General features: G+C 57.6%; 44 protein-coding genes, 4 pseudogenes and 7 riboswitches (1 of these 55 running past the window's edge). Of the genes and pseudogenes, 17 read left to right on the forward strand and 31 right to left on the reverse strand.

Annotation, left to right across the window (positions count from 1 at the left end; genetic code table 11):
* Positions 1–491 precede the first annotated feature (491 nt).
* Positions 492–2,786 (reverse strand): 5-methyltetrahydropteroyltriglutamate--homocysteine S-methyltransferase, encoded by a 2,295-nt coding sequence (gene metE, locus HNO79_RS16410; RefSeq protein WP_141301081.1) that lies wholly within the window; start codon positions 2,784–2,786, stop codon positions 492–494.
* 113 nt (positions 2,787–2,899) lie between these two features.
* Between metE and HNO79_RS16415 the strand changes: the two genes are divergently transcribed.
* The 5 genes from HNO79_RS16415 (at position 2,900) to HNO79_RS16435 (ending at position 7,634) form a co-directional block, all read left to right on the forward strand.
* The gene (locus HNO79_RS16415) at positions 2,900–3,790 is read left to right on the forward strand and encodes a LysR family transcriptional regulator (RefSeq protein ID WP_025811791.1); all 891 of its coding nucleotides are present in this window, start codon (positions 2,900–2,902) and stop codon (positions 3,788–3,790) included.
* Between the two features lie 726 nt (positions 3,791–4,516).
* A riboswitch (cobalamin riboswitch) is annotated at positions 4,517–4,757 on the reverse strand.
* A 127-nt stretch (positions 4,758–4,884) separates the two neighbouring features.
* Positions 4,885–5,129: riboswitch (cobalamin riboswitch) on the forward strand.
* A 235-nt stretch (positions 5,130–5,364) separates the two neighbouring features.
* Complete coding sequence (locus HNO79_RS16420) at positions 5,365–5,880, forward strand: hypothetical protein (RefSeq protein ID WP_171791247.1); 516 nt, start codon at positions 5,365–5,367, stop codon at positions 5,878–5,880.
* A complete protein-coding gene (locus HNO79_RS16425; protein WP_025811787.1) occupies positions 5,861–6,346 on the forward strand; it encodes a hypothetical protein in 486 nt (161 codons plus the stop codon). Before HNO79_RS16420 ends, HNO79_RS16425 begins: the two co-directional genes overlap by 20 nt.
* A gap of 193 nt (positions 6,347–6,539) precedes the next feature.
* Positions 6,540–6,774, forward strand: a riboswitch (cobalamin riboswitch).
* On the forward strand, positions 6,739–7,107 hold the full coding sequence (locus HNO79_RS16430) for a hypothetical protein (protein ID WP_227000946.1): 369 nt from the start codon (positions 6,739–6,741) through the stop codon (positions 7,105–7,107). Its footprint overlaps the riboswitch before it by 36 nt.
* 53 nt (positions 7,108–7,160) lie before the next feature.
* Entirely contained in the window at positions 7,161–7,634 is a 474-nt protein-coding gene (locus HNO79_RS16435) for a DUF2147 domain-containing protein (RefSeq protein ID WP_244987591.1), read from the forward strand.
* A 70-nt stretch (positions 7,635–7,704) separates the two neighbouring features.
* Here HNO79_RS16435 and HNO79_RS16440 read toward each other — a convergent pair whose 3' ends face one another.
* The 6 genes from HNO79_RS16440 to HNO79_RS16465 form a co-directional block, all read right to left on the reverse strand.
* On the reverse strand, positions 7,705–8,793 hold the full coding sequence (locus HNO79_RS16440) for an aromatic ring-hydroxylating oxygenase subunit alpha (protein ID WP_141301083.1): 1,089 nt from the start codon (positions 8,791–8,793) through the stop codon (positions 7,705–7,707).
* 7 nt (positions 8,794–8,800) lie between these two features.
* A complete protein-coding gene (locus HNO79_RS16445; protein ID WP_141301085.1) occupies positions 8,801–9,883 on the reverse strand; it encodes a uroporphyrinogen decarboxylase/cobalamine-independent methonine synthase family protein in 1,083 nt (360 codons plus the stop codon).
* A gap of 36 nt (positions 9,884–9,919) precedes the next feature.
* Positions 9,920–10,157, reverse strand: a riboswitch (cobalamin riboswitch).
* 68 nt (positions 10,158–10,225) lie between these two features.
* On the reverse strand, positions 10,226–10,984 hold the full coding sequence (locus tag HNO79_RS16450) for an ABC transporter ATP-binding protein (protein WP_007396782.1): 759 nt from the start codon (positions 10,982–10,984) through the stop codon (positions 10,226–10,228).
* Positions 10,981–11,967: a FecCD family ABC transporter permease gene (locus HNO79_RS16455; RefSeq protein WP_372380121.1), complete on the reverse strand. Its 987-nt coding sequence runs from the start codon at positions 11,965–11,967 to the stop codon at positions 10,981–10,983. The genes HNO79_RS16450 and HNO79_RS16455 overlap by 4 nt, the downstream gene beginning before the upstream one ends.
* A 17-nt stretch (positions 11,968–11,984) precedes the next feature.
* Positions 11,985–12,824 carry an ABC transporter substrate-binding protein gene (locus HNO79_RS16460; protein ID WP_025811780.1) on the reverse strand — a complete coding sequence of 280 codons (840 nt, stop codon included), beginning with the start codon at positions 12,822–12,824 and terminating at the stop codon, positions 11,985–11,987.
* A 1-nt stretch (position 12,825) separates the two neighbouring features.
* A complete protein-coding gene (locus HNO79_RS16465; protein WP_010516556.1) occupies positions 12,826–14,925 on the reverse strand; it encodes a TonB-dependent receptor plug domain-containing protein in 2,100 nt (699 codons plus the stop codon).
* A gap of 119 nt (positions 14,926–15,044) precedes the next feature.
* Positions 15,045–15,263: riboswitch (cobalamin riboswitch) on the reverse strand.
* Between the two features lie 97 nt (positions 15,264–15,360).
* Between HNO79_RS16465 and HNO79_RS17340 the strand changes: the two genes are divergently transcribed.
* On the forward strand, positions 15,361–16,332 hold the full coding sequence (locus HNO79_RS17340) for a DUF6925 family protein (protein ID WP_227000950.1): 972 nt from the start codon (positions 15,361–15,363) through the stop codon (positions 16,330–16,332).
* 4 nt (positions 16,333–16,336) lie between these two features.
* On the forward strand, positions 16,337–17,776 hold the full coding sequence (locus HNO79_RS16475) for a cobyric acid synthase (RefSeq protein ID WP_214165964.1): 1,440 nt from the start codon (positions 16,337–16,339) through the stop codon (positions 17,774–17,776).
* Positions 17,777–17,978: 202 nt separating this feature from the next.
* Here the strand turns inward: HNO79_RS16475 and HNO79_RS16480 are convergent, their stop codons facing one another.
* The 4 genes from HNO79_RS16480 to HNO79_RS16495 all read right to left on the reverse strand — a co-directional run bounded on the left by HNO79_RS16480 (position 17,979) and on the right by HNO79_RS16495 (position 22,831).
* Positions 17,979–18,755 carry an aspartyl/asparaginyl beta-hydroxylase domain-containing protein gene (locus tag HNO79_RS16480; protein WP_084296392.1) on the reverse strand — a complete coding sequence of 259 codons (777 nt, stop codon included), beginning with the start codon at positions 18,753–18,755 and terminating at the stop codon, positions 17,979–17,981.
* A gap of 5 nt (positions 18,756–18,760) precedes the next feature.
* Positions 18,761–19,744 (reverse strand): Rieske 2Fe-2S domain-containing protein, encoded by a 984-nt coding sequence (locus HNO79_RS16485; RefSeq protein ID WP_084296395.1) that lies wholly within the window; start codon positions 19,742–19,744, stop codon positions 18,761–18,763.
* 27 nt (positions 19,745–19,771) lie between these two features.
* The gene (locus tag HNO79_RS16490) at positions 19,772–20,500 is read right to left on the reverse strand and encodes a uroporphyrinogen decarboxylase/cobalamine-independent methonine synthase family protein (RefSeq protein ID WP_227000954.1); all 729 of its coding nucleotides are present in this window, start codon (positions 20,498–20,500) and stop codon (positions 19,772–19,774) included.
* A gap of 311 nt (positions 20,501–20,811) precedes the next feature.
* Positions 20,812–21,045: riboswitch (cobalamin riboswitch) on the reverse strand.
* A gap of 148 nt (positions 21,046–21,193) precedes the next feature.
* Entirely contained in the window at positions 21,194–22,831 is a 1,638-nt protein-coding gene (locus tag HNO79_RS16495) for a carbohydrate porin (protein WP_141301089.1), read from the reverse strand.
* A gap of 156 nt (positions 22,832–22,987) precedes the next feature.
* Positions 22,988–23,219, reverse strand: a riboswitch (cobalamin riboswitch).
* A gap of 329 nt (positions 23,220–23,548) precedes the next feature.
* Here HNO79_RS16495 and HNO79_RS16500 point away from each other — a divergent pair.
* Entirely contained in the window at positions 23,549–23,761 is a 213-nt protein-coding gene (locus HNO79_RS16500; protein WP_010518378.1) for a CbtB domain-containing protein, read from the forward strand.
* Positions 23,762–23,777: 16 nt separating this feature from the next.
* On the forward strand, positions 23,778–24,557 hold the full coding sequence (locus HNO79_RS16505; protein WP_408887048.1) for a CbtA family protein: 780 nt from the start codon (positions 23,778–23,780) through the stop codon (positions 24,555–24,557).
* Between the two features lie 508 nt (positions 24,558–25,065).
* On the opposite strand, the gene HNO79_RS16510 is transcribed toward HNO79_RS16505, so the two are convergent.
* Positions 25,066–25,740, reverse strand: coding sequence for a DUF1826 domain-containing protein (locus HNO79_RS16510; RefSeq protein ID WP_227672457.1), 675 nt, complete (start codon positions 25,738–25,740; stop codon positions 25,066–25,068).
* Here HNO79_RS16510 and HNO79_RS16515 point away from each other — a divergent pair.
* Together HNO79_RS16515 and HNO79_RS16520 are read left to right on the forward strand one after the other, a co-directional pair.
* Positions 25,727–26,959: a GTP-binding protein gene (locus tag HNO79_RS16515; protein ID WP_141301091.1), complete on the forward strand. Its 1,233-nt coding sequence runs from the start codon at positions 25,727–25,729 to the stop codon at positions 26,957–26,959. The genes HNO79_RS16510 and HNO79_RS16515 overlap by 14 nt on opposite strands.
* The gene (locus HNO79_RS16520; RefSeq protein WP_025811767.1) at positions 26,952–27,284 is read left to right on the forward strand and encodes a DUF6525 family protein; all 333 of its coding nucleotides are present in this window, start codon (positions 26,952–26,954) and stop codon (positions 27,282–27,284) included. The genes HNO79_RS16515 and HNO79_RS16520 overlap by 8 nt, the downstream gene beginning before the upstream one ends.
* 114 nt (positions 27,285–27,398) lie before the next feature.
* Here the strand turns inward: HNO79_RS16520 and HNO79_RS16525 are convergent.
* From HNO79_RS16525 to HNO79_RS16540, 4 genes and pseudogenes are all read right to left on the reverse strand, one after another.
* A pseudogene (locus tag HNO79_RS16525) lies at positions 27,399–28,714 on the reverse strand (helix-hairpin-helix domain-containing protein); the annotation flags it as partial.
* A gap of 335 nt (positions 28,715–29,049) precedes the next feature.
* Complete coding sequence (locus tag HNO79_RS16530; RefSeq protein ID WP_141301093.1) at positions 29,050–31,983, reverse strand: IS110 family RNA-guided transposase; 2,934 nt, start codon at positions 31,981–31,983, stop codon at positions 29,050–29,052.
* On the reverse strand, positions 31,980–33,518 hold the full coding sequence (locus tag HNO79_RS16535; RefSeq protein WP_227000960.1) for a Y-family DNA polymerase: 1,539 nt from the start codon (positions 33,516–33,518) through the stop codon (positions 31,980–31,982). Before HNO79_RS16535 ends, HNO79_RS16530 begins: the two co-directional genes overlap by 4 nt.
* Positions 33,418–34,194 (reverse strand): ImuA family protein, encoded by a 777-nt coding sequence (locus HNO79_RS16540; protein ID WP_141301095.1) that lies wholly within the window; start codon positions 34,192–34,194, stop codon positions 33,418–33,420. Before HNO79_RS16540 ends, HNO79_RS16535 begins: the two co-directional genes overlap by 101 nt.
* Positions 34,195–34,458: 264 nt before the next feature.
* Between HNO79_RS16540 and HNO79_RS16545 the strand changes: the two genes are divergently transcribed.
* Both HNO79_RS16545 and HNO79_RS16550 read left to right on the forward strand, forming a co-directional pair.
* Positions 34,459–35,109 carry an SOS response-associated peptidase gene (locus tag HNO79_RS16545; RefSeq protein WP_141301097.1) on the forward strand — a complete coding sequence of 217 codons (651 nt, stop codon included), beginning with the start codon at positions 34,459–34,461 and terminating at the stop codon, positions 35,107–35,109.
* 74 nt (positions 35,110–35,183) lie between these two features.
* A pseudogene (locus tag HNO79_RS16550) lies at positions 35,184–35,811 on the forward strand (SDR family NAD(P)-dependent oxidoreductase).
* Positions 35,812–35,851: 40 nt separating this feature from the next.
* Here the strand turns inward: HNO79_RS16550 and HNO79_RS16555 are convergent.
* From HNO79_RS16555 to HNO79_RS17560, 14 genes and pseudogenes are all read right to left on the reverse strand, one after another.
* A complete protein-coding gene (locus tag HNO79_RS16555; RefSeq protein ID WP_025812338.1) occupies positions 35,852–37,624 on the reverse strand; it encodes an AMP-binding protein in 1,773 nt (590 codons plus the stop codon).
* A 14-nt stretch (positions 37,625–37,638) separates the two neighbouring features.
* Positions 37,639–38,886 carry an MSMEG_0569 family flavin-dependent oxidoreductase gene (locus tag HNO79_RS16560; protein WP_141301103.1) on the reverse strand — a complete coding sequence of 416 codons (1,248 nt, stop codon included), beginning with the start codon at positions 38,884–38,886 and terminating at the stop codon, positions 37,639–37,641.
* Between the two features lie 16 nt (positions 38,887–38,902).
* Positions 38,903–39,190, reverse strand: coding sequence for an MSMEG_0570 family nitrogen starvation response protein (locus HNO79_RS16565; RefSeq protein ID WP_025812337.1), 288 nt, complete (start codon positions 39,188–39,190; stop codon positions 38,903–38,905).
* Entirely contained in the window at positions 39,178–40,356 is a 1,179-nt protein-coding gene (locus HNO79_RS16570) for an MSMEG_0565 family glycosyltransferase (RefSeq protein WP_025812336.1), read from the reverse strand. Before HNO79_RS16570 ends, HNO79_RS16565 begins: the two co-directional genes overlap by 13 nt.
* Positions 40,353–41,327 (reverse strand): sll0787 family AIR synthase-like protein, encoded by a 975-nt coding sequence (locus tag HNO79_RS16575; protein ID WP_025812335.1) that lies wholly within the window; start codon positions 41,325–41,327, stop codon positions 40,353–40,355. Before HNO79_RS16575 ends, HNO79_RS16570 begins: the two co-directional genes overlap by 4 nt.
* Positions 41,324–41,887 (reverse strand): MSMEG_0567/Sll0786 family nitrogen starvation N-acetyltransferase, encoded by a 564-nt coding sequence (locus tag HNO79_RS16580; RefSeq protein ID WP_141301107.1) that lies wholly within the window; start codon positions 41,885–41,887, stop codon positions 41,324–41,326. Before HNO79_RS16580 ends, HNO79_RS16575 begins: the two co-directional genes overlap by 4 nt.
* Complete coding sequence (locus HNO79_RS16585; protein WP_025812334.1) at positions 41,887–42,993, reverse strand: MSMEG_0568 family radical SAM protein; 1,107 nt, start codon at positions 42,991–42,993, stop codon at positions 41,887–41,889. The genes HNO79_RS16580 and HNO79_RS16585 overlap by 1 nt, the downstream gene beginning before the upstream one ends.
* Positions 42,990–43,964 (reverse strand): Nit6803 family nitrilase, encoded by a 975-nt coding sequence (locus HNO79_RS16590; RefSeq protein WP_025812333.1) that lies wholly within the window; start codon positions 43,962–43,964, stop codon positions 42,990–42,992. The genes HNO79_RS16585 and HNO79_RS16590 overlap by 4 nt, the downstream gene beginning before the upstream one ends.
* A 24-nt stretch (positions 43,965–43,988) precedes the next feature.
* A complete protein-coding gene (locus HNO79_RS16595) occupies positions 43,989–44,471 on the reverse strand; it encodes an MSMEG_0572/Sll0783 family nitrogen starvation response protein (RefSeq protein ID WP_110560076.1) in 483 nt (160 codons plus the stop codon).
* Between the two features lie 340 nt (positions 44,472–44,811).
* Complete coding sequence (locus HNO79_RS16600) at positions 44,812–46,215, reverse strand: aminotransferase-like domain-containing protein (protein WP_141301109.1); 1,404 nt, start codon at positions 46,213–46,215, stop codon at positions 44,812–44,814.
* 664 nt (positions 46,216–46,879) lie between these two features.
* Positions 46,880–47,387 (reverse strand): annotated as a pseudogene (locus tag HNO79_RS16605) (transposase); the annotation flags it as partial.
* A 168-nt stretch (positions 47,388–47,555) separates the two neighbouring features.
* Entirely contained in the window at positions 47,556–48,257 is a 702-nt protein-coding gene (locus HNO79_RS16610) for a hypothetical protein (RefSeq protein WP_025813227.1), read from the reverse strand.
* A 268-nt stretch (positions 48,258–48,525) separates the two neighbouring features.
* Positions 48,526–49,782 carry an IS701 family transposase gene (locus HNO79_RS16615; RefSeq protein ID WP_193731925.1) on the reverse strand — a complete coding sequence of 419 codons (1,257 nt, stop codon included), beginning with the start codon at positions 49,780–49,782 and terminating at the stop codon, positions 48,526–48,528.
* Positions 49,783–49,916: 134 nt separating this feature from the next.
* Positions 49,917–50,243 (reverse strand): annotated as a pseudogene (locus HNO79_RS17560) (transposase); the annotation flags it as partial.
* Between the two features lie 145 nt (positions 50,244–50,388).
* Between HNO79_RS17560 and HNO79_RS16625 the strand changes: the two are divergent.
* From HNO79_RS16625 to HNO79_RS16640, 4 genes are all read left to right on the forward strand, one after another.
* On the forward strand, positions 50,389–54,927 hold the full coding sequence (locus tag HNO79_RS16625) for a DEAD/DEAH box helicase (RefSeq protein WP_214176816.1): 4,539 nt from the start codon (positions 50,389–50,391) through the stop codon (positions 54,925–54,927).
* Complete coding sequence (locus HNO79_RS16630) at positions 54,924–55,613, forward strand: type ISP restriction/modification enzyme (RefSeq protein WP_162515815.1); 690 nt, start codon at positions 54,924–54,926, stop codon at positions 55,611–55,613. The genes HNO79_RS16625 and HNO79_RS16630 overlap by 4 nt, the downstream gene beginning before the upstream one ends.
* 277 nt (positions 55,614–55,890) lie before the next feature.
* Positions 55,891–56,445: a hypothetical protein gene (locus HNO79_RS16635; protein WP_025813001.1), complete on the forward strand. Its 555-nt coding sequence runs from the start codon at positions 55,891–55,893 to the stop codon at positions 56,443–56,445.
* Positions 56,446–57,060, forward strand: coding sequence for an RES family NAD+ phosphorylase (locus HNO79_RS16640; protein WP_025813002.1), 615 nt, complete (start codon positions 56,446–56,448; stop codon positions 57,058–57,060).
* A gap of 291 nt (positions 57,061–57,351) precedes the next feature.
* Here HNO79_RS16640 and HNO79_RS16645 read toward each other — a convergent pair whose 3' ends face one another.
* Positions 57,352–57,671, reverse strand: the end of a protein-coding gene (locus HNO79_RS16645; RefSeq protein ID WP_025813003.1) for a segregation and condensation protein A. It continues 460 nt past the right edge of the window; the window shows 320 of its 780 coding nt (coding positions 461–780); the start codon falls outside the window, past its right edge; it ends in the stop codon at positions 57,352–57,354.

The following is a 57,671-nucleotide window of genomic DNA, read 5'->3' on the forward strand; positions in this document are numbered from 1 at the left end:
AGTCGACGACCCAGCGTGGCCCATCATTCAACCCGATTATCTCCTCGACCTAAGGTGTTTAGTCCTCGGATTTTATGGTGTGTTAATTTCAGATAAGTCGACGCGCGACCGAACTGGAGTGAGGGTCATGCCAACTTACGCGGCGAACCGATGGCGATCCTCGATCTGGCGAACAGCAGCGCCGTCCGTCGCCTACGAGGTAGGAACGACGCAAAGTGGGAATATTCCGTCTTTATGACAAAGACCAAGGCCAGTAACACAACCAAATCTTTGTATTTCATAAGTTTTGTTATGCCAACAATGGCTTTGTACCGATAAGTACGAATGGACGAAAGCTATGCCGGGCGTCTTACCGGTCCCTGATAGCGAGAGCCGGTCAGACGCATTGCTTTCCGGTGACGTGCGACCAGTCTCTCATGTTATCGTCAGGGAATGGTCACAGCTTTGATACAATCACCCGACTGCAGCGTCCGCCACGTGTAGTCCGCGGTTCAGGCCGACTTCTCCCGCAGCGTGCGGGCCGCGCGTACCATATTGACGAGTGCCGGGATGACCTCGTTCCACTGGCGCGTCTTGAGCCCGCAATCCGGATTCACCCACAGACGTTGTGCTGGAATGCGCTCATTCGCTTTCTCCATCAAAGTAACCATCTGCGCTTCGGTGGAGATGTTGGGTGAGTGGATGTCGTAGACCCCCGGTCCAATCTGGTTCGGGTAGTTGAACGTCTCGAAGACATCAAGCAACTCCATGTCGGAGCGCGAGGTTTCAATGGTGATAACGTCTGCGTCCATGGCAGCAATAGCGGCGATAATGTCGTTGAACTCTGAATAACACATATGTGTGTGGATCTGGGTTTCATCAGCGACACCATTGGCTGCAATGCAGAAGGCCTCCACCGCCCACGTCAGATAGTCCTGCCATTGCGATTTGCGCAGCGGCAGGCCCTCACGCAAGGCAGCCTCGTCGATCTGGATGATGCGAATGCCAGCCTTTTCCAGATCCAGGACCTCATCCCGGATGGCGAGCGCAAGCTGAAAGCATGAGGCCGAGCGCGGCTGGTCATCTCGGACAAAGGACCAGTTAAGAATCGTGACTGGCCCAGTCAGCATGCCTTTCATTGGTTTATCGGTAAGGGATGCTGCGTAGCTGATCCACTCTACCGTCATTGCCTTGGGGCGGCTGATATCTCCGAACAGGATCGGCGGTTTTACACAGCGCGAACCGTAGGACTGAACCCATCCATTCTGGCTGAACACATACCCCTCAAGCTGCTCACCGAAATATTCGACCATGTCGTTGCGTTCCGCCTCGCCGTGGACCAGCACGTCCAGACCCAGCTTTTCCTGCTCGCGCACCGCATGTTCGATTTCACGACGCATGGTTGCCTTATATGTTCCTTCGTCAATTTTTCCGGATTTGAACTGACTGCGCGCGAGACGGATTTCTCTAGTTTGGGGAAAAGAGCCGATGGTGGTGGTCGGGTAAAGCGGCAGTTGCAGCAGTGCGGCCTGTTTTGCTGCGCGAGCCCCAAATTCACTCATCCGACGGCCAAGCGATTCAGTGATGGCCGCAATGGCTTTTTTTACATCCGGATTGTTTACGCGGGGCGAACTGTGGCGTGAGTCCAGCGCAGCCCGATTGGTAACCAGTTCTGACGTCACAGCAGAACGCCCCCGGTCAAGAGCAAGGGCCAGCACGCGGATTTCGTCCAGCTTCTGCACGGCAAAAGCCAGCCACGAGCTGATCTCGGCGTCCATCTTCTCTTCGGCCGCCAGATCCACAGGCACGTGCAGCAGGGAACAGGACGGCGCGATCCAGAGCCGGTCTCCCAGCAGCTTTGCCACAGGTTCCAGCCAGTCCAGCGTCGCTTCCAGGTCCGTCTTCCAGATATTTCGGCCATTGACGATCCCGAGGGAAATTATCCGATCTGGCGGGCTCGTCTTTACCAGTTCAGCGACCTCCTCCCGCGCATTAATGGTATCGAGATGCACGCCCTGCACGGGGAGCCTGCTCACCAGGGCCAGATTTTCGCGCAGCTGACCGAAGTACGTGGCCAGCAGCAGTTTGACCCGGCGGGTATCAAGCGCCTGATAGGTCTGCACGAAAGCGTTCTGCCACGATGCATCCAGTTCCGTTACCAGAACCGGCTCATCGATCTGCACCCATCCGGCACCCGTCTGAGCAAGCGCATCGAGCAGTCTGGCATATACGGGCAACAGTCGCGGCAGCAGATCCAGCTTGTCCGAACCATCTTTGGCCTTACCGAGTGCAAGATAGGTTATCGGGCCGATAATGACCGGCTTCGTCCGGATACCCTGCTTCCGCGCTTCGTCCAACTGGCTCAGCAACCGCGAAGCATCAAGGGTAAACGTCGTCTCGGCATCAAATTCCGGAACGATATAATGATAGTTTGTATCGAACCATTTAGTCATTTCACCGGCGGCGACACCGCCGCAGCATCCGGGCTTTTCTTCAACAACCGTTGCCGAGCGACCGCGGGCAACCCGGAAATAATTATCGAGTTGGTCACCATGGAAGTCACGCACACGGGTGGGCAGGTTTCCAAGCATGAAGCTCGTGTCCAGCACCTGATCGTAAAAGGAAAAATCACCGACCGGTGCGAAATCCAGACCAGCCTGATCCCGCCAGTGGCGTGAGCGTAGTTCCGTGCCAACCTGCTCCAGCATGGCGAGGGAAGACTGGCCTTTCCAGTAAGCTTCAAGGGCGAACTTGAGTTCACGTTTGAAGCCGATGCGAGGGAAGCCGAGATTATGGGTCGTAACCATGAAGATTTATCCAGATGATGTATGGCTTCTGGAAGATAGGGTTTCGGATATATGAAGAAAAATGATATGTTTTCATAGATGTATAAACGGCAATCATATATGGTGCGTAGAACATGAGTATTCTTGAGCGCAGCCATTTGGCGATCATTCAGGAAGTTGCGCGCGAAGGCTCATTGACGGCTGCAGGAGCGCGCCTCAATCTGACCCAGCCTGCGCTTAGTCATTCCATCCGCAAGCTGGAAAGCCAGCTTGGCGTGAAGATATGGCAACGTGAAGGACGCTCTCTCGTGCTCACTCAGGCGGGAGAGTGGCTCCTGTCTCTTGCCAACCGTCTCCTTCCACAATTCACGCTGGCAGAAGATCGGCTTGAACAGTTCGCCCTTGGCGAGCGCGGAACGCTTCGCATCGGGATGGAGTGTCATCCCTGCTATCAATGGCTTTTGAAAGTAGTGTCGCCCTATCTGGAAAGATGGCCCAAGGTAGATGTAGATGTACGCCAGAAATTTCAGTTTGGCGGAATAGGTGCGCTATTCAGCAACGAGATCGATATTCTTGTGACCCCGGATCCGCTCTACAAGCCAGGCCTTAAATTTACGTCGGTTTTTGACTATGAACTGGTACTAGTTGTAGGCCCCGAACATCCTTTGCGAAATTCACAGTATGTTTTGCCAGATCAGCTCATTGGCGAAATACTGATTACATACCCCGTACCGTCAGAGCGCCTCGATATCTATACTCAGTTTTTGCAACCCGCAGGCATAGCCCCGCGACAGCAGAAGCAGATAGAAACGACCGATATCATGCTTGTCATGGTATCACATGGCCGCGGTGTTGCAGCACTTCCACGATGGCTTGTCGAAGAATATGCCTCTCGCTTTGAGCTTTATCCTGTTAAACTTGGTATAAACGGTATTGCGAAACAGATCTTTCTTGGTCATCGCGAGACGGATGAAGACATTCAATATTTACGCGATTTTATAGAACTCGCGGGTATGAATCAGTGAGTCAAGACATGCCTGACTGTACGGGGTCAAAAAGAATAGAAAATGATAAGCACTGCTGGACCTGGCGACAGATGGATAGCGTGATCCGTGCCTGACGCAGTCACTTTTTTAGTGCCGACAGGTGAGTCGATGCGTCTTTCTCCTGTCCCGGAGTTCACGACGGAGACACGAAATAAAGTCATGGTGAACGCTGAAAATTTGTCCGTGGACCAACCGGTCGGCGATCTCTGTATCGTAGAAATTCTCTGTTCCTATCTCACAACGCATACTGCCGACAGGATTCTAAGATCCGCAGCCTTCGAGTTTGTGTCGCAGTTCCCGACCGCGTGCGGTAAGGCGGGAATGCCCCATCCCCCATCGCGCAGAACATCCACCTGCAATAAAGCCCATCAGTACGAGAGATGATCTGATGCTTCCTCCATCCAGCAAGGTTCCATACCCCCCGTCTTTCGGCAGGGACAGAATGGCCCGTTTCTGTGCGGGAGTCAGGCTCTCCGATCCGAAATAAGATCGACCTGTGCCATTTCGCTGGTTGCCGCCAAAATATGTACGCATTTCTCATGTTCCCCTTGTAGCGTTTGACGGGATTAGACCCGCGACACGCCATTGGCCAATGGATGTAATTCTTCAGAACTGGTCAGGAAAGAACACGCTGGATGGGGAACGCAGCAGATAAAACAGAAGACATGATCGCCACTCCGTCTGTCGGGCGCCCCGCCCGATAGAACTGGTTACGTCACAAAGGCAGGTCTCCTGGCTTACGGGTCCTTGATATCGGTTCTGTCTTCCCGGCCTGTTGAGCATAGCCAGTGACGGGTCCTGTTAAGAGGACATACGATCCGGTATCTCTCCGCTTACAGTTGCGGGGGCAGCCACCGACTTGTTCCCGGACCCTGATAAGTCCTGCCAGAACGCACGGCGTTCCCTATTAACCCGTTCGCACGGGGCCTTTGATGTAGAGGTAGTGTGACGCACGCCCGCGAGCAGTGCAAGCCTGCCAGCTTCCCGTCTGTGTGAAGGATACCATGCTCTTTCATCGCAGGTTTTTTGGAAAATCCATATTGCGTAGATCACGAAATCTGACGCATATTGCGACCAGCTTTTATGTCGGTGGTGCCGCGCAAGCGGATTAATAGGGAATACCGTAAGCTCTGGCGGGATCTGCGATGATCCGGGAGCCAGTCGGTAGCTGCGTCCGCAACTGTAGGCGGTATGTAGCCGGATCCGATCATCTGATGTCCGATCAGATGGGTCACTGCTTCCAGTAAGGGAGTGGGAAGACAGGACCGAGCTGCCATGATCCGTGAGCCAGGAAACCTGCTACCGTCGCAAACCGTGCTACCGGGCGGGACCGACCGGTGGCAGGAGATCAGCTATGACGCGTTCTTTCGCGTATCGATATATCTATCAAGCCTCCATATGTATGCGGATCGTTAGCCTGTGCTTGAATGAATCCCGGCTTCGTAAGGCAACCTTAGCAACAGACCTCGCGGCCTGCGGCTTATAATTCGCATGTACTTTCCTGACCCCAGGACACAGGTACCTACGTTTTATTCTGATAAAAAGAAATATCCATGAACACAGATATGAGCATGGTACTCCCTTCCATTGCGTCGCGCCTAATGGCGACCATTACGGAGCCAGAGCCGGTTGTTGCAATTCGGATGCTTATTGCGGCCTGTCTGGATCAATCCTCGTCCCTTCGCCTGCGGCTACCAGAGGTAAAGCAGCTTTTCGCCCGCTTTATAGCCGCCATTATGCGTGAAAGGACAGATGCTCTGGAGGCTATTGCCAACTCGGTGGAAAAACAGATCACCGCGCTGTCTTTTCGTCCGTTTACGCCGCGACAGGTTCGACAGATTCTGGGGATCACCAACCAGGAGCGTCTTTTCTGGACACGAGACGGGCGCCTGCACCAGACAGGAACAATCCTGAACAATCAGCGCGGCCAGAAATTCAGAGTTCCTGTATATTGTGCCGAGAGAATTGGATGGCTCAGTCAGAACCCAGACATGATCGCGGCATGGCGTGACGAGGATGCTCGCATCCTGACTCAAGAAGGCCTGTCCGATGCAGATCTTTCCAGTTAATCCGATCCGATTCCCGGTGAAACGAAAAATGGCCTCTCCCGTCCCTTCGCCTGATTTTATTCTCATACAACAGCGGCGACGTCAGCGTTCTGTCTCGGTATCCCGCCTTATGGAATCCGCACCTCTGCGGGAAGATGTAATTCAGGCAATAGCCAAGACTGAACTCCCTGCCCCCAATCCGGAAGACCGCATTCGTGCGGATGGATTTGAAACATTCCTACGTCTGGTACCTTCCGCTGGCCGATTACCCGCTGCGCCGAAGGCGCGGGGCGACTATCTTGAGGAACTGTTTTCGCCCCTGCTATTAGAAGCTCTCGCCTATGTGGATACAGCCCGCGATTTATCGGACACGCACGGGGTCGAGGCGCTCATGGCCTTGCTTCAGGCCTATATTTCCGCGCAATGGACAATTGGCGCGCGTGACGCCGCCATGCACTTGTATAGCGCATCAAGCCCGAACGCCTGATTGACAACATAGTGGCTAACGCGCGGGCGCGTATCCCCGCCCGCGTGTTTCGAAGATGAAGACACTGAGTGACCTACACTTATTGGATCGGAGCGACAAGTTTGATTGGCATCAACAAGCTCTTCGTTCCATGCAGGCCGGCATCGCGTTTCGAGGAATTGGGCGTTCCTCTCACTTCGCGCATAATGGAATGAGACCCTTGATTGATGATGGCCCCGCGCGAGCGGGTTAAAAGGGAACGCTGTAACGCTCTGGCTGGACAATTCTGTTCCGGGAGCCAGTCAGCGGCTGCTCCCGCAACTGTATGCGGTATGCCACCAGTTCGTTCACCTGCGGGTGAGCCACTGTTTCCCTTGGGGAATGGGAAGGCATGAACTGGCTGGCCATGATCCGTGAGCCAGGAGACCTGCCATCGTCTGCAAACCACGTCGTCGGGCGGGATGCACCGAAGGCAGGAGATTTCCCATGCGTCATGGGAAGACCAATGCGGCCGATCAATGCCCCCCATGTTTCCTGTTTCTGGCGGAAACATCGTGATGCAGCATCGCGGGACCGGCGCGTTTCTGACAACCGGCCTGAAACGCCCGCATGTTGCTGAAGACCCTTACTGGGCCCTTCAAGCCGGTGCAGCAATGGGCAGCAGGCGCGACAAGGCTATCATGGAAAACGTCCATGGCGTAGATAGCACCCTCGCCGCTCATTCCCATGGCGCGCATCTCGGGGCATCAATCATGCGCTTTTCGATCCGAATTCTCCGATAGATCCGCCGATGTTCCATAATTTTAGTCATGTACGAAGCGACGAAAGACACATCATGAATATTGCGCAAAAAGCAACCTGTGTCTCGCTAATACTCAGTATCATGATTGGAGGGGCTGCTGTTCACGCACAAGTTCCTCCAGCGACAACAGTTCCGCCCGCCGTTCTGGGGCAATGGGTCACCAGAAATCACAAGGGTGTTTTCGAGATCACACGGTGTGGCGACCATCTGTGTGGAAAGCTGGTTGGCCTGAACTATAGTAATGACATCCCACGCGACCAGACGGACCGTTCGGAATGTGGGTTGCCCATGCTGCGGGACTTCGTGCCGGATCCGGATCAACCAGACCGGTGGAACGGGTCCATTCTCGACCCCAATACCAATCATGTGTATCAAGCGCGCATGTGGGTTAACCAGTCCGGACAACTCAAGTTACGGGGCTATCTCGGGATTCCGATGTTCGGACAGACACAGACATGGCTTCCTTATCGCGGTCATATCGGCCCGAACTGCAAAATGAGCACCTGATCTGCGTGGTGCCTGGTCAGGAGAAGATGCCCATGCGCCTTGAGACGGGGCATGGGCGTCTATCAGTTTATTATCCGATATCTTTCTGGGACGGCATACCATTCTGGATAAGCAGTTGGCGCAGCGCCATGATAACTGGAAAGACCTCCTGATTCCGGTCGCCGTCCTGCTCCCGCCAGGCCTGCTGCTCCAGTTCAACAATTTCGCGATCTTCTGTGAAAACACGCTCCGTAAAGGCGATCAGCAGCGGCCACGCCAGATCCAGTAAAAATGGTATTTTCAACCTGCGTATGGAGAGCAGGCCAAATACCCGGTTGATCAATTCTTCCCGGTCCTGTGGCACATATGCAATCCACAGTTCCATGACCGGTTCATCAATCCCCTCCGTCTCGATCCGCAATGTCTGATAGGGATACTGCGTGCGGATGGTCATGACATCCCGATAGGCAAAATCCCGGCCATCCTTGCGACGCTGCCCGTAAATCAGAGCCTCGCTCAGCGGCTGCCTGCCAGACGTGCGGGCAAAGGTATAGCGGGCCTCCACAAAATCCTCACCCCGATCCATGCCTAGAAACCGTGGCTTCATGCTTCCGACCAGTCGGCTGTGCAGAATCTGGTGGTTCATGTCCATCAGGTTTTCATGCATGAAGCTGTAGTGACATTGCACGACTTTTCCAAACCGGCGGGTACGGTAATGGGGGTCACGGACACGTGGAAAGTCCGGCAGCGCAATGCTATCGGATTTTTCCAGATCCCCCATGAACACAAAGATGAGACCATCCTTCTCGCGGCATGCCCATGTCCGCAGTCGTGGCGGTTCGTTTTCCAGCTTCATGCCGGGGGAAAAACACTGGCCACGCCGACTGTATTTCAGTCCATGGTATGCACAGCGAATGAAATCTCCACACACTTCTCCCTTGCTGAGTGGTAACTGCCGGTGGGGGCAAACATCATCCAGCGCAAAGATGGCCCCGGCCTCGGGCCTGACCACCACGATGGGTTGCCCCGCGTACCGTACGCCAATCGCCCTGCCCCGACGAAGCTCGCGAGACCATGCAACCGGATACCAGAAATCCGGATTGCTGCGGACACGACGGATGTCCTGTTGTGGCAAAGCAGCCCCATCCAGGGCGGCTGTTTTCGATGTATTTCCTGTCATGATATTTTCAATGTCTCACGCTGTTATCAGCGCATGGGACAAAACGGATATCATTTTCGCAAAAGTCGCGGATGGATGCGCTGCGACGTGCTATCGTGCGTCGGCTGGCTACGGCCACGATTTCGGACATTTTCTGCGGCAGGACGTTCGTAATGTCCGGATCGGTCAGGGCATTGCTGTCACTTAGCGCACCCGATGGCGCGATCATGAGACGATCCGGCCGATGCGAACGCAGCGTCTGTTCCACGATGCCGTGCGCCATGCTGATGTGGGTAGGCGCCGCGCTGCAGCTATCGACCAGCCCCAGCGAGAGCCAGTGATGCGCCGGGAAATGCTGCAGGACATACGGGAAATCGCGATAGCCATGCACAACGTCCACATGCAGGCCGCCAAAAGGTAGCTGCAGCACGAAAGGAAGATGTCGCCCGAAGCCCCCGCTCCCTCCGACCAGAACAAGTGAAGTGCCCCTTGATGCTTCACTGAGGACATGCCAGGCAACATCCATATGGGTCAGCGTGGCTGCGGGCAGGCCAGGATGGGCAAGGATTGGCTCATCAATCTGGATCCAGAAGCATCCCGCGTTGTTCAGTTGTTCGAAGCATTCAATATAGGCGGGTAGCAGGCGCATCAGTCCCTGGCCGACACTGTCTCCCTTTGTCATGCCGCATAACGCAAGGAAACTGACCGGCCCCAGCAGAACAGGCCGGGTGCTGATACCCAGTTGTTCCGCTGCAAGAAATGCGTCGCGGGGCCAGTTGCGCGCAAGATGGAACGCCTGCCCCGGTCTGAGGATGGGCTTTCTGTAATTGCCGTGCATCGGATCACAGGCTGTGACTGTATTGTCGGTGCCCACGCCAAACATGCGGGCAGTCTGCACAACTCTGTCCCGCCATGGGCTATTGGCCGTAGCGATATGGGAAATGCCTGCCGCGTGCTGGCATCGCACCCCACGCATCTCATCAGCATCGGGAAAACCAAGTGTCGCCGTAAGCAGTCTGGCGATATTCGGGAAGTGATCTATGGAATACTGGCGCGCAGGCACGCCTTCGGTCGTGCCATCATGGCACGCGGCTTTCTGCCATACCGGCATTAAGCTTCTCCCGCCTTCGGCACATCCCGTCCGACGGCTTGATGTATGACGATGGCAGGTCTCCTGGCTTACGGATCATGGCCAGCCGGTTCTGCCTTCCCATTTCCTTTTCGGAAACAGTGACTCACCCCGTCCGGGTGAAATGAACCGGCGGCATACCGCCTACAGTTGCGGGAGCAGCCTCCGACTTGGCTCCCGGGTTCATGACCCGGCCGGAGCGTGACGGCGTTCCCTATTAACCCACTCGCGTGGGACCATCGACTTGATAAGACAACATTGTGCCCGAACCGAGCGGCCGGACGCAAGGTGTCATGGGCAGGATGTCCCAGCGGGCCGCACACGTTAGCGGCACAGGGACCACGGAAGGACCGCGTCCTCGACCCGCCGGACCGTTACGCCGTACACGACGCGCATGATGTCATCATCCAGCACCTGCAGGGCCGGGCCATGGCGGATGACGGCGCCATCATCCATCAGCACCAGTTCATCGCAGAAACGGGTCGCCAGAACCAGATCATGCAGCACGACGACGATCCCCTTTCCCTGCCCTGCCTGCTGGCGGAACAGATGCATCATGGACAGGGCATGAGCGGGATCGAGCGCCGCAATCGGCTCGTCCGCCAGTATGACCGGCGTATCGGTCGCCAGCGCACGCGCCAGATTCATGCGAGCCCGCTCCCCGCCTGACAGGTGGCTGGCCGGACGGGCGCACAGGTCCTGCAAGCCGGTGACATCAAGGGCGTGGCCCACCGCCGGGTGACGGACGGCATGGTCGCCCGCCTGCCCATGCGGCAGGCGTCCGAGTGCGACCAGCGCACGCACCGGCATGGGTGGCGGCGTCCCCCCGTCCTGGGGGATGAAGGCAAGTTGCCGGGCGCGCAGCGCGGAAGAGATCTGGCCCATGCTGCGATCAAGAATCCGGACATCCCCATGATCGGGTGCCTCCAGCCCCGCCAGCAGGCGCATGAAGGTACTTTTCCCCGCGCCATTCGGCCCGATCAGGCCAATGACCCGTCCCTGCGCAAGGGTCAGGGACGCGGCCGAGACGACAGCCCGATCCCCGCGCCGGAGCGACACGTCGCGTGCCTGCAGCAGGATCATGACACGGTTCTTTTCAGCATGATGACGCGGGCGAAGAAAACCGGTGCGCCCACCAGTGCCGTTAGCACACCCAGTTGCAGTTCAGGCCCGACCGCCACCACACGCACCACCATATCCGCCAGCAGCAGCAGCAGGCCTCCCCCCAGAAATGACGGCAGGAGCAGACGCGATGGCTGATATCCCACAAGCGGCCGCAACAGATGTGGCACCACCAGCCCCACAAAGCCGATCGCTCCTGAAACCGCCACGCATGAGCCGACGGCTAGCGCCGCGCCCAGCACGATACGCGTCTGGACGCCGCGCGGGCCATGCAGCTGGAAGCCAAGGCTTGCGGCCACATCCTCCCCCAATGTCAGCGCATCCAGCGCACGCCCCGCGGACAGCATGAGCAGCGTGCCACACACCACACCCGGCAGGCAGATCCAGACATGGGTAAAGGTCCGGTCCGTCAATGACCCCATGAGCCAGTGCATGATCTCGAATGACGCATAGGGGCTGGGCACAAGGTTCAGCACCAGTGCTGTCAGGGCTGCGGCAAAACTGCTGAGTGCAGCCCCCGCCAGCAGCAGCACCAGCGTGCCACCACGTCCCACCAGTCCCATCAGCACGGCCGCCGCACACAGCGCCCCCGTCAGCCCACCCAGCGGCAGGGCCGCGATGGACACCTGCATGAGGCCGGTATAGAACACGCTGACCGCCCCAAGTGCCGCTCCACCTGATACCCCCAGGATGCCGGGATCGGCCAGCGGATTGCGTAGATAGCCCTGCAGAACCGCCCCCGACAGGCCAAGCGTCCCGCCCACCAGGATGGCCAGCAGGGTACGCGGCAGGCGCAGGCGCTCCACAATGATCGCGCCTGCGGTATGCCGCCCGGCCAGCAGGTCCGCCAGTGCATGTGAAAACATGATGCGGGTTTCTCCCCACATGAGCGAGGTAACAAACAGCCCCATGACACCAGCCAGAAGCATGACGTTCAGCAGCATGGTTTGATGGGCAGGTTTCATGGGGCGGACATTTCAAGGTTGTGCCGTGCGTTACGCAGCATGACGACACTATCCAGTGTCTGTGGCAGGCCACACAACCAAAGCCGTGCGGGCAGATCCAGATGATGCGGCCCGGCAAAGGCCTGCTTCAACGCCGGGTGATCCAGCATGGACTGTGCAAGGGACGTTCCCTTCCCCGAACGGTCAAGGATCAGGAGATCGGGTGGCCGTGCAATCAGCAGTTCCATGGAAAAACGGGAAGATGACTGGTGCCCCATGATCGTTGCGTAATTACGAAAGCCGGCATGGGCAAGGACATCATCCGGAAGCGAGCCCTTATGGGTGACAAAGCCGTTGGCCGCATAGACGGCTGCTGTGGGATCGGTGGAACCAGGCTCGACCGAAAGGGAGGCCAGGCGCGTGGCAAAGGCCATAGCCAGTTGCTGCCCACGCTCAGGAACGCCGATGGCGTTGGCGACCGTCATGATCTGGACCGGAATATCCGTCAGGGATTGGGCGGGTGGCAGGGCTACAACCTGTGCGCCCCCTTCCCGCCCCGCCTGCATCGCGACGGCCGCGGTATAGATGCCACCCAGCACGACATCGGGATGGGATGCCACGATGCTTTCCGCCGTGGGTCGCAATACGGGAGCCTGTCGTGCCTGTTCGCACAGCACCGCGCTCCAGCAATCCCGGGCGAGCGGCGTAATACCGACGATCTGGCCCGGTTCGGCCAGCAGCAGCAACAACTGGTCGGTGCAGAGATTAAGCGAAGCCACGCGCGGGAGAGCCCATGCCGGTGCCAACGGGACACAGGCAAGGAAACCGGCCATCATCCCTGCGACCACGCTTTTCATGTCAATAATTCAGCATGAAGCCGCCATAACCGGCGCGACCAGGCTGCAGATAGCCGATGGGATCCTCGAACTGGCGGTTCAGCAGGTTGTCGGCGCGGGCATAGACGGAAACGTAGCGGTTGATTTTGTAATTGGCAGCCACGTCGATGGTGAAATAACCATGCCCCTTGGCGCATGTGCTGCAGGACTCGCTGCCAATAACCGGCAGATCACGCCAGCCACTGGTATACAGGATATTGCCCGAAAAGGTCAGGTCGCGAATGGGGGTCCATGTCGTATTGAAATTAAACTTGTGCTGGGGACGGCGTTGCAACTGGACGTCGTTCGTCTCATCCCGGGCGTGGGTCCAGGTATAGCTCAGGTTAAATTCCAGATTGCTCAGCGCCTTCCAGTTCAGGAAGGCTTCCACACCATACATCCGCGCCTTCGCCACATTGGCGTAGGAGTAGTTGTAGTCATATGATGAATCAATCGAAAGCGAGGACTGGATCAGGTTCCTGACCCGGTTGTCATACCAGGTTGCGCCGAAATTCAGACGGTCATGCAGCAGTTTCTGCTCAACACCCGCGTCATAGCCGATCAACTGTTCCGCCTTCAGGTTGGGATTGCCCTTTTCCGAATAACCCACACCCACCTGATTTGCGAATAACTGATACAGCGAAGGACCATGAAAACCGGAACCGGCGCTGGCCTTGATGATGGTTCCGGTGCCCGGCACATGGATTGCCGGGGCCACGCGCCATGTCACGTGGTTGCCGTAGCGCGAATTGGCATCATAGCGAATATTGGCCGCACCATACAGAATATGGTTCCAGTTCCCCTGATACTGCCCGTAACCTGCGGTCGTATCCATGCTGGCGGATGTATCGTATCCGCTGTCCCACATGCTTGAGGCCGTATGGCTGGTATTGAACGTATCATGGAAATGTTCGGCACCGATCAGAAGCTGGCCATACTGCTTGAAATTGAACGTGCCGTGCCAGTCCACCTTAAGTCGGCTGGAACGGTAATAATCCGGGTCTGGATTGACCGGGCTGCCGTAACTCGTGCCCGTCTCCGTCCAGCGGTTGCGGTTGGTCATGTAGCCAAGGCCAAGCACCTGATCAAAAAGCCCGTGAAAGGAAACCAGATGGGCCGTCCCGCGCACGATGGCCTCGTTCTGGTTGTTCTGTTCCCGCACACCCTTATCACCATACAGATTTTCACTTTGCAGGTCATACAGAGAGTAGGAATGATAATTGCTCTGTATCAGCCGTGCGGTCAGGCCAAGATCGAAATTATGGGTGACGTCATAACCCAGCCTGATATTGACGCCACGGTTGTCATTCCGGTTGCCTTCATGCCGCTGCTGCCGGTTGGCCCCATAATAACGCTCGATATAGGAAGGGATATTGTTGAACCCATCCATCCGGTAATGGGAGAATTCTACATTATAATGAAAACGTCCCTTGCTGCCGCGTGCGCCAAAGGTCTGATTGAAGGTACCATACCCACCGCCTTCGATACGGACAAACGGCTTGAAACGGCCCTGCCCCTGTGCCGTGGTAATGTCGATAACCCCCGCCATGGCGTCGGCGCCGTACAGGCCGCTCTGAGGCCCACGCAGTATCTCGATCCGGCCCATGCCGTCGGTTACAAACTGACCGGCATCGAACATGCCATTGGTGGAACTTCCGTCATTGATGTCCATGCCATCCAGGCGGACCTTGACCTCGTTGGAATTATTACCACGCATGAAAATGGATGACGTGCCCCCTGGGCCGCCTGTCTGGACCACGTTCAGGCCCGGTTGGCGTGCCAGAATATCCGTCAGGCTGCGCCGCTGCTGGGTCTGGATCTGCTTTTCCGTGATGATGGTCATGCTGGTGCCGATATCATCGGTGGAGGTCGGCCGACGGGCTGCACTGACGCTGATCAGTTCGGGAAGACCCGTATCCCCCAACGAAACAACGGCTTTCGATTTTTTATTCTCGATGACGTACTGGTTGGCGGACTGTTTTTGCGGCGCGTGCTGTCTGACTGAATCATCGGCACGCGCCACTACAACCCCCATGGTCATCAACGTGGTGGAAGCAATCAGCAGATTACGGAATAGGATCATCTGGTTCAGGTCTCGCGGTCACATCATCGTTGCCACGAGAGCGCGCTGCCACAGGATTTCCGATCTGCACGGAATCCTGTAACACCACACCGTCAGGACACCCCGCCCGACAGTTCCCGGTCGCAACCATCATGACGGCAGGTCTCCTGGCTCACGGCGTAGCGTCCTGCACAACCTTCCCGGAAAACCGCGGTTTCCAGTGGCCCGGACCATGACATCCGGTAATGCAAGGACAGACCGTTTACAGTTGCGGGGGCAGCCGGAGCATTGGATCGCAATCCGCACTCTGTTCCCTTTTCATCCCCCCGAAAGGGGACACCGTCGGAACGGTTCTGATCGGATGGGATGTTCTTGTCAACCCGCATTCAATCTTTCAGTATCCTGTCAGGATTGCTGTTATTTTCAGCCTGATTGATGAATCACAGGATATTTCCGATGAAACGTATCACGCCTTCCATGCTGACTTCACTGGCGCTGGATCTCCGTAACGGCTGGAGCATTGGAACATTTGGTGCGATCGGCGAATTCCATCATGTTCCGGATGATAGGGTCTGCCTCACCCCATGTCCTGACGGGCTGGAGATCGTCACCCAACGCGGTGCCATACGCATTAGTCCCAGCGAACCCTTGCATGCCCTTGCGTGGGACTCTCTCGTCGGAAAAGGCAGACGCTGGCGGCATAGCATGGCGTTATGCGGCCCGTTACAACTGACTGCGAAGCATACCCTGAAGGTTCTGGGAAAGGATGCGGACGCTGTCCGACCAGAGGATCGTGATGCGTGGCTGATTGATCTTGGAATTGGCGTGGGTCAGGTCCGGATGTGTGTAAGGACAGAAAATGCCCGCCTGGTTGAAGCCCTTGCTGTTGATACGGATGACCCATTGGCCGTCGTCACGGCTGCATTTGCGCTTCTGATGGAAGCCCAGCCCCACAGGGTCATGCTTTCGCCTGCTGGCAGGCTGGAGGTCTACCAACCCATTCCCGCGCCTGATGGAGACTCTCCACTCGGTGCCCATACCCACCTGCTGCCAAAACTGGTGAAGTTGAAACGGTCCTGCTCTGCTCTCGATCCCATTCCGGAAGGCTGGCAGCCTTTCCTGACACTTCATCCGGCGGCACCGTTCCGACCGTCCGATGATGATTCCCATGATTATGACCGGCTTGCCGATCTATCCTTTCTGCCGTTGCTTGAGGAATTCGGCATGGAGGAAGACTTGCAGGTTTCAGGCACATTCCAGGCCCATGTTCGTCAACATGGAACACCGGAAAATCTGAAAATACCCGCTACAAGACGTGGTCGCGCGCGCATGCATATCGAACTGCTTCGCATGGCAGCGCGGGCTCACGAGGGCATGGAGCGATTTGTGCCTGCCGACACGATCAAGAGCGCTACGGACTGCGGCTGATTCCATGACAGCGATCATGTTGCAGGGCACGGGATCCGATGTCGGAAAGTCCGTTTTGACGGCAGGTTTATGCCGGGTTTTCGCTAACCGTGGCCTGACGGTCCGGCCTTTCAAACCCCAGAATATGTCGAACAATGCCGCCGTGACGGTAGATGGAGGTGAAATCGGTCGGGCGCAGGCCTGCCGTATTGCCCCTTCCACCCTTATGAATCCGGTCCTTCTGAAACCGGAAAGTGATCATACAGCGCAGGTTATCGTCCGTGGACGCGCAAAAGGACACCTGCACGCTTCGAATTTTATCGGTGGCCGGGCCGCATTCCTGCCCGAGGTTCTGACCGCCTTCAGGACATTATGTAGCCAATCCGATCTCGTGATTGTCGAGGGCGCGGGCAGCCCGGCGGAAATCAATCTACGTCAGGGCGACATCGCCAATATGGGCTTTGCCAGAGCCGCGAATGTTCCGGTCGTCATGATCGGCGATATAGACCGGGGCGGCGTTATCGCGTCACTCGCCGGTACCCATGCTGTTCTTGATCCAGATGACCGTGAGTTGATCAAGGGATTCATCGTTAATCGCCTCCGGGGAGACGCCAGCATTTTCCAATCTGGGTATGACTTCATAGAAAAGTTTACCGGCTGGAAGGGGCTTGGCGTTCTTCCTTGGATAGACAGTATACGTGAACTGCCTTCTGAAGACAGTATTCCTGAAGATGTTGACTGTTCCGCGGCCTCACGGATCGAGATAGCCGTCCCCCTTATGCCCCGCATTGCCAATTTCGATGATCTTGATGCGCTGGAAGGTGAAACGCATGTAAAGATCACACGGATCCGGCCCGGGCAGCCCCTTCCCGCGTCCGCGCATGTCGTGTTCCTTCCTGGTAGCAAGGCGACAATAGCAGACCTGCAATTTTTCAGGCGGCAGGGATGGGATATTGATCTGGCGGGACACGTCAGGCGGGGTGGATATGTATTCGGTCTCTGCGGTGGCTATCAGATGCTGGGACAGACCATAAATGATCCCGACGGAATAGAAGGGAACCCGACCACGATACCAGGACTTGGACTTCTGGAGGTTGATACCGTTCTGACCCGTGACAAGCAGATCAACCAGACTTCAGGCATGACGCTTTCCGATAGCGCGCGATTCAGCGGCTACGAAATTCATTGTGGGGAAACAGTTCGATCACATCACCGGGTCATGCCCCTAATCAGATGCGACGACGGACGGTTGGACGGAGCAATAAGCCCGGACGGTCGTATTGCAGGCTGCTATGTGCACCGTCTGTTTGACATGACTAGCCAACGCGCGGCATGGCTGGACAGATGGGGCGCACGCTCCGATGGACTGGATTACACAGCGCGGGTGGAACGCGCCCTTGAAACCGTTGCTTCCACCATGGAAAGCAGTCTGGATATTGAAGGGTTACTGGCTATTGCCAGATGATCTTCTTTCCGTCTCAGGGCCTTGGTTCGTCAGGGCATCCAGACAAACAGGACAGAGACACCCTGCCTGAGCATCCGTCGGAACCGGCAGGCCACGGGGCTTTTCCATGCACCAGCACGCACCTTCAGGCTGACATGAAAAATCAGCACCGCACTTTTTACACTTTATCATTCTGCGCCTTCCCGTTGTTACCATGACTGGATCAAACAGTCAGTCCGCTGGTTTGGCGTTCTGTCCGGGCCATCTCATGATGGAGGGCATGCCAGTGTGCAAGATTGTTTTTGGCTTCCTGCACGAATGCCGAACGACGAACGGCCTTGAGAAACATACCCTGAACCAGACGGCCAACTCCGTATGTGGGCCGTTCAAACTGGATAAGCAACACTGCCCGATGATCCGATGTATTGTTCTGGACTTCATGAGGGTATGTGTCGTCAAACAGGATACATTTTCCATCCTGCCAGCATAACATTTGATCGTCTATCCGTATCCAGCAATCCCTGTAGTCCTGCGGCACCTGTAAACCCAGATGACAGGTTAACAGCCCTTTGGTCACTCCATTATGCAGCGGAATACGCGCACCAGGTTCAAGGAAAGAAACAAAGGCCGAGTTCAGTCCGGGAATGGCCGCAGCAAACCGTGCTGTGCAGGGCATCCGCCGGCAGTTCTCCAGAACGCAGTTCCCGTAGCCGTAAAGGAAAAATGACTTCCATCTTGTATCGGGTGCAATACGCGTATGGTCTGGCGAAATATCGCGCAGAGCGGGAAAACTGCTTACCCCATGCGTCATAAGGATCCTGAATTCCTCTATAATCCGGAACGCCCGCTGTTCCATGTTGGAAATCCATGGGAAAAGACTGGTATCAAGAACTGGCGTATCGGGAACAAGGGAATTGTGTGCAATCAGCGTGTTTAATAGAGGCCGCACTTTTTTACCAACCCGAATGATAAATGGCCGACTAGCAACAGCATCCGACATGAAATCTATCCTTCTTTAGCCATCCTTTGGTTATTTTTTGTTACAAGATCCTGCATAGCTTGTGCTGGCGGAAAGAAATCACTGTGCCCTACTCGACCAGACCGTTGGATGGCAGACCACTCCGCTTCCGGGAGGCTCTGCTCCTTCCACAGCAGTTTCCATAATAATTTCGCCCAAAGAGAACCCGATACGCGACCTGGCAGACGCGTATGGTCCTGCCGTATGGATATTTTACCGCACACACGTGTTCGGCCGTCACGTCCGGTCGGCATGTAACCAAGCCATATCTCCGCGCATAGTGTGGCATCGTCTTCGGAAGAAAAATAAACGTTCTGGTCAACCAGGGTCGTATCGACCGTCGCCCGCCAGGGCCGTGCCATACCAGGCAGAACCGATAATGGTGTGGAAGCCACAACACGGTAATGACTGGAAATCTGCTGTTCGGTAATGTTCTGATCAAGATAGGTTACCGATCCTGATGTCGTCCTTCTCCCAAAGCGTTGTACATGATCCATCAGAAGCGGAACTGGCGCATTGATTTCGCGTATGAATGTTTCATGACACCAGTCTTTACCATCGTGATGCGTCATGGCGGGAATCAACGCTTCGTCTGCATCGTCGGCATTACCTGAATACAGGAATATCCAGCCTTCTTTCTCCCTACATCCCCAGCCTTCCGCGCGCGGCGGCATTTCTTCCAGAACCATATCAGGAGAATAGCAACGGCCACTGCGTGCAAATTTGATCCCATGCAACGGACATCTGATAAAGGTTCCGCTGACCACGCCACGACTGAGTGGTACCTGACGATGCGTACACCGGTCATCAAGTGCGAACACCAGCCCTGCCTCTGGACGGACAATGACAACCGGTCTGCTGCCGCAATAAACCCCGATTGCTTTTTGATGTCTCAGATCTGCACTGCGCAAAGCGGGATACCATTGTGCATTGTGGTCCGGATCAAAAGGTTGCAGTAGAGTATGTGTCATGCCCATGACAATTCCTCCAAAATCTTGTTAGTGGACGAAGGTCGCCGCCACGCAAGCACGTTGAACCTTCGCCAGGTCTGAAAGTGTATTGTGAACCTCAGGCGGTAATTGCCTACCGTCCTTATTGGTGAAACGCATTGTCGTAGACGGTGTAATAATCACGCGCCTTCGTGGACATTCTGATCGGATCTTATCTATCCATCGCAGCGTGCTATAGACATCCGTTGGAATCCGATTCAGGCCGTCCACAACTCCCAGAAGAAGGTCACAGCGCGGATTAAGATTAGAGAGCACCGATGGAAGTTCTGCGCCGCCGCGCACCATATCGATATGAAGGCCATTCATCGGCAATGACATGACGTGGGGCAGGTTACGCCAGAAGCCCCCTCCTCCCCCGACGAAGACGAGGGATAGTGCATGTCCGGATGCCACCTCTGCCATGCTCCGCCATGCCAGTTCCATCGCCGTCTGGCGTTCTTTCGACATCGGACCAGCCGTTGTGACAGGTTCCGTAATCTGAACCCAGAAACAGCCTGCCGTGGCGAGTTCGTGCAGAATCTCGATGTACACCGGAAGAAGCTTCAATAACAACAGGACAGGGTCCGTGCCGTCAGTCCGGTCACATGCGGCAAGAAAGCTCACTGGCCCTAGAAGCACAGGCACAGTCGCGATCCCGCGTTGCCATGCATCAACAAATGCATCGCGGACAGGATTGCAGCATAAGTGGAAGAACGTCTGATCTGTCAGTTCGGGCATGCGCTTCCTGCCGCACTGAGGAGCCTTCCCCACACCCACCATCTGTGCTGTCTGCCACACGCGATGCCAGTCATCCGGGCAGGAATTGGACGCTACATGCGAGACGCCTGTGCGCCGCTGCAAAGCGGTCAATGCGGGGGTATCAAAACCCGAGAGACCAAGCGTCCCGGTCAGTAGCATGAGGGTTCACCGCAGGTCTGCGCATCATCATGCCAGTTTGTAATTGTGGAAGTGCCGTGTCGTTCAGCGACAGGCAAGCCTATGCAGTGCTGCAAAGCCGTGCTCCTGCCTCCGGTTCATCCCGCCCGGCGGCCGTGAGATCGACAGTGGCAGGTCTCCTGGCTCACGGATTATCGCAGATCGTGTCTACCTTCCCGTTGCTGATACAACAGTGGCCCATTCCCCTCAGAAAATGGACGACACGACCCCATACCGCTTACAGTTGCGGGAGCAGCCACCGACTGGCTTCCGGGATGGACCCTGCCGAAGCGGAACGGTGTTCCCTTTTCATCCGTTTGCACGGAACCACTGACTATATAGAAGGCGAATATGCCACCACCTTCCACTTTTCAGCAATGTTTTCCTTTCATTGCTGATCAGACGGCCAAGTACACTCTACGTCTCATCATATTCATACGTTTTATATGATTTAACAATAATATAAATTAGTACTTTCTGTTCGTGTATTTATACTTAAAAAGTAATGCTGCTGTGCAGGCCGAAAATCGCTTCGTCACCTACGCGGCGCAAACCGGTCCAATCCGGCGCGCCGCCCGAAGGGTGCCATACGTACTGGAAATCAGGCTGCATGACCATCCACGGCGTAACCTGCGCCTGATAGGTCAGTTCAAGATGGTTTTCATTGCCCTGCACAAGCGTCTGGCTGTCGCGGTCAAATTGCCGCAGGCCGGAACTGGCGCGACCAATACCCCAGCCCAGACCGATCGTGTCGTTATCGCGCCCCTTGAACGGCGCCTTAAGATTCAGGCCAGCGTCAATGGCGAAGCTGATCTGGTTACGATCACCGCCATTACCCGTGGCGCGTACGAACACGCCCACCGAGCGGGCCGATGTGAGCGACGGCCGCCAGATCATCTGGTCGATGATACCATACACCATCCAGTTACCCCGGTCCCAGCGCGGGGTCAGGTCACTTTGTGGCGTGGCTGCGGTGGCGTTGGCCACGGCAGCTCCTAACGAACCGCCATTGCGGTTGTAACGATAGTCGGCGAACTTCGCGGTATCATAGAACCCGCCCAGCTTGTACACGCCCGGCAGGCCAGGATTCTTGGTCACGTTCGACATGTCGGCCGGCTGCGGGTTAAGCGCGTATTGCAGTTCGGTCATTAGCAGGGCACCGGTGCCCATGTTGAAATTGGTGCCGTTGGCGCCATCATAGGTCTGGCTGGTGGGATCGGAATTATAGCCGCTGATGGAGCCGGTAGCCTGCTGGATGGGGGTAGAATTATAGCGGTTACCCGGCGGATTGTCGTCCGCTGCGGCAAACATGAAGGTGAACTTCTCGCTCGGCCGGTAGCGGATCCGGATGGCGGGAGACGACAGCGGCCAGGATGGCCCGCCGCCATACAGGTTGACCGAGGGCGCCATGGGCCAGCCGAAATTGGCGTTGAGGTAAAGCGAGGCGTAATCGCTGATCAGGAACTCGGTATCAAGATCCTGCTGGCCGATCTTTACGTCCAGTTTGCCGCCAAGGAAAGACTGCTGGTACCATAGTTCGAACAGGCGGGTGGAACGGTCAGCCTCAAATCCGCTGACAGGGTTGAAATTGGCCAGATGGTCCTGCGAGATCGAGCGTCCGCGTGTCTGCAGTGCGCTGACATTGAACAGCCCCCCCTTCAGCCCGAACAGTTTCTCGGTATCGACGGTCAGCGTGGGCATGGTTACACCGTCGTAGGACGGGCCGGTGCCTGATCCGCCTGCACCATCATTACCAGAAGCCGAACCGCCAGTCCCGTTGCCCCAGAGTTCATCGACTTCCTGGATGTCGAAGCTGATGCCGTGCTTGTACATCCATGACCGCGCGCCCCACATATTGCCTAGCAGGTTACCGCTGGTGTCGAGTTTATCGTCACCAGCCGCCTTCTCCGCCGCATCGGCTTGCGCGCGCTCCGAATCACGTATGGTTGCTGGGTCGATCTGCTCAACCAGCGGAGTGGAGTTGCCAAGGCGCGCCCGATCTTCCTCGATCTGGGTCTGAGGAGCCTGAGCATAAGCGGCTGAGTATGCGAAGAGACTTCCTACCAGAGTGGAATTGATAAAAAGCAAACGAGCCGAGCGTCGCGTAACGCCCGGAGAGTCAAGAAATGTCATGGAGAGAGCCTGTCGGGGAAGCGTCGGTAAAAGGAGCAACAATTCCGAATGCAGTCATTTCCCGACTGGGAAACAAACACGCATGCCATCGCGACAGAGCGTCAAAGAAGAAAATGCATCACGCCTTGATCCGCCTCCGGCTCCACCCGCCCGGCGACATATCTGAACTCGACGGTAGGTCTCCTGACTCACGGGTCACCACGTTGCATCCGCCTTCCCAACCGAAGTCAGTGGCTGCTACCCAATCTGGTAGCTGAGGACACAATGCTCGCCGTCTACAGTTGCGGGGGCAGCTGTCGACTGAACTCCCGGGGAAATTGCCCCAGCCAGAGTGATACGACATTCCCTTTTCACCCGTTCGCACGGGACCGTCGACTTGATAGACAGTATTATAAAATTCTTATCCCCAAAAAGGCAAGACAGGATAATTAGAGAAATCCCTTCCTGATGGATATTGACCGCCTGCGCTTCGGCGTTTCACCTGCAGCCGTGGTAGTTCATGTCAAATTATGTCAGGCTATGCTCTTTTAGGAGTTTTAGATTAAGGGAGAGTAGATTATACCCCTGCAGGCCATAAACGCGGAAGCCGGTGAAATCCCGGCACGGTTGCGCCACTGTAAGCAGGTGTAGAACACAATTTTCTACCCGAAAGTCAGACCCGCGCATGGCTCCGTTCCGAGCGAAACAGGACGCATTTTTCCTGAGGAGTCGTATAAAATGTCTGATACTGCAATAGGTTCCCACGCCATCCCCTCTCCCGCGCCTATTCCCGTCAGGGAGATAGCGCCGTGGTTGGTTTTCGGCTTACTGATGCTGCTGGCCCTTTATTTTGTCGGCGCAGAGGAAGGGGCGACATCAATTATTCCTGGCATGTATGTGCACGAGTGGGTGCATGACAGTCGCCATCTTCTGGGTTTCCCCTGCCACTGACATGGAAAACAGAATGATGGTCCGCACCCTACTTATTCGCGGAATGCTCGTCGGTTTTCTGGCCGGCATTCTGGTATTCAGTTTCGCAAAAGTTTTTGGAGAACCTCAGGTCGATCATGCCATTGCATTTGAATCTGCCATGGACGAGGCTAAAGCCAAGGCAGATCTGGAGCGAGGCATCCATGATGTTGAAGAGCCGGAACTTGTAAGCCGGAAACTTCAAGCCAGTTACGGATTGCTCACAGGTGTAATGGTTTACTCGACAGCGTTTGGCGGGCTTTTCGCTCTTGTATTTTCTTATGCAAATGGGCGCATGAAAAGCACAGACCCTCGTGTTGTGTCTGTTCTGCTGGCGATAACCGGGATTATTGCGGTATATGTGGTGCCAAGCATCAAGTATCCTGCCAACCCGCCATCCGTAGGAAACCCGGATACAATTGGCATGCGGACAGAATTGTATTTTATAATGATGCTGGTCTCCCTACTGGGGATGATCGCAGCCACAATGCTTCAGGGACGCTTACGTCAGCAATATAATGCATGGACATCAACTTATCTTGCAGGCGCGTGTTATATTCTGATTGTCTTTACAACAGGCGAGTTACTTCCTGCGGTTAATGAAGTCCCCTCTAATTTCCCTGCTGATTTGCTCTGGAATTTCAGGATTGATTCCTTAGGCATGCAGATCATCATGTGGACCACACTGGGTCTGGGTTTCGGTGCCTTTACTGAATATGCAAATCGAAACCGGTTTGGATATCGTAATGGCGCTAACATTCAGCTTAATGCCCATTAAAATGGCTTGAAGTTAAAAACGTGAGAACTGGCGTTGACTTGAAGTCACGCCAGATACTCAATGACAATTACGAGATTTTTCCGCGATATTTATGGGAAACTCGCCAATATCCATCACAACGTACTGTTTTCGGTTGCCGATTTCCCCATGCGCCAACAGGCATAGGAAAGGGCGAAAATTTCGCGACCAGATGGTGCCCTTCCCTTTTCTTTCCACAAGCAGTCCAAAACCCAGCATCTGCCCTGACAGAACTACAGACTAATATTAAGCCCGACAATAATATCACGCGTCGCTGTTTCGTGCCCCAGTGTCATGGACACTATGCCCGCCACCGTCATGTCGGCGCTACGCCACAGTTCATCGTTCCAAACAAAGGAGCGATCGGCCCATGCTGATACGATTCAACCATGACTCGGGTTGTCCATCACACCGACAGTTCGCCCCGCTGTCGGGCAAGAGCGTTGGCGATCCTAGCCGAAAGCAGCTTGAATGCTACGGCATTAAGGCGTCATCGCCGTCCCATGCCACATGCGTCCGGATGGTCAAGGGTCAGAAGCAGGCGCGTAACAGGAACCGGGAGATCCGAGATGGGCGGCGAACGGTGCAGTACTGCCCCTTTTGTCGACCAACCGGGATATAACCGCCCTTTCAGAAGGGTGATCCAGCACGCTGGCGTATCATGGATGATCTCGCTGTCAGCATGTTTCCATTGAACCCCAGGGCCAGTGTAGGTGCACAGGAGACGTAACGGAACATGGTCAACATGAAAGCGGCGGCAACTGTCGTGTCTGACTTTTTCCAGCCGGAAGCGGATTTCGGCCAGACCTGACAGGCGCTGATAGCGACGGGCTAGGCACAGGGCATCTTCAGCAAGCGCCTGCGCGCCTGCTGGTAAAAGAGTCCGCAACTCGGTTTCAAGAATTCCAGTAGTGCCCCGACGCAGGAACAGGTCCGGGCCGTGCGCATTCCACAAGGCCGCAGCCTGCATGATATCCTGCCCGAGGTGACGTTCCTGCTGAACGATGAAACAGTCTTGCCTGTCAATGTTCTGGAACGGCATCGGGATGGCAGAAAGCGGACGGGTCGGACAGGACTGTCGCATGTCAGGGCCTTTAGGGATTGTTATATTATAACGTAACATATAAGTTCGGCGGATCGCAACCCAATGAATGGTGTCCGTCATGCGCGAAAGACTTCCGGTAACGGTTCTTTCCGGCTTTCTGGGAGCTGGAAAGACGACGCTTCTCAACCACGTGCTCAATAACCGCGAGGGCCGGAAAGTCGCGGTCATCGTCAATGACATGAGCGACGTGAATATTGACGCCGATCTGGTGCGCGACGGCAGTGACCTGTCCCGAACAAATGAAACGCTGGTCGAGATGAGCAATGGCTGCATCTGCTGCACGTTACGCGATGACCTGCTGCACGAAGTCCGGCGACTGGCGGAAGAAGGCCGCTTCGATTACCTCCTGATTGAATCAACAGGGATTGCGGAGCCGCTTCCGGTTGCAGCGACATTCGAGTTTCGTGACGAGGCGGGCGAGAGCCTGTCCGACATTGCACGGCTCGATACGATGGTCACGGTGGTGGATGCCGTCAACCTGCTGAAGGATTACGCCTCGACGGACTTCCTGCGCGACCGGGGCGAGACAGCGGGCGATGAGGATGACAGGGCGCTGGTTGACCTGCTGGTCGAGCAGATCGAGTTTGCCGATGTGGTGGTGCTGAACAAGGTCTCGAGCGCTACGCCAGCGCAGCGCGAAGCCGCGCGGCAGGTCATTCAGGCCCTTAACGCCGATGCGGATATTATCGAAACGGATCAGGGCATCGTACCCTGCGCGCGCATTCTCGATACACACCGCTTCGATTACGACCGGGCGCACAAACATCCACTCTGGTACAAGGAACTGTTCGAATTCCACAACCATGTTCCCGAAACCGAGGAATATGGCATCCATACCTTTGTCTGGCGCGCCCGCCGCCCGCTTGTGCCCGAGCGCTTCAAGGCCTTTATCGACTCTTCCTGGCCGGGCGTGATCCGGGCGAAGGGTCATTTCTGGCTGGCGACCCGTCCGCACTGGGTGGGCGAACTGGGGCAGGCCGGAGCCTTGATCCGCACGCAGGCCATGGGGCGGTGGTGGGTAACGATACCCAAAAACCAGTGGCCGGACAGTGATGAATGGCGCGACCTGATCCTGTCGAAATGGGATCCGGTTTATGGGGACCGCCGGCAGGAGATCGTATTTATCGGCACGGCAGAAATGGATGATGCCGCCATTGCCGCGGTGCTGGATGCCTGCCTTGTGCCCGACTTTGATGTGCAGCAGTTCGATCCGTTGCTGTTTGCCCATCTGCCTGACCCATTCCCCGCCTGGGGGCAGGGAGAAATGGCGGATGCGTAAGGTGACGGCAGATAACGAACGGACATTACGCCACGAGATGTGGCGGCGGTATGCAGGCAATGACTGGGCCGCCTTTGACGCGCTGCCCCCAGCAATCCGCCAGCGGGTAACAGCGCATGCCTATGATGCCTGGTCGGTCAATGTGATGATGCTGTGGCAACATTACAAACGGCTTTATGGACGCACGATGCGCGCCGAGCGCGCGCTGATCCGGTATCTTGATTATTGCGAACGGCTGGAGCGCGAAGCTTTCGCGTCACGCTACAGCGCAGCCTACGGCATGGTCCTGCCGCATGACGCCGCCTGCGTGTCAGTGCTGAGGTAAAATCAGTATTTTACTGTCATGGCACTCGTATTTTCAGAGAGCATCCTCATTGGGATCGCCAGCCTGAAAAATAATCCGATGCTGCCCGTTGGGACGATTATGCCTGTAGAGCGTTCAATGGAAATTTCGTGCCTTAACCACGATATTTTCTCGCAAGCGACCCTGGTCATGGTCGGGGAAGACCTGTAGCGACCGGTTCCCCACATCGGCTAGCAAGTGGGAAAGATCCACAATCTCACGTGTCACGAGATGCACCACCTCCCCTTCCTTCTGCAGTCGCCCGACAACCCCAAGCATCTGGCCTGAGAGGACCACACGACGAAAGCGCTCGAACATATCGGGCCAGATAATCACGTTGATCGCCGCCGTTTCATCCTCCAGCGTCATGAACACCACGCCCTCGGCTGAACCGGGTCGCTGGCGGACCAGCACCAACCCAGCCACCGACAGGCTGCTCCTGTCCCTTGCCTCAAAGGCCTGCCGGCACGTCACCATTCCGCGCTCGATAAGATCGGCACGCAGGAACGCCACGGGATGATCCCGCAGGGTCAGGCCGGTGCGGTTGTAATCCCGTGCGACCTCGGCCCCGTCCCGCATGGGCTGGAGCAGCACGTCGGGTTCTTCCGCTTCACGCATGACGGCGGCTGCGGCAAACAGCTGCAGGGGTTCGTCACGTAATGCCTTGATGGCCCACAGCGCCTCGCGCCGGGCCAGACCCAGCCCCGGCCGGAAGGCGTCCGCCTCGGCCAGATGGGTCAGGGCCGTTCCCTTCACCCCTGCCCTGCGCCACAGATCGTCGACCGAGGCAAAGGGACGGTCGCCCCGCGCCGCCACGATGCGGGCGGCCTCCTCATTGGCCAGCCCTTTCACCAGGTTCATGCCCAGGCGGACGGCAAACAGCCCGTCATCCCGCTCCGGGCCTTCCAGCGTGCTGTCCCAGCGCGAGGCGTTGATGCAGATCGGCCGGATCTCGACCCCGTGTTCGCGCGCATCACGCACAAGCTGCGCCGGGGCATAGAATCCCATGGGCTGGCTGTTCAGGAGTGCTGCCAGAAATACATCCGGATGGGCACATTTCATCCAGGATGACGAATAGGCAAGGATGGCAAATGAGGCGGCATGGCTTTCGGGAAAGCCGTAACTGCCAAACCCCTCCAGTTGCTGGAAGATGCGCTCGGCAAAGGTCTCGGGATAACCGCGCGCCGTCATCCCCTCGATCAGGCGCGTGCGGAAGCGTGAGACCGTGCCGGTATTCTTGAACGTCGCCATGGCCCGGCGCAGACCATGGCCACCTGCATCACCTGTTCCTGGAACAGCGGAATGCCCAGCGTCTTCCTGAGCACCTTTTCGAGTTCCGGCGTCGGGTAGATCTCCTTTTCCTGCCCGGCCCGCCGGCGCAGATAGGGATGCACCATGTCGCCCTTATGTGGACGGCCTTTACGATGCAAGAGGTCACATTGATTGCATTGTCGTATCTTTCTTCTGCGTATTTTCGCTCCAGCGAAATGCACTGATACTGTCATGATGTGGAGATCCGGTCAGATGCGCCCTTATGTCCGGCCTGTTTATGCGAAATCCTTCGCTGGCCATCATGGGTGTTCGCTTGCGTGTCAGGCACCAATCTGGATCTCGTGCTCAATGGCACATGGGGACATTCGGTATTGCCTGAACTGCTTCTGATTACAGTCTTTCCCATCACGCGGTCAGTGCATACTGCCGGATCTACCGGGGCTTATTCCGGTATCCATCATCCTGGTGGTACATGTCAGACTATAGCGACACTGCGACCGGCCGGACGATAGATCTCTTTGCGCGACAACAAAACCCAGATGATCCGGGCCAGCTTGTTGGCTAACGCCACGGTTGCCAGACGGCCCGGGCGACGTTCCAGAAGCTTGCAAAGCCATACTCCCGCAGCGCTATCCCATTTCTGTGCGCGGTAAAGCATGGATGTTGCGCTCAGAACGAGCATCTTTCTTATTTCCCGGTTGCCCGTTTTGGTAATTCTGCCCAATCGGGTTTTTCCGCCCGATGAATGCTGGCGCGGTACGAGACCAAGCCAGGCTGCGAAGTGCCGGGCCGTATCGAAGGCCCCAATATCGGTAACAGACGCGACAATCAGGGAGGCGGTTACCGGACCAATGCCCGGGATGGTCAAAAGACGGCGAGCATCTTCATCCTGTTTGGCATGTGTCCGGATACCTCCTTCCAGGTTTTCTATGCTTTCGTTCAGTCGACCATACTGTTCAAAGAGCAGCATGGTTGTCTGTTTCAGGGCATCAGGCAAATTGGATGAGGTTTCGATTTTCGCCAGAAGTTCGGGCAGACGGGCATTTCCAAGGGGAACAATCAAACCGAATTCCGCTGCAAGTGCACGCAACGCATTCACCAGCATCGTTTGCTGTTTGACCAGAAGGGTACGAGTTGAGTGCAGCGATAACAGGCTTTGCTGCTCCCGATTTTTAATCGGGACGAAGCGCGTGTCGGGATGGATCGCGGCAAGACAAATCGCGGCGGCATCAACAGCATCGTTTTTCTTGCCACGTTTGACAAATGGTTTGACCATTTCAGGGGGAATGAGTTTTACCTCATGACCGGTGTCACGGATGACACGAGCCCAGTGATGCGACGTGCTACAGGCTTCGAGTACGACCAGGCAGCGCTCCAGCCTTTCAAAGAATGAGATAACTTCACTCCGCCCGAGTTTCTTCTTGAGCAGACATTTTCCGCTTGCGTCCGTGCCATGCACTTGAAAAACAGACTTGGCGATATCCAGGCCGATTATGGTAACTTTCATCCGGGCGGTCTCCTCTGAATGGTCTTCCGACCTCATCATGGCACATTGATGTCGCATGGAGGCCGTCCACCCCATCTGGATAGGACCGGGCCGGACAATGGCCACCTCGATCACCAGATCATAGAACACCCGGGGCCTGAGACGTGGCAGCATGGACATCTGGGCGCGGGATTCGATCTGGAACACCCCGATCGTGTCCGCCTTCCGGATCATGGCGTAGGTCCGCGGATCCTCGGCCGGAATGGTCTGCAGCGTGTAATGCTGCCCCTTGTGTTCGGCCAGAAGGTCCAGCCCTTTCTTCATGCAGGTCAGCATGCCCAGCGCCAGCACATCGACCTTCATGAATTTCAGGACGTCGATATCGTCCTTGTCCCATTCGATGATCTGGCGAGCGTCCATGGCCGCCGGTTCGATCGGTACCAGTTCATCCAGCCGGTCATGGGTCAGGACAAACCCGCCGGGATGCTGCGACAGGTGGCGCGGCACGCCGATCAGGCAGCGCGCCAGATCCAGCGTCAGCCGGATGCGCCGGTCGGACAGGTCGATCCCTGTCTCATTCAGCGCGTCCTCATCCAGCTTCCGCCCCCAGCCCCAGATCTGGCCGGACAGGGTGCGAATCAGGTCTTCGGGCAGACCCATGACCTTGCCGACATCGCGCAGCGCCCCCTTCGCACGATAACGCGTGACCACCGCCGTAAGGGCAGCGTGGTTACGACCATAATGGCCGTAAATCCACTGGATCACCTGCTCCCGGCGCGCATGCTCAAAATCCACGTCGATATCGGGCGGCTCGCGGCGCTCTTCGGAGACGAAGCGTTCGAAGATCAGCGACGTCCGTGCCGGATCGATGGCGGTAATGCCCAGCACGTAGCAGACAGCGGAATTGGCTGCCGATCCCCGCCCCTGGCACAGGATGCCCTGCGATCGGGCGTAACGGACGATACTGTGGACGGTCAGGAAATACGGCGCATAATCCATGCGCCCGATCAGGGCGAGTTCATGGCTGAGGGTTTTCCTGACCTCGGGCCGAATCCCTTCGGGATAGGCCGCTGCCGCCCCTTCCCAGGTCAGGGCTTCGAGCGCCTGCTGCGGCGTCTGGCCGGGGACGGAGACCTCGTCTGGATACTGGTAGGCCAGGTCATCAAGACTGAAGCGACAATGGGCCACGATCTCACGGGTCCGGTCGATCGCCTCGGGATACCGGCTGAACAGCCGGGCCATTTCCGCGGGCGGCTTGAGGTAGCGGTCTGCATGGCGCTCCCGCGCGAACCCGGCTTCATCGATGGTGGTGTGGTTGCGGATGCAGGTCACCACATCCTGCAGGATGCGCCGGTCATGGGTGTGGAACAGCACGTCATTGGTCACGACCATTGGCACCCGCGCCTGATGGACGAGGTTCGCCAGTTCATACAGCCGCATCTGGTCATTGGGCCGGCGCCGTAGGGTCAGCGCCATGGAGGCCCGGTCGGCAAAGGCGTCCTTCAGCTTGCGCAGATGCAGGGCGCAGGCATCATCCGCCGTATCCGGGAGCAGGATCACAAGGAGGCCCTCGCCCCATGCCACCAGATCCTCCCAGAGCAGATGGCATTTCCCCTTCCCGGCCCGGGCCTTGCCAAGGCTCAGCAGTCGGCACAGGCGACCATAGGCGGCCCGGTCCGTCGAGTAGACCAGCACGGGCGCGAAATCGGCGAGGTCGAGACGGCAGCCCACGACCAGGCGGATGCCGGTCTCTTTGGCCGCGACATGGGCCTGCACCATGCCTGCCAGGGAATTGCGGTCGCAGATCCCCAGCGCTTCAATGCCAAGGGCCTTTGCCTGCTCGAACAGTTCAATTGGTGAGGACGCGCCGCGCAGGAACGAGAAATACGTCGTCACCTGCAGTTCGGCGTACTGCACACTCATTCAAAGAGACCGTGCAGGAACCAGCCCTGCGAACCCGTTTCACCATGTTCGCCATCCCCGGTCCGGTAAACCCAGAATGTCTCTCCGCTGGTGTCTTCCACCCGAAAATAGTCCCGCACGGTGGTCAGTTCGGCATCGCCCTTCCACCATTCGCCAAACACCCGCTCGGGGCCATCAGCGCATCTGATCCGGCGGCGGATGCCACGCCAGATGAAGAAGACCGGCGGATGGTCGGGCAGTACCGCCATGGTCTGGATCGGCTCGGGACGGGGCAGCAGGCGCGTGGGGCGCGGCCAGTGATCAGGCCAGTCCCTTGCGTCCTCGGATGCGAGGGCAGGCACGCGGCAGACGGCCCGTTCCGGCACGTCGCTTTCCACCGGGGCGAAGCGATACAGGGCCTGCGTGCCGACACGGTTGGCAAGGGTGTCGATCAGGTCGGAGACGTCGGCCTCTTCCTCCTCGATCAGGGCGGATACACCCTGGCGGTGCAGGATCGGCTCGGCCAGTGACGCCGTCAGCACCATGCGCTCGATCCCGAAGCCCGGATCGATGGTCTCGATCCTGTCACAGAGCAGACGGGTCAGGCGTCTGACGTCCCGCACCGGCATGGCCGTGGCCACGCGGACGGCCTCGGTGCGGCTGTCCACCCGGTGCAGCAGCAGGTCGAGGCGACGCACGCCCTGCTCGCGTTCCTCCAGCCCGGCGCACAGGGGCGGGACGAGTTTGGTGATGTAGCGGGCTATGGTCTCGGCTGCGCTGATCGGTTCGGCAAAGTTCCGGCTGACCTGCACCGGCGTCTGCAGCCGGACCGGGACAATGGCTTCCGCCTGCCGTCCGAAAGCCTGGTCCAGCCTGCGGGCGACATCCGGACCGAAGCGCAGGGCCAGCGGCGCACGCGGCATGCCGGCCAGCGGGCCGATGCGTGATACGCCCAGCCCATGGAGGCCATCGATGATATCCACCGGCAGGCGCAGGGCTTCAATGGGCAGGTCGGCAATCGCTGCCGCAGTCTCACCAGGCGGCACGAGGGTGATGCGTTCCCGGCCATAGCGCGCCAGCGCATGGGCCGCACCCCATGTATCGGCAATCGCGGCCCGGGCCGTGATCCCGGACTCCTTCAGGCGGGTAACCATGTTCTCCAGCATGACGGCCTCGCCCCCATGCAGGTGATCGGCACCGGTCGTATCCAGCACGATGCCGTCTGGCGGATCGGGGGCCACGATGGGGGCGATGCGGTGCTGGAACCACAGGGCCAGCCGCTCCAGCCCTGCCCGGTCACCGTCCGGGTCGGCATCCATGATGAGCAGATCGGGATGGAGCGCCTGCGCTTTCGCGACAGGCGTGCCGGGACGCAGGCCCAGCCTGCGGGCGGCGAGGTCGACCGACAGCACGACCCGTCGCCGCCCTTCCCGCCCGGCCAGCACCAATGGGCAGTCAGGCGCGGGCGCGTCGGTGCCCAGCCGCTTCCTGAGCCGGTCTGTCGGCCAGAGCGGCAGGTAGAGTGAGACGACACGGTGCCAGTCTCCCTTTGGCATCACAGGCCTCCACTTCGAAATCGGCGCATTCGCCCGCACGGGCACGGATCAGTTCCAGCAGCCAGCGGGACCGGCCGACGCCGGGGACCGGCAGCGGCACGGATGGCAGGACCGAGACCCGCCACCGGGTGACCGACGCGGTAGGCTGGCCGAAATCGGCCGCATCCGTCTGTCGCCGCCAGCGTCGTATGGCGATGCCCAGCGCGCCGGATGTCTCGGCCGCCAGCTGCAGGCGGCGTGAGGCGGTCATGGACAGGCGGGCGACCTCGGCCACGACCGCCCCCAGTCCCTGATGGCGCAATGCCTCCTCGAAACAGGCCAGGACATCGACGTCCGAACTGGCCGCGACATAAATGGTCCGTCGTGCCGACAGGCCGACCTGCTGCAGTGCCGGGGCATACAGGTCCTGACGGGTGGCGATCCACAGCACCTTGCCCCGTGTCCGCGCTGCGATTCCGGCAGAAAACAGCCCGGATGCCGCCGCATTGAGGGCATCATGACCGCCGCCTGCCACCTCATGCAGCGCGCCCAGCGCCAGGCCACCATCCGGCAGACGACCGTCAATCTCAGGCATGCCGAAGGGCAGCACGCCCCGCCTGCGTCGGCCCTGGCCTTCGAGGCGGCTGACCTGTGCTCTCAGCGCCTCCAGCGCGGGACGGGGTTCGGGTGCGGGCATGGGGTCGGACAGTCCATTCGGGTGTTTCTGGCACGGAATCAGTGACCGTGTTCGTTATTTGTTCTGGTACGGTGACGAATGTCAACCCATCCTGGAAAAGCGGCTGTGATCCGGACGCGGGTAAAGGCGTGTCGGTCAATCCAGGCTTGATGAAAACTGTCTAGATTGCAGGAGTTTATCAGGAACAGTCCAGCCGTCCCCGTCCTGCAGGGTGGATACCGTCCGGCAGGGCACCCATATTCGGACTCGCGAAAGGACGGCGTGATGTGCAACCTCTATGCGATGACCAGCAACCAGCAGGCGATCCGGGAGGCAGCCAGGGTCATGACCGACCGCACCGGCAATCTCTGCCCCCTGCCCGAGATCTGGCCCAACACCATGGCGCCCATCGTGCGGAACACGCCGGATGGTCGCGAACTGGTCATGGCGCGCTGGGGCATGCCCACGCCGCCGGGCTACCTGAAAGGCCACAGGGTCGATCGGGGTGTGACCAATATCCGCAATCCGACCTCGACCTGGTGGAAGCGCTGGGAAGGTGTCGCGCATCGCTGCCTGGTGCCGCTCACGGCCTTTTCCGAACCGGAACGCCTGCCGGATGGGACCAGCAGGCCCGTCTGGTTTGCCCGTAGCGATGGGGAGCCTCTGGCTTTCTTTGCAGGGATCTGGTGCCAGTGGACGTCAGTGCGGAAACTGGCGGATGGCGAGACGACGGATGACCTGTTCGGCTTCCTGACCACCACGGCCAATCGGGAGGTCGGCGCCATTCACCCGAAAGCCATGCCGGTCATCCTGACCCGGCCGGAAGAACTGGATCTGTGGATAAAGGCGCCCTTGGACGATGCGCTACAACTGCAGCGCCCCTTGGTGGATAACGCCCTAACGGTGGTAAATGCTCCTGCGGGAAATAAATATTAAATGTCGCTCTTAGCGGAGAAGCTGTCTGGCCGGACGTGCCGGGTGGAACGGTGCAGTAGTCGGGTGCAGAGCCTTTGCTCCAACGCGTTTATCGCAGCAGAGCCCGAGCGGTGGCCCTGCAACTCGACACCGGCGATACGTACGCCTTTCCTGCCTTCGCCGATGGAATCCGACGCGTGCTGCGCGAATGGGGGGCAGAGCGTTTCAATTATCTGATCAACATGGCCGGTACGTCCCGTAGCGGGTTGTTTTGCGAAGTGACCGAAGAAGATTTTGATGCCGCCTATCGCGTGCATGCCAAAGGGCCATTTTTCCTGACGCAGACGTTGCTGCCATTGATCGCGGAAGATGGCCGGATCGCGAACATCTCATTCGGTCTGATGCGCTTTGCTTATCCCGGCCGGATTGCCTACGCTGCCATGAAAGGGGCGGTGGAAGTGATGACGTATCTACATGGTCAAGGGACTTGGATCCTGTCGTATTGCCGCCAACACCGTCGCGCCGGGCGCGATCCAGACGGATTTCTGAGGGGGCATGGTCAGGGATAATCCGGACATCGCCCGTCACATCGCGGAGATCACCGCACTTGGCCGTCCTGACTACCCAGATGACATTGGCCCGATGATCGCCTCACTCCTGTCCGAGGACAATTGTTGGGTCAACGCGCAGCAGATCAAAGTCTCCGGTGGTCAGGCCATCTGAAGGCTGGCCGTTCCACAAATGGAACGCCATAGTGATTCCGTCAGGAGACCAACAGGCGCTTCCGCGTGATCTTTCCGGACACGGTGGTTGGCAGATGCCTGACGAAGCGGACTTCTTTCAGGCCAATCCAGCGTCCGAGGACTGCGTTAACCCGCGCAACGATTTCCTCGGCAGAAGGCGCGTATTCCGCTTCGGGATCTGGCACCACATAAGCGATAGGTCGCTGCCCTCTCAGTTCGTCCGGAATTGCGACGACAGCACACGCATGAACGGCAGGATGGGTGGCGATGATCTTTTCAACCTGCACGCCCGAAATCCGCCGTCCTGCGACCTTGATGACATCATCGGAACGTCCGAGCATATGCACGGCGCGGCTGGCCTCGATCATGCCTTCGTCAAAGGTGCGATAATACTGGCCGGTCTCGTCCAGGTAAGCTGTAGGAACATGGATCGCTCCATCCTTCCATACGCCAGCCAGACAGCCGGGCGGCAGCGGCAGAGAAAGGACAATCTCGCCGCACTGTTCACCGGGTATGGACGGCACAATTTCCGGGCGAAATCCCGGTGCAGGTCGCCCAATGTCGTTCATGAGCGAGACCGGCTCGCGCTCGGGCAGGCCAAAAAAATGAGCGGTGATGCTCCACCCCGTTTCAGTCTGCCACCAGTGATTGACCACGGGTTTGCAAAAATAGGATCGTGCCCACTCCAGCAATGTCGGATCCGCATATTCCCCAGCCACGAAAATGCGGGCAAGTGCTGGCAGGATGGCCCCTGACAGGTTGCGGCTTTCCTGCCGCATGAGGCGCATCTGGGTGGGTGTGGTGAACAGGCATTTCACCTCGTGCTCATGGCAAAGCGCGCGGATAGCGGAAGCCGATGCGCCGCCTTCCACGATCACGCTGGTGCAGCCGCTGAGCAGCGGCGCATAGACGCCGTAGGAATGGCCAACCACCCAGCCCAGGTCCGATGTGGTGAAAAAGGTATCGCCGGGTTTGCAGCCGTAGATCAGCTCCATGGACAGGGCGAGAGCCACAGCATGCCCGCCATTGTCACGCACAATGCCTTTCGCATTGCCCGTCGTGCCGGACGTGTGAAGAATATACAGGGGATCTTCGGAGCGCAGCGTGACCGGCTCTGCCGGTGCGGACTGTTCCAACGTGCGAAAATCATGATCCCGCACTGGCAGAAGCGATGCCGGACAGGCTTCACGCTGCACGATCACGCAGGCCTGCGGTCTATGCGTCGTTTTGGCCAGCGCCTCATTCAGGGCAGGTGCGGATGGAATGGGCGTCTGCCCCTGAAAGCTGCAACTGGCAATGATGATGACCTTCGGTGCTGCGTCATCAATCCGTCGTGCCAGTTCAGGCCCGGCGTAACCGGCGAAAACCACCACATGCACGGCGCCGATCCGCGCACAGGCCAGCATGGCAATAGTCGTTTCGATCATGGTCGGCATGGCGATCAGGACGCGGTCGCCCTGCCCTACCCCCAGCGCGCGCAGGCCACCGGCAAACCGGGCCACCCTGTCCTGTAGTTCCCGGTAGGTTACCACCTGCCGTTCCTTTGTGGCGCAGGAATGCCAGATCAGCGCCGCCTGCCCGCCGCGTCCGTCCTCTACATGCCGGTCGACGGCGTTATGGCAGGTGTTGAGCGTGGCGTCGGGAAACCAGTCATGCCAGCCATCCGCCCGCGTCCTGCATGCAGTCACAGGTACCTGTTTCCATGTGATGCGTTGCGCCGCAGCCAGCCAGAACTGTTCTGGCTGGTTCCGTGCCGCATCATACATTGCCTCATATGTTGTCCATGGAAGCATGGCGGTTACTCCGTTCAGGCTACAGGCACGTCTTTGCCGGTGATCTGGCTGGCCAGCCACGCGGCATCACGCGAAACGCCGGAGAACCGTCCCGATCCCCAGGTGTGCAGCCATGGCAGGCCGAGGAAGTAGAAGCCCGGCGCATCGGTCACGCCGCGATGCCAGACCGGCTTGTTGGCCCCATTGAAGACCGGCACGTCGATCCAGCGATAATTCGGGCGGAAGCCGATGCACCAGAGGATCGAAGTGATCCCGGCAGCCTTCAGGTCGAGCGGGGTGTTACTGCCATCGGGCTCCCACACAGGCACATAAGGGGCTTCGGTCGGGGCCGTGATCCCTTCACGGGCGATATAGGCGTCGATGGATTTCTTGATGTCGGCATTGGTCTTGTCCGCATCATCAAGGTTTTCCGCAAGATCCGGCGCGAAGTGCGCCACTTCATCGCGGATTGTCTCCAGCGTGCCGTGCAGGCCCACGCCTTCCTTCGCGAACTTGCGCAGATCAAGGTCATGCCCGCCATTTCGGCCCGTGACATAATGATTGGTCTTGTCGCGTGCACCGTCACGCAAAGGATGATTATCCACCGTCAGGTCATAGAAGTGCATGTCCGCCAGCCAGTCCACAACGTCGCGGCCACGGTAGAAGCGTGAGACGCGCGGGGCAGAGCCGACACAGAGATGGACCTTGCGTTTTTCAAGGAACAGGTCCTCGACAATCTGCGCGCCGGACTGGCCGCTGCCCACGACCAGAACCGCGCCTTCAGGCAACTGGGCCGCGTTGCGGTAATCCTGCGAGTGAACCTGATGAATGGCGGGGTCGATGCCGCTGGCATAGCCGGGGATGACCGCGTCCTGATATGCGCCGGATGCGATAACAACATGTTTCGCGTGCCAAGTCTCACCACCTGCTACCACGCGATAGCCACCACCTTCATGGCGGGTGATGGAGGTGACGGCTGTGTGTTCACGCAGGGGCGGGTTGAAGGAGGCAACAAATCCCTTCACGTAGTCAATGATTTCCTGCTTCACCATGAAGCCGTGCGGGTCTTTCCCCTTGTAGGGATGACCGGGAAGTTCGCACTGCCAGTTCGGTGTGACCAGGCAGAAATTGTCCCAGCGCTCATCATCCCACGAATGGCAGGCGGTCTTTGCCTCAAAGACGATGTGCTCCACCTTCTCGCGGCAGAGATACCAGCTCAGGGACAGGCCAGCCTGGCCACCGCCCACGATGATGACGGGGATGCTTTTCTCGTTCTGTGTCATGGTCGTTCTTTTCGTCTCAATAACTGAAAGACAGGATGCGCACCTGCGCATCGGACTGGTTCAGGAAGGGCGCACCGGCCTGCCTTATGGCCTGAAGCTGGCCAAGGGCGCGGCTGCATGGGAAGCCGTAGCGGGCGCGAACACGCTCGCTGGCGTCCGTCAGGGCGGTGTCCGCCTTTTCAAGAAACTCCCGGACCGGATAATCCTGACCGGGCGTGAAGTGATCCCTTATGACCAGCGACGGGGAGTAACAGTCAGTCTCCTTCCCATCGGGCCAGCGCACGCGAAAGGTCATTTCGGGCATGGTGAAAGAACTCCTGAAGCAAGAGCATCGGTGCGCGACCGCGCCGCCAGACGCCGGTATGCGGGGAGGTGACGGCTGGCGACGCTGCCCCAGTCGAAACGGCGGGCGGTTGCGGGGCCGCTGGCCCGGAAATGGTCACGGCTTTCGACGCGTAGGGCGTCGCACAACGTCATGAACAAGGTGTCGGGGTGCGCCGGTTGGCACCACAGCGCATCCGTTGCCGAAAAATGCTCCGTGAAGGGTGCGATTGCCGGCACAATAACAGGCGTGCCGCAAGCCAGGGCTTCCAGCGGGCACAGCCCGAACCCTTCGGTTACGGATGGATAGGCCAGCACGTCCGCCTGCCGGTAGAATGAAGGCATGTCTTCATCCGCAACCGGCCCGGTGATGGTGACATGATCGGCCGCACCGCTTTCGCGCAGACGCGCCATGAATCGGGTGCGGTAGGCAGAATGATCCAGCAGCGAGGCCCCGCCCACCACAACCAGATGCACGTCCGGCCGTTCGCGGCGCAGGGCCACAAACGCTTCCAGCAGGTACAGCGTGTTCTTACGCCGCTCGATCCCGCCCATGGACAGGATCAGGTGCTGATCGACAGGCAGGTGATACCGTGCCCGCAGTGAAGTATCCTGCATGGTTGGCATGGGCGAGAAGCGCACGGGATCAACCCCGTTGCCCACGACCGGGGCTTCGCGGCCATGGTCGTTGCGCAGGGCATCTTCCCACATTGTGCTGACGGTAAACAGTTCGGCCGCCGCCCTGATCCCCCGTTCCTGCCGCGCGGCAAGGACCGGGTGCGTGAAATGGTCAAGATGGTGGACCGTGCGGGCAAAGCCCGGTATCCGTCCCTCTTCCACCAGTTCGGCCAGTGCATTGGCGCTGATCGGGTCCTGCGCGTGCAGCACGTCAAAATGCTGCCCACGCAGGGCGTCCCTGATCTCGCCGATGCGGCGTTCCACCAGCGTTGGCAGGTCGGTCTCGGGCACGGCCGGGATGCAGTTTGTGGCGCAGCGGGGCGTGCGGAAGAAACCGGCCCCGGTCGCGTCCGGCGCGATCAGCGTGGCGTCGTGGCCTGCGTCGCACAGGGCTTCGGCCAGTGCCATGCCATGCACCACGCCGCCACGCGGATTGGTGGAATGAGTCAGGATGCCGATGGAGAGGCTCATGGCACACACCCCATGAGCGGCGTCCGGGCGAGATCCCAGAAGGTTTCTTTCTCGTCCGCCCATGTGACATCCAGCCGCTGCGTGCTGTCACACTGACCGATGACAGAAGCCGCAATGGCCCGCCCATGAAAGCGGGCCATGATCGCTTCGGCATCTTCGGGGCGCGCCGTGAGCAGGTAGCCATAGCTGGGGAATGCGGACAGCCAGCGTTCCATTGGTGCATCGTCGGGGCGTGGAATGTCATCGAGCGTGATGGTCATACCGATACCCGAACATTCGGCTAGCATGAGCGCGGTGCCCAGCAGTCCGGCCATGCTGATATCCTTGGCAGCGCGGCTCAACCCGTCCTCGGCAATGCCGGGCAGAAGTGCGAGATCACCCCGAAGACGCGCCGCCCCCTCGGTGCCGCACAGCGCGGAACTGGCGTCCCAGAACGGATGCGGGTCATGCCAGCGGCCACGCAGGTCGATGGCGGCGATCAGGACCTCGCCCGGTCGGGCATCGAAACTGGTCAGCAGATGACAGGCACGGCCAAGGATCGCGACTGACAGCGAATTATGGGTGCTGCGCATGTTGGTATGACCGCCGACAACCGGTACGCCATAGGTGCGCGCACCTTCATGCAGACCGGTCAGAATGGACGCGGCCGCCTCGGATGTATCGCTCCACAACGCATCCACCACCGCCACAGGGCGACCACCCATGGCCGCGATGTCGCTGACATTGACCATCACGCCGCAATACCCGGCAAACCACGGCATGGCGCGCACGAAGCTGTCCTGAAACCCCTCGCTGGCCAGCAGGAGATAGCCATCGCCATCCGGTATGGCGGCGCAGTCATCTCCAAGGCGGATACCATCGCTTGTATCCCGACCAAGAATTGCGACGGTTTCGGCAATATCCTGTTTGCCCGCAAGGGCCCGACCGTGTCGAAGCGTGCGCAGCAGTGTAGTCAGTTCGTGTGCCATCATGCCACCTGCCGGTTACGAGGCTGCGGGCGCAGCAGCCAGGTCTGGTCCTGGCCATGCGCCGGATAGCGTGAGAGGTCAGCCTGCATGTCGTGATGGGGCAGCCCATGCAGGGTCATGGCTCCAAGGCTTTTCCAGTGCAGGCGGCGGAAGAACAGCACGTTCTGTTCCTGTACCTGGGCCAGGAACCGCGTGGCGCCAAGCCCGTGCGCCGTGCTGACCGCCATGCGGATGAGTTCCGCGCCGATCCGTCCCAGTTTGCGATGGTCTTCATGGACGGCCAGACGGGAGCCGCGCCAGACGCCGGACTCGGCCTCATGGATGCGCACCGCGCCTACCACCCGGTCCGGCATGCCCGCCATGCAGCACGCCGCGATGATGGGAATGGCAACCGCGTCGATTGCGTCCCGGTCATCATCCGCAAAGACCTGCTGTTCGGTGCAGAACACGTCGCGGCGCAGCGCATGGTAGCCCGCCCGTTCCCACGGCGTGCGGGCCAGACGCACGACATATTCCGTAGGGATGAACGGGCGGTCGTCCACGTCTTCGAGGATCGCTGTCATTATTCGTACGCCGAAAGGGAGGAACAGGCGCCACACCGGCCGCACCCGGCGCGGATGTCGGTGGATTTCATGTTCGCCTCGCGCAGCATGCGCCCGAGTGGTGCGAGCACGGACTTCATGAAATCGGCCGAAGGCGGCGCGTGATTTTCCAGTGGTGTTCCGGAAATGGGCACGAACGGCACCACGAAGGGATAGACCCCAAGTGCGATCAGCCGTTCGGCCAGCGCCAGAATATCTGCGGCACTGTCGCCAAGACCCGCCAGAATGTAGGTATTGACCTGTCCGCGCCCGAAGATCGGCACGGCGCTGGCGAAAGCGTCCATATAACGATCGACGCTGACCGTGGCCTTGCCGGGCATGATCTTCTCGCGCACCGCCTGTGTTGCGGCTTCGAGATGCATACCCAGGCTGTCGGCCCCGGCGTCGCGCAGCCGCTCGAACCAGCCGTGATCGCGCGGCGGTTCGCACTGCACCTGAAGCGGCAGATCCACAGCCGTCCGGATGGCACGGGCTGATTCCGCCAGCACGGCCGCACCCCGGTCCACCACGTTAGGCGTGCCGGTCGTCAGCACCATGTCGCGCACACCGTCGAGTTCCACGGCGGCCTTGGCGACCTCGGCCAGTTGCGCGGGTGTCTTGTAGGCAATGGTGCGATCGGCCTCCAACGACTGGCCGATGGCGCAGAACTGGCAGGAGGTGCGCCGGTCGGCATAGCGGATGCAGGTCTGGTGCACCGTGGTCGCCAGCGTGTCACGGCCATGCAGCAGGGCGATCTTCCAGTAGGGAATGCCGTCCGCCGTGCTCAGGCCATAAAAGCGCGGGGCGGCTGGAAAATGGATCGTGCCCAGTGTCTGCCCATCGCGTAGCAGCGTGCTGGCCCCGTGCTGGTCCGGCGGGCTGGCCTGAAATGGTGAATGCCGCGCGCCAGATGTATAGACCGGGACCATGACGGTCTGGCCTGCAATGGTGATCGTCTTGTGATCCGAAGGACCGGCGCCTCCCTTGCGGGCAATGCCGCCGGTCTGCGCGCCAATCTGTAGTCCGAAGGATTGCAGGTCGGTGACGAGCTTGCGACCAGAAAGTGTACCGAGCGTCGGAATGGTCATGACGCAGCCTCATCTGTAGATGTGGGAACCTGATTGGCTTCCCCAACGTAATGAACGGTGCGGGCGGCCCGCCGGTCCTGAAGCAGGCTGAGCAGTTCGGGCCGGGCGTAATGCCCTACGGAATCCATCATCCGCTTGCGCTTGGTAATCAGGGCGAAGTCGAGATCGGCAATCACCATCCCCTCGCCTTCCGTCAGCGGTGTGCCGAGCAGCTTCCCTTCAGGCGAGACGATGGCCGTGAAGCACCCACCCCGCAGCGGCCCTTCCAGTGCAGGGTCGCCCGCTATTTCCTTGATCTGCTCTTCCGTCAGCCAACCCGTGGCGTTCACCACAAAGCAGCCGGATTCCAGTGCGTGGTGCCGGATGGTGACTTCCATCTGGTCGGCAAAGATCTGGCCCACCAGCGAACCGGGGAACTGGGCACAATGGATTTCCTCGTGCTGGGTCATCAGCGTGTAGCGGGCAAGCGGATTGTAATGCTCCCAGCAGGCCAGCGCGCCGATGCGTCCGGCGGCACTTTCCACCACTTTCAGCCCTGCGCCATCTCCCTGCCCCCAGACCATGCGCTCATGATAGGTGGGCGTGATCTTGCGGCGTTTGAGCAGGATTTCACCTGTGGTGTCGAAGATGATCTGGGTGTTGTAGAGCGTGCCGAAATCGCGCTCGTTTACACCTAGCACCACGACCATGCCGGTCTGGCGCGCGGCCTCGGCCACCATGTCGGTGACCGGACCGGGAATGACGACAGCGCGTTCATAAAGCGCCAGATGCTCGCCACCAAAGCGGAAGGCGGGCTGGATGAACGAGAAATAGGGGTAATAGGGCACAAAGGTTTCGGGAAAGACCGCCAGTTTCACGCCTTTTTCGGCGGCCTCGCGGATGGCCTGACAGACTTTCCGGGCAGTTCCCAGACCATCGTCACCAAGGACGGGGCTGATCTGGATCGCTGCGGCGCGAACGATACGGGACATGGCTTGCGGTCCTCCCTCGGGCCTTCAGAGGGTCCAGGTATTGAGGATGAAGGCGTTGTCGCGCCGGGCCAGCAGGATGATGTCGAGCACGTCCTGCGGGTTGATCGGCGTGATGCCGGGGATCAGGTTCTGCTCGCCGTAGCCGTAGAGGGCCTGAAGCGCGAAGCGGCAGGCATAGACCTTTCCGCCTTCCTCAAGGATTTTCGCGATCTGCTTGTTGCAGTTCATGTGCCCCGGAAAGGCTTCGTCGCCCAGACGGGGAAAGCCGCGCTGCACACCAAGGGTGACACCCGGTCCGTACAGCAGCACCGACGTCTCGAAGCCCTTGCGGATCAGGCGTGTGGCCTGCAGCAGGTTGACGAACCCGACCGAGCCTTCATTGGCGACGGTGTGGAAGGTGATGAGGGCTTTTTCGCCGGGTTTGGCTTTGACGTCCTCAAAGACCTTGTTTTCATAATTGACGAAGCAATCGCCGTCTTTGTACGGAGCGTGTTCGACTTTCGGCATGGTATATCTCCCGTGTGCTGCGGTCTCCGGCAGGGAGCCGGGACTGACCGCGTTGCCGAGGCAAACGTGGCACGGGATGGCAGAGAGCCAAAATATTGTATGTCTTATGGAAAGGGTACAAACGGCTCAAACCAGATCACATGCCGCCATCCTGCCAAGACAGAGACATACAAAAAATATACGACAACCATACAATCGTAAGGAGCATCCATAAGGATCTGTTTTAGCTTGATTTTATAATCACGCAGTCGTGAATGAAGTGCCTTTTTGTTTTTCCATGTGCCCGCATGGCGCGCCCCGAAATCAGATGTTCCCATCGATTCCAGAGACTGCGCGCAGGTCACACAATATCGGCGAAGCCGGGTGAGCGTTTGTGTTGCAGGACCGAGAGAACCCCATGCAGGGATTCCTCAAGACTTGCGGCATCCGGCGCGCTGCCGAGTGCGATCCGAGCACGCTGCGGCGGCTCGCCACTGATGGTGAAAACGGTGCTGGGTACCAGCGCCAGTCCCCGCCTGCGGGCGTAGGCCACAAAATCCGCACTGCCCCACCAGTCGGGCAGTTTCAGCCACACATGCGGCCCGTCCGGGTTCATGCAATGCCCCTCCCCCAGCACCCTGCGGGCAATGGACTGGCGCAGGCGCAGTTCTTTCCGGATGGCGTGCAGGATTGTATGCGCCTGCCCTGTCTGCATCCATCGCGCCGTGAGCGCGCTGAGCAGACCGGCATTGGTGAGCGCAATGGCCCGGATGGCCGCCGCGACCCGTCGGGTCATGTCCGCATTGGGCAAGGCCACATAGGCGGTGCGCAGGCCGGGGCTGAGCGTCTTGGCAAGGGTAGCCACGTAGCTGACACGGCTATGGTCGAGGGCTGCCAGCGCCGGTAGCGGACTGTCCATCAGCAGGCTGTATGGGTCGTCCTCGGCAATATGCAGATGGTGGCGCTGGGCGACCTTCAGGATGTCCTTGCGTCGTTGCAGGGACATGGTGGCCGTGGTGGGATTGTGGATGGTCGGGATGCAGTAGAGCAGCCGGGGATGATGCTCGGCACAGACGCGATCGAGTTGGTCCGGCATCATGCCTTCCATGTCGCTGTCCACGCCGACCAGAATGAGATCGAACTGCGCCGCGATGGTCCGGATGCCGGGATAGGCAATACGGTCGGTAACAATCACATCACCCGGCTGGGTATGGGTGCTGACAATGGCCGCCAAAGCGCTCTGGGCGCCCGGTGAGACAAGGATTTCATCCGTTCGCCGCTGCCCGATGACGGGCGCGATCCATTTTGCGCCAAGCTGGCGTTCCTCCAGTGTGCCGCCGGTGACCCGATAGGACATCAGGCTGTTCAGATCCTGCTGCTTCAGGATGGCCGCGATGTCGCTCTGGATAATCCGTTGAAGCGGCGGGTCCTGCGGGATGGGCGGGAGGTTCATGGTCAGATCGACCACGGCCGGTCCCGTATGGCGCCAGTGGCTCTCGCCGGCGCCGACACGGACAAAGGTGCCCCGGCCGACCGTTGCGTCAATCAGGCCCCGCCGCCGGGCCTCGGTAAAGGCCCGGGTTACGGTTGTCAGATTGGTGCCAAGATACTCTGCGATCATGCGCTGTGGCGGCAGCCTGTCCCCTTCCCGCAGGTCGCCCTTCCGGATGGAAAGCGCCAGGGCATCGGCCAGCGTCATGTAAATCGCGTTCGGACTCCGGCTGATCTCTTCTTTCCAATGGGCGAGATAGGGGTATGCGGACATGAGATGGAATTTCCATACATTCAATGAGATTCCATTCGACCACATACCATACAATCCGTGCAATAATGATCGATACAGATTATGGTTGGGTGCTCCGTCCAAGTCTATCACGCCAATTCGTCGCGTTAATGTCCTGTCCAAAGAGTTAAGTTCACGTAGCCCTATCACTCACTGTTTAAAGTGATCCGACCAGACCCACATCCGTTCGATCCGGAGCCAATAGGTTCATAGGCAAAATGTATCGTTCCATTATCTCTTTGCTGGTCGCAGTTAAGGCTGCGTCCAGAATGCACTCCTTGAATATCGTGGTGGCCCTGTTTCCACAGCGAGATCCCAAATAGATAGACTTTGCCAGTAGCTGTAGGGCTGCGGGCGATGGTACTTAGGGCAAAGCCTTCGTGCGATTCACCAGATAAGCGTATTTCGCGCGCTTCACACGTCCATATCGGCAAATTACGACTATGTGGGGAGAACGGAAGGTCATCTATTGAACGAGAAGACTAAAAAGTTTCCATTTCCTGTGTCTACGATATTGCTCGCACGTCGGCCACTGGGACTAACCGGTTCTTCCTTGCGACGACGATGAATATGAATTTTCGGTATAAAGGCGACGTCAACGGGACTGTCAGGGATTTCGTGTAAGAGGCGTTGTTCACGTTATTGATCAGACGGTGGCGGGGGCGAAGCGGTCACCGAAGAGAATGGCGAACTGGGCCTTTGCCATGGACCATTCCCGTGGGGGCATGAACCATTCTTTCTCGGCTCGATTCAAGGCCAGAAAGAGGAGCTTGAGAGCCGCGTCGCCATTGGGGAAATGCCCTCTAGCTTGAACGGCCCGCCTGAGCTTGGCGTTCAGCGCTTCTATGGCATTGGTCGTATAGACCAGCTTCCGGACGTCGGCAGGGAAGGCGTAGAAGGGAATACCCTCCTCCCAGGCCAGATCTCAGGACTGGACGATCGCTGCGTATTTCCGGCCCAAGGGCTTTCGGCAAAGGCACCCAGAGCAGTTTTTCCAGGCGACGAAATCCAACGAATGGCGCAGCAGATGAACTATGCAGGTTTGCACAAGGACGTCGGGAAAAACCACGCGGACGGCGTGGCTCGTTCATGACACGAAGCCAGAATTTGGCGCCCTCGTTCTGCTCGATCATCGTGCGGACCACGCGGTCAGCCAGAACCTGCTCCAGAACATAGTCAGGGATGATGGGTTTCTTGCGTCGGACCATGATGCTGCTCATTCTTTCGCATCAAACGCCCAAACACGAAATTTAGGATAGGCCCACGTCGACCTATTCGCAGTATCCCCGATATGGCCTTCCAATTTAAAATTAGTGTAGCAATTATATCCGAGAGAACACACCAATCATCGCAATAGTAAGCTGCTCGTCACCGCTCAGCGTTGGTCCTCCTTCTTCATCCCAATCTTCCGGTGTAGGTTGGCGTGGCTTGCTGCCATCAGAAACCACTTCTACGGTCCAGTCGATCTTAACATGGCTTGGGTTTGCCAGCATTCCCGTAAGTCGACGCTGCATGTTTCCTGCAGATTTGGATGCCGAGCGACGGAGAACGTCAGAGAATGCTCGGGTGTTCTTTTTACGAATAAGGAGAACGATTGCCCCCATTTCAAACGAACTACTTACTCCACCGCCGTTCAGCAGCAGCAGTTCTTCGATTCGGATAATATCCTTGACGACCTCATCATAAGAATCAACAACGTCCTTCACCTCGATCACATATCGGGGCAGTTCGAGTCCGCTGCGCTCGAACAATACGATGTCGATCCGTCCTTCTGCGCGTGTCAGAACAGCAGTCGGAGTTCGACCTTTCAGAGCATTCGTGGCCGTTTCTGCCACATCTTCTTCTAGCCGAAGTATACCCCAGTCACTTTTAAGATGAGCCAGTTTTTGCGCGACGCAGACCGTCACTAGATACTCTGGCCAGATCTGCCCGTCGGGATCATCAGTCATTTCAATCAGCGAAGTGTAAGCCGCACCAATCCCGCTATGCAGGTCATCGGAAAAATCGGCCGGGGTATAAGACATTCGCGCTTCCGATATAAAATTAACCTATCTTATTTTCACTATGGCATAACTTAAAATGAGTTCCCATCATATTTTGTTTAATCTAATTGTTTCTAGGTTTCGTCGGTATATAGATGTTTACACCCTACGTAACCGGGATAGGAAATTCTTCGTATACTCTCCGAACGTGGAGAGGACTTAACACTACTTTGGCAGAATATGTTGCGAGGTCTGGAGTAGAAGGTTTCCACAGTGTGGGCATTGCCCGGTGGGTAGTCGCAGGATGCGATCAAGAATGGCCTGTCGTATTGCTGGCAGACTGGGCTGTGGTGGTGGGCCGGTGACTCTTTTTTTTCCGCCCGACCGCCGTGAGGCGCCGGGACTGGAGAAAGGCGTAGGCCATCATGGACATCAGGGCGTGTCGGTGCAGGCCTGTCCATGATCGCCCCTCAAAGTAATCGAGGCCCAGTTCCTCCCTGAGTTGCTGATGCGCCTGTTCGTAGACCCATCGGGCCTTGATCGCAGCGGCCAGTAGCCTGAGGGAGGTGTCGGCAGACAGGTTGGACAGATAGTATTTCCGTTCTCCGGTGGAACGGTGCTCGCCAGTCAGCCAGGCTTCCTCTCCCGGCATATGCTGGGCCGTCTGGCCACCGATACGCTGGGCTGGACCATCTGCAACGCGTATCCGCATGGCTGCAAAGCGGGCCGCCAGGCCACCTTTGGTCCCGCGACGCCAGCTGACCCTGCGCCATGTTGCAGTTTCCAGTATCTTATGGGCAGGGACAGATTGCTGATCCGGTACCGGATGCATCCGGGATGGGCCGCGCTTTCTGGCCGGAAACACCAGCTCCACATCGGTGGAACAGACTTTCTGATGACGTGGTATCCCGACTGCCCAGCGCAGGCCCCGCGCGTTCAGAGCCTGACGGAACGGGGCGGACAGGCCATAACCGGTATCCGCAAGAACACAGCCAAAACGGACACCTGTGGCACAGAGGCGATCAATCTCTTCGATCGCCATCTCCGGTTTGGTCCTGGAGCCCTGATGTTCCAGTGGAACACTAGCCCGCTTCAGGCGTGCCGGATCTGCTGTCCAGATATCGGGCAGGAACAGACGGAGTGACAGCATCAGTGGCACTTCACGCGAAGTCAGTGTCACGGACACCAGTGTCTGGCAATTCGCTTTCTTGCCCAGGGTCGAAGCATATTGGGGCGCCACGCCAACAGAATGTTCTCCCTTTTTGGGAAGGGAGGTATCATCGATGATCAGCCATGAACGCTCGCCACCCACCAGATGGTCAGCATGACGCCATAGAGCAGCCTCAAGTGGCGCACTGTCCCACACACTGGCACTGACGAAATGATGCAGCCGGTCATAAGGGATATCGCCATTGCGTGCAGCCATGGGCTGCACGCTCTTGCGGTCACCAGGTCCAATCAGGCCTGCAATATAAGCCGGACACATCGCCCGCTGCGCTTTGTGACCCAGGGCCACCAGAAATGGCGCAAGCCATACTTCCAGATCCGATCGCCAGTCGGTGTTCATCGCCAGCTCCCACTACAGCTGGTCTTCCATGAATCACCGATCGCACCCATTGAGAATCCTTATCCCAAATTTTCTGCCAAAGTAGTGCTAATGGTTGCGAATGCTCCTGTGGGACCTAATTATTAAATCTCGCCTTTTATGCCAGACGCCTGGCTATGCCTCCGAACGACTGTGCTGTCGATCATGTGCTGCCAGTTATCGATTAGTCCGAGTTCGACCAGTGTTTCCAGCCAGGAATTCCAGACACCTTGCTCAGCTCACCGGTGAAACCGGACATAGACCGAGTTCTATTTTCTGTAGCACTCATGCATGTTTCGCCATGGGCAACCGACACGCAGGACATAAAGCATTCCATTGAGAAACAGATGGTTATCCTGTGCCGGTCGTGACCAACGCCCACGTTCAGGCGGCAGCAGGTCGCCAATGATCGCCCCTTCTACGTCCGTCAGATCGCCACGCATTCATAGATTTCTGCAAATACCAGCGTTGAATCATGTCCACGTCAGTCTGAAAAACCTTTTGTCAGCAGGCCCTATTCCCCATCCCTGCGGCAAGGGTTAATCTGACCAGACGTGATTTTCAGACCGTCCAAAGGCTTGCCCGATTATGTCCGCGCTTTCCCAACTGCTTGATACCTATAGAAATCTATCCGTCACAGAGCGCGAGAAAGGCACCTACTTCGAGGAACTGATTGTCTGCTATCTGCGGACAGAGCCGAGCTACGCGGACCTGTATGACCAGGTATGGACATACAAGGACTGGGCAACCCAAGAAGGCTATGTCGCGAAAGACACGGGTATCGATCTGGTCGCCAGAACGCGGGGCACCGGCGAATACCATGCTATCCAATGTAAATTTTATGCCTCGTCCCATCGTATTAGCAAACAGGATATCGACAGCTTTTTCACCGCCTCGGGAAAAAAGCATTTTGCCCGACGTATCATTGTCGCCACGACCAACCACTGGACCGACAATGCCGAGGCATCACTTGCGGACCAGCATCCGCCCGTCAGCAAGATTGATCTGTATGACCTGGAAACCAGCCTGATTGACTGGTCGCAATATCAGCCCAAGATTGCGCCTATCCTGCGGGCGCAGAAGAAAGCCCGCGAGCATCAGGAAACCGCTATCCGCCGGGTTCTGGCAGGCTTCAAGAGCCATGACCGTGGCCGTCTGATCATGGCCTGCGGGACGGGCAAGACTTTCACCAGCCTGAAAATCGCGGAACAGCAGGTCGGTACCGGTGGTCGTGTCCTGTTCCTCGTCCCCAGCCTGTCCCTGCTGTCCCAGACCCTGACCGAATGGACCCAGGAAAGTCAGGTGCCGCTCCACAGCTTCGCGGTCTGTTCCGACAGTGACGTAGGAAAAAAGAAGGCGAGGAACGACGACGAGATTAAGGTCAACATCCACGAAATCCGGTACCCGGCAACCACCAGTCCCGGCCGTCTGGCGACCGAACACGCCAAACGGCATGACGACGCGCATATGACGGTCGTGTTTGCGACCTATCATTCCATCGATGTCATCAGCCGTGCCCAGAAGGAGCATGACTTCCCCGAGTTCGATCTGATCGTCTGCGATGAAGCGCACAGGACAACAGGGGTCACTTTCGGGGGCGAGGAGAACGATAGCGCCTTCGTCCGCGTTCATAACCAGGATTATCTGGCTGGCAGGCACCGACTCTACATGACTGCCACCCCGCGTATTTACGGCGATGTGGCGCGGGAAAAGGCTGAAAAAGAGGGGGCCATTGTCTATGGCATGAACAATGTGGCCATCTACGGGCCTGAGTTCCATGTCATCACCTTCTCCGAGGCCGTCCGGCGCAAACTGCTGGTGGACTACAAGGTCATTGTCTTGGCGGTTGACGAAGGAACCGTCAGCCGTAGTGTCCAAAAGCTTCTTGATGATCCCGATAACGGCCTGACCGTATCCGATGCCTCCAAAATTGTTGGATGCTGGAAGGCGCTGGCGACGGGCGGATTGCCTCGTGAGGGGACAGCTATCCCCGAACCAATGAAACGGGCTGTCGCCTTCTGCCAGGTCATTTCTCCTGACTACAAGGGCAGAACACCCAAGGTCAGTTCCATCCAGATTGCCGATATGTTCCAGCAGGTCGTGGAGGAATATCAGGAACAGGAAGGCATTGAACCTGAAGCCCGTCTGATCTGCGAAGCCGAACACGTCGATGGCGGGATGAACGCCAGCGAAAAGGAAGGCAAACTCGCCTGGCTGAAGGACGAGACCCCGGAAGGCATATGTCGGGTTCTGTCCAATGTCCGTTGCCTGTCGGAAGGGGTGGACGTGCCGGCGCTGGATGCAGTCCTGTTCCTGACCCCCAGGAATTCACAGGTGGATGTGGTCCAGTCCGTAGGCCGTGTGATGCGGGTCGCACCTGGTAAGAAGCGCGGCTATGTCGTACTGCCCGTAGTTATCCCGGCTGGGGTTGAGCCAGACCAGGCTCTGGATAACAACAAGACCTATCAGGTGGTCTGGCAGGTGCTTCAGGCCCTGCGTTCTCACGATGACCGTTTTGATCACATGGTCAACAAGATGGATCTTCAGGCCAGACCTGACACATCCCGCATGGAAGTCATCGCGGTCACGAAGAAGATCACGGCCAAGACAAAGGCCCTGACAACAGGCACAGCCCAGAAAGCCCATTCGTCCTACAAAATTGGAAAGAAGGCTTCATTCCCTGACGACGACAGGCAGGAAACCCTGCAATTTGAAGTCGGGGAAATCGAACGGGCTATCTATGCCAAAATCGTCAAGAAGGTCGGCAACCGTCATCACTGGGAAGACTGGGCCGACGATATTGCCCAGATTGCTCAGACCCATATCACTCGCATCAAAATCATTCTGGAGAATCCAGACAACGTGAAAGCCCGAACCTCGTTCGAGGAGTTCACGTCAGACCTACGGACGGAGCTGAACGACAGCATCAGCGAGGAAGAAGTTATCGAGATGCTGGCACAGCATCTCATCACCCGCCCCGTGTTCGAAGCCCTGTTCTCCGGCCATAGCTTCATTGGCGACAACCCCATGTCCCGAGCCATGCAGACGGTTCTGGATGCGCTGGACAAGCACAGCCTGCACAAGGAAACGGACAGGCTGGAGGCTTTCTATACCAGCGTCCGTGAACGCGCTTCGGGGATTGATACCTCCTACGGTCGCCAGAAGGTCATCAAGGAACTGTATGACGGCTTTTTCCAGAAAGCCTTCCCGCGCCTGAAGGACCGCCTGGGTATTGTCTACACCCCCATCGAGGTGGTGGATTTCATCATCCGTTCCATCAATGACGTGCTGGAAAGCGAGTTCGGTCAGACCCTTGGAAGCAAGGGCGTCCATATCATGGACCCCTTTACGGGCACGGGCACATTCATCACCCGGTTATTGCAGAGCGGGCTGATTACGAAGGAGCAGATGCTCCATAAATACCGGCAGGAACTGCACGCCAACGAGATCGTCCTGCTGGCTTATTATATCGCTTCCATCAATATCGAGGCCACGTTCTCCGACCTGATGGACGGGACATATGAACCCTTCGAAGGTATCTGCCTGACGGACACCTTCAGGCTGAACGAACCGCATGACTTGGTAAGTGCGACCCTGGAGGACAACAATCGGCGTATCCACAAACAGAAGAAGCTGGATATCCGTGTGATCATGGGGAACCCGCCCTATTCCGTGGGGCAGGAAAGTGGGAATGATAACAACCAGAATGTGGCCTATCCCACCCTGGATGCGCGGATTGCGAAGACCTATGCGGAGCGGTCCAGTGCCACGAACAAGCGCGCCCTGTATGACAGCTATATCCGCGCCATCCGCTGGTCATCTGACCGCATTGGGGATTGTGGCGTCATCGGTTTCGTGACCAACGCAGGCTTTCTGGATGCCAATACGGCAAATGGTTTACGCCGGTGTCTGGCCGAAGAATTTTCCTCCATCCATGTGTTTCATCTGCGGGGGAACCAGCGTACATCAGGGGAAACATCTCGCAAAGAAGGTGGAAAGATATTCGATGCTGGAAGCCGGGCGCCGATTGCCATTTCCCTCATGGTCAAGAATCCAAATGCAAAGGAACAGAGTCGTATTTTGTTCCACGATATTGGGGATTATCTGACCCGTGAGCAGAAGCTGAAACGCATTGCAGAACTGGCCAGCATCAATGGCCTGACTGGCGAAGATCTATGGCAGACAATCACACCGGATGAACATGGCGACTGGCTGCGGCAACGGGATGACAGCTTCGGAAAATTTATTGCTATTGGGAGCAAGGACAAAAATACTGATCCTGTAATATTCAGTCTGTTCTCTCGTGGCATTGAAACCGCACGGGACGCTTGGTGCTTCAACTCCTCCCGCTCTGTTCTAGAAACCAATATTAAAACAATCATTTCTACCTATGAGGGAGAACGTCAGCGATTTAATGATGCTTTCCCGTCATTGGACCGCAAAGAGCGGGAAAAACAACTGGACAGTTTTGTTACTTCAGACCCGACGAGAATTAGCTGGTCACGTTCCTTGCGTCAAGATTTTACAAAAAATGTGCCATTATCATTTGATGGCGTTCAGATAGTTCCATCTCTTTATCGTCCATTCCAAAGGCAGAATCTCTACTTTGATAGGAATATAAACAATTATGTAAACCAGATGCCTCGACTGTTTCCTGATGCCCAAGCGGATAATAAAGTAATTATGATTAAGCAACGCCAACATGATGACAGTCAGTTTGCACTTATGAGCAACACTGTCCCAGACTTACAAAGTGATGGTGGAGCACAATGCTTTTCTGAATATTTATATGAAGAAGTAAGGACAGGACAGGACAGGACAGGACAGGACAGGACAGGACAGGACAGGACAGGACAGGACAGGACAGGACAGGACAGGACAGGACAGGACAGGACAGGACAGGACAGGACAGGACAGGACAGGACAGGACAGGACAGGACAGGACAGGACAATTATACTCGATCAACAACAGAAGTACAAGAGAAGAATCTTGTTATTTGCATAGCCAGTCCGGGAGAAGACCGGCCTTTCTCAACAATGATGATATCCTGTACTCCGGACCTGCACCTTCTACACGGAGGCCAATGCTTTCCGATGTTTCTTTACGAAAAGGAGGACAGTCAATGAACCCCTCCCAGGGCAGTCTATTTGAACAGACACCTTCTCAACCACGTCTTGTACGACGCGAAGCCATCACAGATGAGGGCTTGAAGCACTTTCAGGACGTCTATCCGGGCAAGGAAATCAGCAAGGCAGACTTGTTCTATTATGTCTATGGCCTTCTGCATTCGCCCGAATACCGGGAACGCTACGCAGATACCTTGCGAAAGGAGCTACCCCGCATTCCCCGCATGAAGACATATGAAGCCTTCAAAGCCTTCTCGGATGCTGGTCGCAGGTTGGGAGAAATGCACGTAAATTTTGATAGCCAGCCCATCTATGAAGGCGTGGAGATTGACTACGGCAAAGAACCACTGTCACCCGACAACTATCGGGTGACACAGATGAAATACGGTAAGAGCAAGAACAAAACCATCCTGCATTACAATGACCGCATCACTATCACAGGTATTCCCCTCGAAGCCTATGATTACGTGGTAAACGGCAAGCCTGCCCTCGACTGGGTAGTGGAACGTCAATGCGTGAAGACTGACAAGGCCAGCGGTATTGTCAATGATGCCAATGACTGGGCCACCGAAACTATGAACGATCCCCGCTATCCACTAGACCTGTTCCTGCGTGTCATCACGATCAGCCTGGAAACCATGAAGATTGTGAAGAACCTTCCAGCCCTGGAAATTCTGGACAACTGACAGGCTGCTAACAGGTCATGAAAGCATGACGTTAAACGCCATACCTTTACGAACTTATCGGGCTTGACAGATTTATCGAAAATGAGGAGGATACGGCAGGAGATACGCCATGCCCCGAGCAACTACATCCTCTTTCACCCCCCAATCGCGCCGTCTTGCGGCGAAAACGCGTAGCGGCGCTGTGGTTCTCAGCGCGCGCGGCGTGCAACCCGTTTCCATTCCTGTCGGACGCACTGCGCTGACATCTGTCGCCAGACAGGTGGGAACAGCACGCTCTGTGATCGAAAATCTCGGTCACGCGCTGGCGGAGACCCGGAAAACAGGACGTGGCGTCCGCTTTTCAGTCGAAGTCACGCCCGAAGGCACAGTCCGGATTGTGCACCCTCCAGAGAATCAGGACATTGCAGGCACGCAAGCGGCGGAGCGCACGTCCGGTAGCGGTCTGGCGCGCGCGAAGGCGCGTGGCAAGGCGCTGGCTGCCAGCATTCTTGCCCGTGAGGATATGGTGACGGCGGAAGAACTGGCGCGGCGCATGGGAACAACCCGTGTCACGGTGAATGCCCGTCGGCACGCTCGCCAGTTGATCGGCCTCGAAGGCCCGACACGCGGTTATCGTTACCCGACCTGGCAACTCGATCGCGACGGTCGTCCGTTCGCTATCATCCCGAACCTGTTTACCGCGCTTGGCGACAGTCCGTGGACCATTTACCGGTTCCTCACCCAGAAGCACCCTGAACTCGAAGGACGGACTGCGATCGCTGCTTTGGAGAAAGGAGAAGATAAACGCGTCCTCTCGGTCGCGGTCAGTATCGCCGAGGGCACCTTCGCGTAAATGTCGTCCGCAAGCCTACCCCCCAGCAACTTCGACCAAGCTGACCTCGCTATGACAACAGTACCAGCCGGTACCCGTTATGGGCGCATCCTGTTGCGGCGGTTTTCAGACACTCTGGGTTTCGGCAAGAACGAGAGCCGGTTCAGCGATCCTAGGGATCTGCCGCCACCTAAGCGGTTTGGGGTTCTTTATGTCGGCAGCACCCTGAAGGTTTGTTTCGTGGAAGCCATCCTGCGCGACAGTCGTGATGGCGTAATCGGAGAGCTTCTGCTCGCCGAGCAGGAAATCACCGACCGTGATTATGCAGAGATCGTGGTGGTCACTGATTTGCGGGTTGTCGATCTGCGGAGCGACAATCCCTTAAGGATGGGCATTCCCAGCGATGTAGTCGGCGGGTCGGACCAGCGTCCCGCGCGCCAATGGTCACTCGCACTCCATAACCATCCTGCCAAACCTGACGGTATTCTCTATCCCTCCCGATTGAATGAGGAAATCAATCTGGCAATCTTCGAACGTGCCATTCCAAAACTATCGGAAGCTGCCAGGATGAATCTTCATGGAATCTTCGCACTCGAAGATATTCTCGATCTCTTTCAGGTGGCCATCAGAGAGTGAGTAGTCGGAAGCAACGGTCATTGAAGAACTGCCACGACACGCGCAGCTTGAGGCGACGGTACAGTTCGGACAGCAACATATTGTCAATGCGGCACTATTGCCCCAGATGCCGACCTCTTTGAGGTCATAGGATACAACGAAAGCCAGGAAATTCTCTAGAAAAGGGAAAAGGCTTCCGCTACGTTGCAGAGCGGTGTATATCTCTGCGCTTGTGCTGCCTTCGGCTGCCGTGCATACCATTCCATCGTGGCGCTGTCCCGCTCATTCCAAAGAGTCTGCAATCGCTACACATCAAGCCATGGGAAACACAACCGTATCGATCGATGCATTTCCCTGCCGCACCAGTTCCAGCCCAGCCACAAATGTCGCAGCTACAGCCGCTCGACGATCAATAGTCCTGTCCGGCCCGCTTAAATCCATCGGGGGTATGCACTCTTCCCATATATTGCGGAAGGTCCCGTTCGCTATTTTTTCGCGGACAAGAGCCAGCGCATCTGTCACACGCCAATATGCAGGCACATTGATCCGATAAACAGGAACAGAAATCTCAACTCGCGAAAGTTCCTGCTCAAGCACATTCAGGCAGGCTTCCATCAGACTGAAATACGTCC

The sequence above is a fragment of the Komagataeibacter oboediens genome, from assembly GCF_018491655.1.
In the GTDB taxonomy this organism is placed as follows: Bacteria; Pseudomonadota; Alphaproteobacteria; order Acetobacterales; family Acetobacteraceae; genus Komagataeibacter; species Komagataeibacter oboediens.

Coding starts and splice junctions, on each gene's coding strand:
- HNO79_RS16640 (WP_025813002.1), top strand. CDS start 56,446: ATGTCGTCCGCAAGCCTACCCCCCAGCAACTTCGACCAAGCTGACCTC.
- HNO79_RS16415 (WP_025811791.1), top strand. CDS start 2,900: ATGAGTATTCTTGAGCGCAGCCATTTGGCGATCATTCAGGAAGTTGCG.
- HNO79_RS16495 (WP_141301089.1), bottom strand. CDS start 22,831: ATGACATTTCTTGACTCTCCGGGCGTTACGCGACGCTCGGCTCGTTTG.
- HNO79_RS16545 (WP_141301097.1), top strand. CDS start 34,459: ATGTGCAACCTCTATGCGATGACCAGCAACCAGCAGGCGATCCGGGAG.
- HNO79_RS16555 (WP_025812338.1), bottom strand. CDS start 37,624: ATGCTTCCATGGACAACATATGAGGCAATGTATGATGCGGCACGGAAC.
- HNO79_RS16630 (WP_162515815.1), top strand. CDS start 54,924: ATGAACCCCTCCCAGGGCAGTCTATTTGAACAGACACCTTCTCAACCA.
- HNO79_RS16435 (WP_244987591.1), top strand. CDS start 7,161: ATGAATATTGCGCAAAAAGCAACCTGTGTCTCGCTAATACTCAGTATC.
- HNO79_RS16475 (WP_214165964.1), top strand. CDS start 16,337: ATGACAGCGATCATGTTGCAGGGCACGGGATCCGATGTCGGAAAGTCC.
- HNO79_RS16480 (WP_084296392.1), bottom strand. CDS start 18,755: ATGTCGGATGCTGTTGCTAGTCGGCCATTTATCATTCGGGTTGGTAAA.
- HNO79_RS16440 (WP_141301083.1), bottom strand. CDS start 8,793: ATGACAGGAAATACATCGAAAACAGCCGCCCTGGATGGGGCTGCTTTG.
- HNO79_RS16460 (WP_025811780.1), bottom strand. CDS start 12,824: ATGAAAAGCGTGGTCGCAGGGATGATGGCCGGTTTCCTTGCCTGTGTC.
- HNO79_RS16485 (WP_084296395.1), bottom strand. CDS start 19,744: ATGACACATACTCTACTGCAACCTTTTGATCCGGACCACAATGCACAA.
- HNO79_RS16590 (WP_025812333.1), bottom strand. CDS start 43,964: ATGTCCCGTATCGTTCGCGCCGCAGCGATCCAGATCAGCCCCGTCCTT.
- HNO79_RS16455 (WP_372380121.1), bottom strand. CDS start 11,967: ATGCTGCTGAACGTCATGCTTCTGGCTGGTGTCATGGGGCTGTTTGTT.
- HNO79_RS16615 (WP_193731925.1), bottom strand. CDS start 49,782: ATGAACACCGACTGGCGATCGGATCTGGAAGTATGGCTTGCGCCATTT.
- HNO79_RS16510 (WP_227672457.1), bottom strand. CDS start 25,740: ATGACGGACACCATTCATTGGGTTGCGATCCGCCGAACTTATATGTTA.
- HNO79_RS16465 (WP_010516556.1), bottom strand. CDS start 14,925: ATGATCCTATTCCGTAATCTGCTGATTGCTTCCACCACGTTGATGACC.
- HNO79_RS16595 (WP_110560076.1), bottom strand. CDS start 44,471: ATGCCGAAAGTCGAACACGCTCCGTACAAAGACGGCGATTGCTTCGTC.
- HNO79_RS16530 (WP_141301093.1), bottom strand. CDS start 31,983: ATGAGTGTGCAGTACGCCGAACTGCAGGTGACGACGTATTTCTCGTTC.
- HNO79_RS16505 (WP_408887048.1), top strand. CDS start 23,778: ATGGTCCGCACCCTACTTATTCGCGGAATGCTCGTCGGTTTTCTGGCC.
- HNO79_RS16585 (WP_025812334.1), bottom strand. CDS start 42,993: ATGACCATTCCGACGCTCGGTACACTTTCTGGTCGCAAGCTCGTCACC.
- HNO79_RS16490 (WP_227000954.1), bottom strand. CDS start 20,500: ATGCCCGAACTGACAGATCAGACGTTCTTCCACTTATGCTGCAATCCT.
- HNO79_RS16610 (WP_025813227.1), bottom strand. CDS start 48,257: ATGTCTTATACCCCGGCCGATTTTTCCGATGACCTGCATAGCGGGATT.
- HNO79_RS16560 (WP_141301103.1), bottom strand. CDS start 38,886: ATGACACAGAACGAGAAAAGCATCCCCGTCATCATCGTGGGCGGTGGC.
- HNO79_RS16625 (WP_214176816.1), top strand. CDS start 50,389: ATGTCCGCGCTTTCCCAACTGCTTGATACCTATAGAAATCTATCCGTC.
- HNO79_RS16500 (WP_010518378.1), top strand. CDS start 23,549: ATGTCTGATACTGCAATAGGTTCCCACGCCATCCCCTCTCCCGCGCCT.
- HNO79_RS17340 (WP_227000950.1), top strand. CDS start 15,361: ATGAAACGTATCACGCCTTCCATGCTGACTTCACTGGCGCTGGATCTC.
- HNO79_RS16580 (WP_141301107.1), bottom strand. CDS start 41,887: ATGACAGCGATCCTCGAAGACGTGGACGACCGCCCGTTCATCCCTACG.
- HNO79_RS16535 (WP_227000960.1), bottom strand. CDS start 33,518: ATGCCAAAGGGAGACTGGCACCGTGTCGTCTCACTCTACCTGCCGCTC.
- HNO79_RS16540 (WP_141301095.1), bottom strand. CDS start 34,194: ATGCCCGCACCCGAACCCCGTCCCGCGCTGGAGGCGCTGAGAGCACAG.
- HNO79_RS16520 (WP_025811767.1), top strand. CDS start 26,952: ATGCGTAAGGTGACGGCAGATAACGAACGGACATTACGCCACGAGATG.
- HNO79_RS16515 (WP_141301091.1), top strand. CDS start 25,727: ATGGTGTCCGTCATGCGCGAAAGACTTCCGGTAACGGTTCTTTCCGGC.
- HNO79_RS16420 (WP_171791247.1), top strand. CDS start 5,365: ATGAACACAGATATGAGCATGGTACTCCCTTCCATTGCGTCGCGCCTA.
- HNO79_RS16565 (WP_025812337.1), bottom strand. CDS start 39,190: ATGCCCGAAATGACCTTTCGCGTGCGCTGGCCCGATGGGAAGGAGACT.
- HNO79_RS16600 (WP_141301109.1), bottom strand. CDS start 46,215: ATGTCCGCATACCCCTATCTCGCCCATTGGAAAGAAGAGATCAGCCGG.
- HNO79_RS16450 (WP_007396782.1), bottom strand. CDS start 10,984: ATGATCCTGCTGCAGGCACGCGACGTGTCGCTCCGGCGCGGGGATCGG.
- HNO79_RS16570 (WP_025812336.1), bottom strand. CDS start 40,356: ATGAGCCTCTCCATCGGCATCCTGACTCATTCCACCAATCCGCGTGGC.
- HNO79_RS16425 (WP_025811787.1), top strand. CDS start 5,861: ATGCAGATCTTTCCAGTTAATCCGATCCGATTCCCGGTGAAACGAAAA.
- metE (WP_141301081.1), bottom strand. CDS start 2,786: ATGGTTACGACCCATAATCTCGGCTTCCCTCGCATCGGCTTCAAACGT.
- HNO79_RS16445 (WP_141301085.1), bottom strand. CDS start 9,883: ATGCCGGTATGGCAGAAAGCCGCGTGCCATGATGGCACGACCGAAGGC.
- HNO79_RS16575 (WP_025812335.1), bottom strand. CDS start 41,327: ATGATGGCACACGAACTGACTACACTGCTGCGCACGCTTCGACACGGT.